Origin of the sequence: Scandinavium sp. (assembly GCF_036271055.1) — a bacterium.
Lineage (GTDB): Bacteria > Pseudomonadota > Gammaproteobacteria > Enterobacterales > Enterobacteriaceae > Scandinavium.
This window is the reverse complement of sequence record NZ_DATBBJ010000078.1, coordinates 1-57,671: the sequence shown is the minus strand read 5'-3', so window position 1 is coordinate 57,671 and position 57,671 is coordinate 1. Positions and strand designations below refer to the sequence as shown.

53 protein-coding genes, 1 tRNA gene and 1 pseudogene (1 of these 55 running past the window's edge) are annotated in these 57,671 nt (G+C 52.2%); 24 read left to right on the top strand and 31 right to left on the bottom strand.

The window, feature by feature from the left end:
* Both VH187_RS16890 and cueR read left to right on the top strand, forming a co-directional pair.
* Positions 1–881, top strand: partial view of a TrkH family potassium uptake protein gene (locus tag VH187_RS16890; RefSeq protein WP_329702619.1) — the 3' portion only. 580 nt of this gene lie to the left of the window's left edge; only the last 881 of its 1,461 coding nucleotides appear in the window; the start codon falls outside the window, past its left edge; its stop codon occupies positions 879–881.
* A 32-nt stretch (positions 882–913) separates the two neighbouring features.
* Positions 914–1,318, top strand: a complete 405-nt coding sequence (gene cueR / locus VH187_RS16885; RefSeq protein WP_329702618.1) for a Cu(I)-responsive transcriptional regulator — start codon at positions 914–916, stop codon at positions 1,316–1,318.
* On the opposite strand, the gene VH187_RS16880 is transcribed toward cueR, so the two are convergent.
* From VH187_RS16880 to tesA, 5 genes are all read right to left on the bottom strand, one after another.
* Positions 1,319–1,771 (bottom strand): NfeD family protein, encoded by a 453-nt coding sequence (locus tag VH187_RS16880; RefSeq protein WP_329702617.1) that lies wholly within the window; start codon positions 1,769–1,771, stop codon positions 1,319–1,321. It lies immediately after the preceding gene.
* On the bottom strand, positions 1,768–2,685 hold the full coding sequence (locus tag VH187_RS16875) for an SPFH domain-containing protein (protein ID WP_329702616.1): 918 nt from the start codon (positions 2,683–2,685) through the stop codon (positions 1,768–1,770). Before VH187_RS16875 ends, VH187_RS16880 begins: the two co-directional genes overlap by 4 nt.
* 293 nt (positions 2,686–2,978) lie before the next feature.
* The gene (locus tag VH187_RS16870) at positions 2,979–3,833 is read right to left on the bottom strand and encodes a co-chaperone YbbN (RefSeq protein ID WP_329702615.1); all 855 of its coding nucleotides are present in this window, start codon (positions 3,831–3,833) and stop codon (positions 2,979–2,981) included.
* Between the two features lie 60 nt (positions 3,834–3,893).
* The gene (locus VH187_RS16865) at positions 3,894–4,664 is read right to left on the bottom strand and encodes an SDR family oxidoreductase (RefSeq protein WP_329702614.1); all 771 of its coding nucleotides are present in this window, start codon (positions 4,662–4,664) and stop codon (positions 3,894–3,896) included.
* Positions 4,665–4,692: 28 nt separating this feature from the next.
* On the bottom strand, positions 4,693–5,319 hold the full coding sequence (gene tesA / locus VH187_RS16860) for a multifunctional acyl-CoA thioesterase I/protease I/lysophospholipase L1 (protein WP_329702613.1): 627 nt from the start codon (positions 5,317–5,319) through the stop codon (positions 4,693–4,695).
* On the opposite strand from tesA, the gene ybbA reads away from it, so the two are divergent.
* The 3 genes from ybbA to VH187_RS16845 all read left to right on the top strand — a co-directional run bounded on the left by ybbA (position 5,287) and on the right by VH187_RS16845 (position 9,723).
* Entirely contained in the window at positions 5,287–5,973 is a 687-nt protein-coding gene (ybbA, locus tag VH187_RS16855) for a putative ABC transporter ATP-binding protein YbbA (protein ID WP_329702612.1), read from the top strand. The two genes, tesA and ybbA, sit on opposite strands and share 33 nt — an antisense overlap.
* A complete protein-coding gene (ybbP, locus tag VH187_RS16850) occupies positions 5,970–8,384 on the top strand; it encodes a putative ABC transporter permease subunit YbbP (RefSeq protein WP_329702611.1) in 2,415 nt (804 codons plus the stop codon). The genes ybbA and ybbP overlap by 4 nt, the downstream gene beginning before the upstream one ends.
* 193 nt (positions 8,385–8,577) lie before the next feature.
* A complete protein-coding gene (locus tag VH187_RS16845) occupies positions 8,578–9,723 on the top strand; it encodes a porin (RefSeq protein ID WP_329702610.1) in 1,146 nt (381 codons plus the stop codon).
* A gap of 46 nt (positions 9,724–9,769) precedes the next feature.
* Here the strand turns inward: VH187_RS16845 and mnmH are convergent, their stop codons facing one another.
* The 3 genes from mnmH to purE form a co-directional block, all read right to left on the bottom strand.
* Positions 9,770–10,840, bottom strand: coding sequence for a tRNA 2-selenouridine(34) synthase MnmH (mnmH, locus tag VH187_RS16840; RefSeq protein ID WP_329702609.1), 1,071 nt, complete (start codon positions 10,838–10,840; stop codon positions 9,770–9,772).
* Between the two features lie 88 nt (positions 10,841–10,928).
* Positions 10,929–11,996 (bottom strand): 5-(carboxyamino)imidazole ribonucleotide synthase, encoded by a 1,068-nt coding sequence (purK, locus tag VH187_RS16835; protein ID WP_329702608.1) that lies wholly within the window; start codon positions 11,994–11,996, stop codon positions 10,929–10,931.
* Positions 11,993–12,502 carry a 5-(carboxyamino)imidazole ribonucleotide mutase gene (gene purE / locus VH187_RS16830; protein WP_329702607.1) on the bottom strand — a complete coding sequence of 170 codons (510 nt, stop codon included), beginning with the start codon at positions 12,500–12,502 and terminating at the stop codon, positions 11,993–11,995. Before purE ends, purK begins: the two co-directional genes overlap by 4 nt.
* 317 nt (positions 12,503–12,819) lie before the next feature.
* Here purE and VH187_RS16825 point away from each other — a divergent pair, with 317 nt between their 5' ends.
* Positions 12,820–13,080: a DUF2534 family protein gene (locus VH187_RS16825; protein ID WP_329702606.1), complete on the top strand. Its 261-nt coding sequence runs from the start codon at positions 12,820–12,822 to the stop codon at positions 13,078–13,080.
* Between the two features lie 10 nt (positions 13,081–13,090).
* Here the strand turns inward: VH187_RS16825 and lpxH are convergent, their stop codons facing one another.
* Positions 13,091–13,813 carry a UDP-2,3-diacylglucosamine diphosphatase gene (gene lpxH / locus VH187_RS16820; protein ID WP_329702605.1) on the bottom strand — a complete coding sequence of 241 codons (723 nt, stop codon included), beginning with the start codon at positions 13,811–13,813 and terminating at the stop codon, positions 13,091–13,093.
* Between the two features lie 3 nt (positions 13,814–13,816).
* On the bottom strand, positions 13,817–14,311 hold the full coding sequence (ppiB, locus tag VH187_RS16815) for a peptidylprolyl isomerase B (RefSeq protein WP_329702604.1): 495 nt from the start codon (positions 14,309–14,311) through the stop codon (positions 13,817–13,819).
* Positions 14,312–14,483: 172 nt separating this feature from the next.
* On the opposite strand from ppiB, the gene cysS reads away from it, so the two are divergent.
* The 3 genes from cysS (at position 14,484) to VH187_RS16800 (ending at position 18,935) form a co-directional block, all read left to right on the top strand.
* Complete coding sequence (gene cysS / locus VH187_RS16810) at positions 14,484–15,869, top strand: cysteine--tRNA ligase (protein WP_329702603.1); 1,386 nt, start codon at positions 14,484–14,486, stop codon at positions 15,867–15,869.
* A gap of 440 nt (positions 15,870–16,309) precedes the next feature.
* Positions 16,310–16,783, top strand: a complete 474-nt coding sequence (locus tag VH187_RS16805) for a hypothetical protein (protein ID WP_329702602.1) — start codon at positions 16,310–16,312, stop codon at positions 16,781–16,783.
* 259 nt (positions 16,784–17,042) lie between these two features.
* Entirely contained in the window at positions 17,043–18,935 is a 1,893-nt protein-coding gene (locus tag VH187_RS16800; RefSeq protein WP_329702601.1) for an FKBP-type peptidyl-prolyl cis-trans isomerase, read from the top strand.
* A gap of 344 nt (positions 18,936–19,279) precedes the next feature.
* Here the strand turns inward: VH187_RS16800 and malI are convergent, their stop codons facing one another.
* From malI to folD, 4 genes are all read right to left on the bottom strand, one after another.
* Entirely contained in the window at positions 19,280–20,296 is a 1,017-nt protein-coding gene (malI, locus tag VH187_RS16795; RefSeq protein ID WP_329702600.1) for a Mal regulon transcriptional regulator MalI, read from the bottom strand.
* A gap of 92 nt (positions 20,297–20,388) precedes the next feature.
* Positions 20,389–21,888 carry a PTS transporter subunit EIIC gene (locus tag VH187_RS16790; RefSeq protein ID WP_329702599.1) on the bottom strand — a complete coding sequence of 500 codons (1,500 nt, stop codon included), beginning with the start codon at positions 21,886–21,888 and terminating at the stop codon, positions 20,389–20,391.
* A gap of 278 nt (positions 21,889–22,166) precedes the next feature.
* Complete coding sequence (gene ybcJ, locus VH187_RS16785; protein WP_329702598.1) at positions 22,167–22,379, bottom strand: ribosome-associated protein YbcJ; 213 nt, start codon at positions 22,377–22,379, stop codon at positions 22,167–22,169.
* 2 nt (positions 22,380–22,381) lie between these two features.
* Complete coding sequence (gene folD, locus VH187_RS16780) at positions 22,382–23,248, bottom strand: bifunctional methylenetetrahydrofolate dehydrogenase/methenyltetrahydrofolate cyclohydrolase FolD (protein WP_329702597.1); 867 nt, start codon at positions 23,246–23,248, stop codon at positions 22,382–22,384.
* Positions 23,249–23,610: 362 nt separating this feature from the next.
* On the opposite strand from folD, the gene fimA reads away from it, so the two are divergent.
* The 6 genes from fimA (at position 23,611) to sfmF (ending at position 29,619) form a co-directional block, all read left to right on the top strand.
* Positions 23,611–24,162 carry a type 1 fimbrial major subunit FimA gene (gene fimA, locus VH187_RS16775; protein ID WP_329702596.1) on the top strand — a complete coding sequence of 184 codons (552 nt, stop codon included), beginning with the start codon at positions 23,611–23,613 and terminating at the stop codon, positions 24,160–24,162.
* Between the two features lie 70 nt (positions 24,163–24,232).
* Positions 24,233–24,778, top strand: coding sequence for a type 1 fimbrial protein subunit FimI (gene fimI / locus VH187_RS16770; protein ID WP_329702595.1), 546 nt, complete (start codon positions 24,233–24,235; stop codon positions 24,776–24,778).
* A gap of 43 nt (positions 24,779–24,821) precedes the next feature.
* A complete protein-coding gene (fimC, locus tag VH187_RS16765; RefSeq protein WP_329702594.1) occupies positions 24,822–25,514 on the top strand; it encodes a type 1 fimbria chaperone FimC in 693 nt (230 codons plus the stop codon).
* A 35-nt stretch (positions 25,515–25,549) separates the two neighbouring features.
* A complete protein-coding gene (locus tag VH187_RS16760) occupies positions 25,550–28,087 on the top strand; it encodes a fimbrial biogenesis usher protein (RefSeq protein ID WP_329702780.1) in 2,538 nt (845 codons plus the stop codon).
* 31 nt (positions 28,088–28,118) lie between these two features.
* Complete coding sequence (gene fimH, locus VH187_RS16755) at positions 28,119–29,084, top strand: type 1 fimbria D-mannose specific adhesin FimH (RefSeq protein ID WP_414713984.1); 966 nt, start codon at positions 28,119–28,121, stop codon at positions 29,082–29,084.
* A 49-nt stretch (positions 29,085–29,133) separates the two neighbouring features.
* Entirely contained in the window at positions 29,134–29,619 is a 486-nt protein-coding gene (gene sfmF / locus VH187_RS16750; RefSeq protein ID WP_414713983.1) for a fimbria assembly protein, read from the top strand.
* Between the two features lie 46 nt (positions 29,620–29,665).
* Here the strand turns inward: sfmF and fimZ are convergent, their stop codons facing one another.
* Positions 29,666–30,298 carry a fimbria biosynthesis transcriptional regulator FimZ gene (fimZ, locus tag VH187_RS16745; protein ID WP_329702592.1) on the bottom strand — a complete coding sequence of 211 codons (633 nt, stop codon included), beginning with the start codon at positions 30,296–30,298 and terminating at the stop codon, positions 29,666–29,668.
* An 899-nt stretch (positions 30,299–31,197) separates the two neighbouring features.
* Positions 31,198–31,872, bottom strand: coding sequence for a hypothetical protein (locus tag VH187_RS16740; RefSeq protein WP_329702591.1), 675 nt, complete (start codon positions 31,870–31,872; stop codon positions 31,198–31,200).
* Positions 31,873–32,279: 407 nt separating this feature from the next.
* Here VH187_RS16740 and VH187_RS16735 point away from each other — a divergent pair.
* Positions 32,280–32,356 (top strand) — tRNA-Arg (locus VH187_RS16735).
* A gap of 15 nt (positions 32,357–32,371) precedes the next feature.
* Here the strand turns inward: VH187_RS16735 and VH187_RS16730 are convergent.
* Together VH187_RS16730 and VH187_RS16725 are read right to left on the bottom strand one after the other, a co-directional pair.
* Positions 32,372–32,734, bottom strand: a pseudogene (locus VH187_RS16730) (tyrosine-type recombinase/integrase); the annotation flags it as partial.
* Complete coding sequence (locus tag VH187_RS16725; RefSeq protein ID WP_329702590.1) at positions 32,694–32,972, bottom strand: hypothetical protein; 279 nt, start codon at positions 32,970–32,972, stop codon at positions 32,694–32,696. The pseudogene VH187_RS16730 and the gene VH187_RS16725, both read right to left, overlap by 41 nt.
* A 175-nt stretch (positions 32,973–33,147) precedes the next feature.
* Between VH187_RS16725 and VH187_RS16720 the strand changes: the two genes are divergently transcribed.
* Genes VH187_RS16720 through VH187_RS16710 form a run of 3 tightly spaced genes read left to right on the top strand, consistent with a single transcriptional unit; the run spans position 33,148 to position 34,531 of the window.
* A complete protein-coding gene (locus tag VH187_RS16720; protein WP_329702589.1) occupies positions 33,148–33,624 on the top strand; it encodes an Hcp family type VI secretion system effector in 477 nt (158 codons plus the stop codon).
* The gene (locus VH187_RS16715) at positions 33,621–34,202 is read left to right on the top strand and encodes a glycoside hydrolase family 19 protein (RefSeq protein ID WP_329702588.1); all 582 of its coding nucleotides are present in this window, start codon (positions 33,621–33,623) and stop codon (positions 34,200–34,202) included. Before VH187_RS16720 ends, VH187_RS16715 begins: the two co-directional genes overlap by 4 nt.
* Positions 34,199–34,531: a hypothetical protein gene (locus VH187_RS16710; protein ID WP_329702587.1), complete on the top strand. Its 333-nt coding sequence runs from the start codon at positions 34,199–34,201 to the stop codon at positions 34,529–34,531. The genes VH187_RS16715 and VH187_RS16710 overlap by 4 nt, the downstream gene beginning before the upstream one ends.
* A 124-nt stretch (positions 34,532–34,655) precedes the next feature.
* Here VH187_RS16710 and VH187_RS16705 read toward each other — a convergent pair whose 3' ends face one another.
* The 8 genes from VH187_RS16705 to VH187_RS16670 form a co-directional block, all read right to left on the bottom strand.
* Positions 34,656–35,726 carry an ABC transporter ATP-binding protein gene (locus VH187_RS16705; RefSeq protein ID WP_329702586.1) on the bottom strand — a complete coding sequence of 357 codons (1,071 nt, stop codon included), beginning with the start codon at positions 35,724–35,726 and terminating at the stop codon, positions 34,656–34,658.
* Positions 35,719–37,488 (bottom strand): ABC transporter permease, encoded by a 1,770-nt coding sequence (locus VH187_RS16700; RefSeq protein ID WP_329702585.1) that lies wholly within the window; start codon positions 37,486–37,488, stop codon positions 35,719–35,721. The genes VH187_RS16705 and VH187_RS16700 overlap by 8 nt, the downstream gene beginning before the upstream one ends.
* A 181-nt stretch (positions 37,489–37,669) precedes the next feature.
* Positions 37,670–38,758, bottom strand: a complete 1,089-nt coding sequence (locus tag VH187_RS16695) for an ABC transporter substrate-binding protein (RefSeq protein ID WP_329702584.1) — start codon at positions 38,756–38,758, stop codon at positions 37,670–37,672.
* 177 nt (positions 38,759–38,935) lie between these two features.
* Positions 38,936–39,637, bottom strand: a complete 702-nt coding sequence (locus VH187_RS16690) for a response regulator (protein ID WP_329702583.1) — start codon at positions 39,635–39,637, stop codon at positions 38,936–38,938.
* Positions 39,630–41,282: a sensor histidine kinase gene (locus tag VH187_RS16685; protein ID WP_329702582.1), complete on the bottom strand. Its 1,653-nt coding sequence runs from the start codon at positions 41,280–41,282 to the stop codon at positions 39,630–39,632. Before VH187_RS16685 ends, VH187_RS16690 begins: the two co-directional genes overlap by 8 nt.
* Positions 41,283–41,447: 165 nt before the next feature.
* Positions 41,448–41,924, bottom strand: a complete 477-nt coding sequence (locus tag VH187_RS16680) for a WbuC family cupin fold metalloprotein (protein ID WP_329702581.1) — start codon at positions 41,922–41,924, stop codon at positions 41,448–41,450.
* Between the two features lie 90 nt (positions 41,925–42,014).
* Positions 42,015–43,517: a GGDEF domain-containing protein gene (locus VH187_RS16675; RefSeq protein ID WP_329702580.1), complete on the bottom strand. Its 1,503-nt coding sequence runs from the start codon at positions 43,515–43,517 to the stop codon at positions 42,015–42,017.
* Positions 43,518–43,702: 185 nt separating this feature from the next.
* Positions 43,703–44,101: a DUF1090 domain-containing protein gene (locus tag VH187_RS16670; protein WP_329702579.1), complete on the bottom strand. Its 399-nt coding sequence runs from the start codon at positions 44,099–44,101 to the stop codon at positions 43,703–43,705.
* A gap of 184 nt (positions 44,102–44,285) precedes the next feature.
* Between VH187_RS16670 and VH187_RS16665 the strand changes: the two genes are divergently transcribed.
* Positions 44,286–45,407, top strand: coding sequence for a ribosomal protein uL16 3-hydroxylase (locus tag VH187_RS16665; RefSeq protein WP_329702578.1), 1,122 nt, complete (start codon positions 44,286–44,288; stop codon positions 45,405–45,407).
* Positions 45,408–45,496: 89 nt separating this feature from the next.
* Here the strand turns inward: VH187_RS16665 and VH187_RS16660 are convergent, their stop codons facing one another.
* Both VH187_RS16660 and VH187_RS16655 read right to left on the bottom strand, forming a co-directional pair.
* Positions 45,497–46,891, bottom strand: a complete 1,395-nt coding sequence (locus VH187_RS16660) for an MFS transporter (protein WP_329702577.1) — start codon at positions 46,889–46,891, stop codon at positions 45,497–45,499.
* A gap of 49 nt (positions 46,892–46,940) precedes the next feature.
* Positions 46,941–48,032, bottom strand: a complete 1,092-nt coding sequence (locus tag VH187_RS16655) for a cellulase family glycosylhydrolase (RefSeq protein WP_329702576.1) — start codon at positions 48,030–48,032, stop codon at positions 46,941–46,943.
* Between the two features lie 199 nt (positions 48,033–48,231).
* On the opposite strand from VH187_RS16655, the gene VH187_RS16650 reads away from it, so the two are divergent.
* The 3 genes from VH187_RS16650 to VH187_RS16640 all read left to right on the top strand — a co-directional run bounded on the left by VH187_RS16650 (position 48,232) and on the right by VH187_RS16640 (position 52,001).
* Positions 48,232–49,245, top strand: a complete 1,014-nt coding sequence (locus tag VH187_RS16650) for a LacI family DNA-binding transcriptional regulator (protein ID WP_329702575.1) — start codon at positions 48,232–48,234, stop codon at positions 49,243–49,245.
* 186 nt (positions 49,246–49,431) lie between these two features.
* Positions 49,432–50,448, top strand: a complete 1,017-nt coding sequence (locus VH187_RS16645) for an HlyD family secretion protein (RefSeq protein WP_329702574.1) — start codon at positions 49,432–49,434, stop codon at positions 50,446–50,448.
* A gap of 11 nt (positions 50,449–50,459) precedes the next feature.
* A complete protein-coding gene (locus VH187_RS16640) occupies positions 50,460–52,001 on the top strand; it encodes a DHA2 family efflux MFS transporter permease subunit (protein WP_329702573.1) in 1,542 nt (513 codons plus the stop codon).
* Positions 52,002–52,047: 46 nt separating this feature from the next.
* Here VH187_RS16640 and VH187_RS16635 read toward each other — a convergent pair whose 3' ends face one another.
* The 3 genes from VH187_RS16635 to VH187_RS16625 form a co-directional block, all read right to left on the bottom strand.
* Positions 52,048–53,016 carry a J domain-containing protein gene (locus tag VH187_RS16635; RefSeq protein WP_329702572.1) on the bottom strand — a complete coding sequence of 323 codons (969 nt, stop codon included), beginning with the start codon at positions 53,014–53,016 and terminating at the stop codon, positions 52,048–52,050.
* A 137-nt stretch (positions 53,017–53,153) separates the two neighbouring features.
* Positions 53,154–55,136: an alkyl/aryl-sulfatase gene (locus tag VH187_RS16630; RefSeq protein WP_329702571.1), complete on the bottom strand. Its 1,983-nt coding sequence runs from the start codon at positions 55,134–55,136 to the stop codon at positions 53,154–53,156.
* 234 nt (positions 55,137–55,370) lie between these two features.
* Positions 55,371–56,318, bottom strand: a complete 948-nt coding sequence (locus VH187_RS16625) for a GGDEF domain-containing protein (protein WP_329702778.1) — start codon at positions 56,316–56,318, stop codon at positions 55,371–55,373.
* A gap of 109 nt (positions 56,319–56,427) precedes the next feature.
* Here VH187_RS16625 and VH187_RS16620 point away from each other — a divergent pair, with 109 nt between their 5' ends.
* A complete protein-coding gene (locus tag VH187_RS16620; RefSeq protein WP_329702570.1) occupies positions 56,428–57,636 on the top strand; it encodes an IS256 family transposase in 1,209 nt (402 codons plus the stop codon).
* The last annotated feature ends 35 nt before the right edge of the window (positions 57,637–57,671 follow it).

The following is a 57,671-nucleotide window of genomic DNA, read 5'->3' as shown; positions in this document are numbered from 1 at the left end:
TGCTGCTTGGGATGACTTGTACGCTGGCGTTTTACCTCGCCGGAATGCCCTTTTTTGATGCGCTGTGTCACGGGCTTTCTACCGTTTCGCTGGGTGGTTTTTCCACGCAAAGCGAGAGTATCGGGTATTACAACAGTTATGTGATTGAGCTGGTGGCGGGGGGCTTTTCCCTGCTGTCGGCGGTCAACTTTACGCTCTATTTTGTGGCACTTTCACGCCGTAGCCTGAAACCGTTTCGTCGTAACAGCGAACTGCGCTTTTTCCTTTGCGTGGTGGCTGTCGTGGTGGCGATCATCACGTTTGAAGTGTGGCGCGCAGGCATGTACGCCTTACCTGCGTCGTTTGTTCATTCGTTCTTCCTCGTCAGCTCAATGATCACCGATAACGGCCTGGCGACAGCCGATTATGCCTCGTGGCCCACGCACGTGGTCGTGCTGCTCTTATCCGCCAGTTTCTTCGGCGGCTGCGTAGGTTCCACTTGTGGCGGCATAAAGGCGCTGCGTTTTTTGATTCTTTTTCGCCAAAGCCGACACGAAGTCCACCAGTTGGCACATCCTCGCGCCATCATGAGCGTGCGTGTTGGTAATACGGTGATTAACGACAGGGTGATGCGTTCCGTCTGGAGCTTCTTCTTCCTGTACATCTTCTCAACCTGCGGTTTTATTTGGGCGCTGAACCTGCTGGGCTATGATTTGCTCACCTCATTTGCCTCCGTCGCGGCTTGTATTAATAATATGGGTTTAGGGTTTGGCGCGACGGCAGCAGGGTTTGGTCCGCTCAACGATGCGGCCAAATATCTGCTTTGTGGGGCTATGCTATTAGGGCGTCTGGAGATTTATCCGGTGCTGATCCTCTTGTCGAGAACATTCTGGCGCAGTTAAGCTATTCCCACAATTGATGAGTGGAGGCGAGTGTGAATATCAGTGACGTGGCGAAAAGAACCGGTTTAACCAGTAAGGCAATTCGTTTCTACGAAGAGAAAGGCCTGGTGACGCCGCCGCTTCGCAGCGATAACGGCTACCGCAGCTACACGCAGAAACATCTCGATGAGTTGACGCTGCTGCGTCAGGCGCGCCAGGTGGGGTTTAATCTGGAAGAGTGCGGCGAGTTGGTCAATCTGTTCAACGATCCGGGCCGTCACAGCGCGGATGTCAAAGCGCGCACCTTACAGAAGGTCGCGGATATCGAAAGACACATTACGGAATTGCAGGGAATGCGTGAGCAACTGCTGACGCTGGCGGAGGCGTGTCCGGGTGATGACAGCGCCGATTGCCCGATTATTGATAATCTCTCCGGCTGCTGTCATCGTAAAATGTAGTTAGTGTGGGCGCACCTTCAGCGTGATCCCTTCTACCGCAACCACCTCCACGCGGCTACCCGCAGGAAGATCGTCATCGGCGGTCACCGGCCAGGAGCTGTCGCCCACTCGCATATGGCCGCGTCCGTTGCTGAGTGCGGTATCCAACGTGAACACTTTCCCGACTAATTGCTGACCACGTTGATTGAGCTGGCTGTCGGCACGTGGCTGCTGGCGAACGCGGTTGGACAACCAGCGCCACCACAGCCAGGCGGCGACGAGTGTCAGCCCGGCAAATATCACGCCTTGCCACTCCCAGCCAAACGGCAACAGCCACACCAGCAAACCGGTGACAATGGCCGCCACGCCGCTCCACAGCAAATAGCCATTACCGCCGAGCATTTCTGCCGCCAGCAGCACGCCGCCGAGGCTTAGCCAGAAAATGTGCGGATGGACGAGGAGGGCGTCAATCATGGTTTGGTCCGCTCGCTGGCGCTGTCTTTCACCAGTTCAGCGATCCCGGCAATGGAGCCCATCAGGCTGCTGGCATCCAGCGGCATCATCACCACTTTGCTGTTGTTCGCGGAACCAATCTGCTGCAGCGCATCGGTATATTTCTGTGCAATAAAGTAATTCACCGCCTGAATATCCCCGGCGGCAATCGCTTCGGACACCATTTGCGTCGCACGGGCTTCCGCTTCGGCAGAACGTTCACGCGCTTCGGCTTGCAGGAACGTGGACTGACGCTCACCTTCCGCTTTCAGGATCTTCGATTGTTTTTCACCTTCGGCTTTCACGATTTGGGCCTGGCGGATCCCTTCGGCTTCCAGAATATAGGCACGCTTAGTACGCTCGGCTTTCATCTGCGCATTCATCGCGTCGATAAGTTCTGCGGGTGGGCGCACATCGCGGATTTCGATACGGGTGATTTTAATGCCCCACGGATTGGTCGCTTCATCGACGATGTGCAACAGGCGAGTGTTGATATTGTCGCGCTGCGAGAGCATTTCATCCAGCTCCATCGAGCCAAGTACGGTACGGATGTTGGTCATCGTCAGGTTGATGATCGCCAGTTCAAGATTGCTAACTTCATACGCCGCTTTCGGCGCATCAATGACCTGAATAAAACAAACGGCATCGATGGAGACGTTGGCGTTATCTTTGGAGATAACTTCCTGAGAAGGGATATCGAGTACCTGCTCCATCATGTTAATTTTGCGGCCAACGCGGTCCATAAACGGCACCACCAGGCTCAGACCCGGTTGCAGGGTGTTGGTGTAACGCCCAAAACGCTCGACTGTCCATTGGTAACCCTGAGGAACGATCTTGACGCCAGCGCCGACAATCACCAGCGCCACGAAGATCAAGACGGGGATAAAAATAAGCATTTAAAACCTCCTGTTTTTGCTAAAGAGCCGACTACCTTCGTCAGCCTGATAACGGAAAGTATAACTTTTTATCCTTCTCAGCGCGAAGGCTGGAGGCAGACTATTAATGTGTAATGAGCATGAAAAAATGGGAAAAAAATGAAGGAATTAATACGAGCCAGTATGCAGGGCTTTAAGCCTGATAAATGAGGATGAAATATGAGGGTGCACAATGAAAAAAGCCGGGTCAATTGACCCGGCTTAGCTTTGTAGCTTTGTAGGCCTGCTAAGCGCAGCGCCAGCGGGCACTGAATTTAGTAAAGCAGAGAGTAAAGCAGGCGACGGTATTTCGATGCCAGCGCATCGCCAGTGCCCAATGCTGCAAGGATTTCCTGCAACATCTTGCGCGCCTGACCGTCTGCCGCGCCTAAATCTTTTCTCAGGTGGCTGAACAGCAGTTCCAGCGCTTCTTCATTGCGCCCAACCTGATGCAGCTGCAACGCCAATTGAGAGGCCAGTGCCGCGTCTTCCGGCTGTTCGGCCACTTGCTGTTGCAGCTGCTGAATTTCAGGCGTGTCAGCGGCCTGTTTCAGCAATTCAATCTGTGCCACCAGCCCCTGATAACGGGTGTCCTGATCCTGCATCGGCACGGTTTTCAGCGTGGCTTCTGCATCTTCTGAACGGTTCAGTGCAATCTGCGTTTCCGCCAGCAGCAGGCCAATCTGGCTGTCCTGATTCGACATCTGCCACGCATCTTTCAGCAACGGCAGCGCGTCGGCATAGTTGCCTTCCTGCATCAACTGCATTGCCTGTTGGGCTTTCAGTTCTTCTTCACGCGGCAGCACTTTGTCGAGCAGCGCGCGGATAGCGTCTTCCGGCTGCGGGCCCTGGAAACCATCTACCGGTTGACCGTTCTGGAACAAATACACCGTTGGAATGGCGCGCAGGCCGAACTGGGAGGCGATAGCCTGCTCGGCGTCGCAGTCGAGTTTTGCCAGGATGAACTGACCGTTGTACTGGTTAGCGAGGCTTTCCAGTACCGGGGTCAATTGTTCGCAATGTTGGCTGCGCGGCGACCAAAAGTAGAACAGCACCGGCAACGTGGCCGACTGTTCCAGCGTTTGATGCAGGTTAGCTTCGTTAATATCAATAATATTCTGTACGGACATGGAGTGGCTCTCTTTTGTCTCTGTTTTCTTTTACATGGGGGCAGAGCCTGTTGCTTCAACTCAACCCTGCAAAATTTTATCCATCATCCGGCCGGGCAACAGGCGCTTAAGCAGCATAACGGCGTGTGTCACCAACGTCACCGGATAGCGCATTTTGGGCTTATCGCTGGTGAAAGCATGGCGCACTTTTGCCACTACCGCCTCTGGCCCGAGGGTAAAACGCGCGGCAATGCCGGGGTTTTCCACCGGTTTATCGCTCTGGGTCTGGTTAACGTTTTCAGTAAAACGGGTGCGGATCGGGCCGGGCTCAATCAGGCTGACTTTAATGCCGCTGTGGCGCAACTCCATCCGCAGCGCGTCGGACCAGGCTTCCAGTGCATATTTGCTGGCGGCATACGCCCCACGGCCCGGCGTGGAAATCAGGCCCATTACTGAAGACGTCATCACAATGCGGCCTTCGCCGTGCGGCTCCATCGCCGGAAGCAGGCGCATCGTGAGCTGGTGTGCGCCAAAGAAATTGGCGGAAAACTGTTGCTCTAATTGTGCGCGGCTTAGGGTATTGAGTGGGCCATACACGCCGTAGCCGGCATTGTTGAAAATGCCGTACAGGCGATTACCGGTTAGAGCGATAATTTCATCGGCGGCGCTGTCCACGCTCTGCGGTGAATCTAAATCGAGCGTAATTCCCGTCAGGCCGATCTCTGCCATGCGGGCCACGTCTTCCGGTTTACGGCAGGCGGCCAGCACGCGAAAGCCCTGACGTTTCAGTTCAAGCGCGCTTTCCAGACCAATTCCGCTGGAACATCCTGTTATTAAGACCGTTTTTTGCATAACTTTACCTGAAGACAACTCCGCCTATTCAGGAGTCGTGTTTAACTAAGGGAGCCAGGCGTGTCGCCATCCAGTCGGCGATAAACGGCTGGGCATCACGATTGGGGTGTATGCCATCGTCCTGCATCCATTGCGGTTTCAGATAGACCTCTTCCATGAAAAACGGCAGCAGAGGAATATCGAACTCTTTGGCAAGCTGCGGATACATCGCGCTAAAGGCTTCATTATACCGACGACCATAGTTTGCGGGCAGACGAATTTGCATCAGCAGCGGTTTGGCGTTAGCCGCTTTGACCTGATCGAGGATCGTGCGCAAGGTTTGCTCAGTTTGCTGCGGCTGAAACCCGCGCAAGCCGTCGTTACCACCGAGTTCGACCAGCACCCAGCGCGGCTGGTGTTGTTTGAGCAGCGCAGGCAGGCGCGCCAGCCCCTGTTGGGAGGTGTCGCCGCTGATACTGGCGTTGACAACCTCGGTCTTTGGCTGCCACTTTTCATTCAGGAGCGCGGGCCACGCGGCGTTCGCCGCCATGCGATACCCGGCGCTCAGACTGTCACCCAGAATTAACAGCGTGTCGGCAAACGCGGCGCGGCAGGTTAACAGCAATAACAACAGGAACGGCAGATGCCAGCGGAAAACATACTTGAAGTTCATCATCTTAAGAAATCCGTCGGTCAGGGGGAGCAAGAGCTTTCCATCCTTACCGGAGTTGAGCTGCTTGTCAAACGGGGGGAGACGCTGGCGCTGATTGGCGAGTCCGGCTCCGGCAAATCGACGCTGCTGGCGATCCTCGCTGGGCTGGATGACGGCAGCAGCGGGGAAGTGAAACTTATCGGTCAACCGTTGCACAAGATGGATGAAGAAGCGCGCGCTGCGTTGCGCGCTCGCCATGTGGGCTTCGTGTTTCAATCTTTCATGCTGATCCCGACGCTCAACGCGCTGGAAAACGTCGAACTTCCGGCGCTGCTGCGCGGTGAAAGCGACAGCCAGGGGCGCAGTCATGCGAAAGCGCTGCTGGAGCAACTCGGGCTTGGCAAGCGCCTGCATCACCTCCCGGCGCAGCTTTCCGGCGGGGAACAGCAGCGGGTTGCGCTGGCTCGTGCGTTTAACGGGCGGCCTGATTTGCTGTTCGCCGATGAACCGACCGGTAATCTTGACCGACAAACGGGGGATCGCATTGCCGATTTGCTGTTTTCTCTGAACCGTGAGCACGGCACCACGCTGGTATTGGTCACGCACGATCCGGAACTGGCGGCGCGCTGCGACCGACGTCTGCGGCTGGTAAATGGTGAACTGCGGGAGGAAGCATGATTGTCCGTTGGTTCTGGCGTGAATGGCGTTCGCCTTCGCTGCTGATTGTCTGGCTGGCGCTGAGCCTGGCGGTGGCCTGCGTGCTGGCGCTTGGCAATATCAGCGACCGCATGGATAAAGGTCTCAGCCAGCAGAGCCGCGAATTTATGGCGGGAGACAGAACGTTGCGTACCGCACGAGCAGTACCTGAAGAATGGCTGAACAAGGCGCGTGAATTGGGGCTGAAAGTGGGTGAACAGATTAACTTCGCCACCATGACTTTTGCCGGGGACACGCCACAGTTGGCGAGCGTTAAAGCGGTGGATGACGTTTATCCGATGTACGGTGAACTGGAAACGGACCCGCCGGGCCTCAAACCGCAGGCGGGTAGCGTGCTGCTTGCCCCTCGGCTGATGGCGCTGCTGAATCTGAAAGTGGGCGACAACATTGACGTGGGCGATGCCACGTTACGCATTGCAGGCACTGTGGTGCAGGAACCTGATTCCGGCTTCAATCCCTTCCAGATGGCTCCGCGCCTGATGATGAACGTGGCGGACGTCGCCAAAACCGGGGCGGTGCAGCCGGGCAGTCGCGTCAGTTGGCGTTATAAGTTTGGTGGTACGTCGCAACAAATTCATGCCTACGAGAAATGGCTGTTGCCGCAGTTAAAACCCGATCAGCGCTGGATTGGTCTTGAACAGGATGAAGGCGCGCTCGGCAAATCACTTGAACGTTCGCAACAGTTCTTACTGCTGTCTGCTTTGCTGACGCTACTGCTGGCGGTGGCTGCCGTCGCAGTGGCGATGGGCCATTATTGCCGCAGCCGTTACGATCTGGTGGCGATCCTGAAAACTCTCGGGGCCGGGCGCGCGCAGTTGCGCAAGCTGATCCTCGGACAGTGGGCGATGCTGTTGCTGTTGTCGTTGATTACCGGTGGGGTGATGGGTCTGCTGTTTGAAAAAATCCTGATGGTGCTGCTCAAACCGGTGCTGCCGGTTGCGCTACCCGCCGCCAGTTTGTGGCCGTGGCTGTGGGCTATCGGCGCAATGGTAGTGATTTCGCTCTTAGTAGGAATGCGTCCGTGGCGCTTGTTGCTGGCAACTCAACCACTGCGGGTGTTACGCCGCGATGCGGTGGCGGACGTCTGGCCGCTGAAATTTTATATCCCGGCGATTACCGTGATTGTCGTTGTCTTGCTGGCGTGGCTGATGGGCGGCTCGATGCTGCTGTGGTCGGTGCTGGCGGGAGCCGTGGTATTGGCGGTGCTGTGCGGGATTGTCGGCTGGCTGCTGCTGAAAGTGCTTAAACGTATCACCCTGAAATCACTGGCGTTGCGTCTGGCGGTGAGTCGTTTGTTGCGCCAGCCATGGTCCACGCTCAGTCAGTTGGCGGCATTTTCACTCTCGTTTATGTTGCTGGCGTTATTGCTGGTACTGCGTGGCGATCTGCTGGATCGCTGGCAACAACAACTGCCGCCAGAAAGCCCGAACTATTTCCTGATCAACATCGCGCCGGAACAGGTCGGGCCGGTGAAAGAGTTCCTTGCCGATCATCAGGTGATCCCGTCGACGTTTTACCCTATCGTCCGTGCGCGACTGACGGAAATTAACGGTCAGAATACCGAAGGCAATAAAGACGAAGCGCTGAACCGCGAGCTAAATTTGACCTGGCAAAATCAGACGCTGGAGCACAATTCAGTGACCGCCGGAAGCTGGCCGCCAAAAGCGGGAGAGGTGTCGATCGAAGAAGGGCTGGCGAAACGGCTAAAGGTTGGCGTCGGCGATAGCGTGACGTTCACGGGGGATACCCAGGCGTTCAGCGCCAAAATCACCAGTTTGCGCAAAGTCGATTGGGAAAGTTTGCGGCCCAACTTCTTCTTCATCTTCCCGAGTGGCGCGCTGGAGGGGCAGCCGCAAAGCTGGCTCACCAGTTTCCGCTGGGATAAGGGAAATGCGCTGCTGACGCAGCTGAACCGGGAGTTTCCGACGGTCAGCCTGCTGGATATCGGCGCGATCCTCAAACAGGTCGGGCAGGTGCTGGAGCAGGTCAGTCGGGCGCTGGAGGTGATGGTGGTGCTGGTTACCGTCTGTGGCGTGCTGCTGCTATTGGCACAGGTGCAGGTCGGCATGCGTCAGCGCCATCAGGAGTTGGTGGTCTGGCGCACGCTGGGGGCCGGAAAATCACTGCTGCGTACCACGCTGTGGGCAGAATTCGCGCTGCTGGGGCTGGTGTCTGGCCTGGTGGCGGCGATAGGCGCAGAGACTGCGCTGGCCGTCTTGCAGACGAAAGTGTTTGATTTCCCGTGGGAGCCAGACTGGCGGCTGTGGGTCACGTTGCCACTCTGCGGCGGTATATTACTTTCGTTATGCGGCGGCTGGTTAGGGCTTCGCCTGTTAAAAGGCAAAGCATTATTCCGCCAATTCAGCGTGTAGTTTATTTCCGTCATTAATTAAAGCCGGCCGACGTGCCGGTTTTTTATTATAAGAGCACGGAAAGATAAGTGACATTGTTTAACCGCACATTTCATTAAAAACGCGACAACACGCCCGGATTAATAAAAGTTAATATCTGTTAAGTAAATGCGCGTTCATTTATTTGTCAGGCAATTTATTACCGGAATATAACATGAAAATAACAAAAAATGCACTGGCGCTGGCCGTCGGTGCCGCAGTGGCAATCAGCTCCATGGCCGCTCAGGCCGAGATAACCTTACTTAAACAAGACCCGCAGGCAGGCGATCCGCTTAGCCGTCTGAACTTTACCGTTGGCGGCAGTATCCGTCCTCAGTTTAATATGATGAGCGGGGATGGGGATAAAGGCTCATATAAGCGTAATGGTTTTGATGGCGGCACGCGTTTTCGTTTCGCAGCCGACTATTATCTGTTCGATGATATTAGCTGGATAAGCTATTACGAACTCGGGGTGAATATTCCGGCACTGTTTGACTGGGATAATCATTATGCCGAAGGGGCCAATAATACCCAGCGCCGTATGCTGTATACCGGGTTGAAAAGTGATACCTGGGGTACGTTGACCTTTGGTCAGCAGAACAGTGTTTATTACGACGTCGTGGGTGCGAAAACCGATATCTGGGATTACGACATGGTGGGTCAGGCGCCGGGTAACGGGATTAATGGCGACTATGACGGTTCTTATCGTTCACGCAAGATGCTGAAATATAAGAAAGCTATGGGGGATGTTGACCTGTATGCTTCTTACCTGTTCAACGATGGTGAATATCTGCCGGGCAATGGCCTGCGTTATAAGCGCAAAGGCGGCGGCTCAATTGGCGCGGATTACCACATCACCGACGATTTAACCTGGGGCACCGCGTGGAACTACACCCGCGCCGAAATGCGTAACCCGGATAACAATGACAGCAAAACCTACGATCAGAATATTTTGGGTACGGCATTGAGCTACACCCCGGACAACTGGACGTTCTCATTCGGTGGCGGCTGGTATCAGAACTTCATGACCACCAAAAAAGTGTCTGTTAACGACTACTTTGCGGGCGATGCGTGGGGGATTGAATACTTTGCGGGCTATAAAATCCCGGTGGGTCAGTATGCGCTCAAATCTGTTCAGCCCTACGTAATGGGTGACCGCATTGAGTACATCAATGGTCGCAATTACCAGCGTATTGATAACGGCGTTGGGGTGAGCTTCCAACTGGATTACGGCTTCCGCGTGGATTACGAACATGTGTTCACATCCAGCACGGACGATCTCGGCGATATGAATCTGGTGCGCCTGCGCTACGATTTCTGATGTGAATCAGTGCGCCCGGCGGTACGGCTCCGCCGGGCAGAAAATCTTAATCCGCAAGCCAGGCAGCCACTTCCTGATAATTCCCGCGAAACACAATTTTGTCGGCTTTTTTGCCAAGCTGATAGCGGTACATCGGATCGTAATATTCAATCAGCAAAGGCTCGAGCCAGCGGAAATGCGGCTCTGTGCTGCCGCTACGTTGCTGCTCTGACAGCGCTTCATCCAGTTTTGCCGACAGTTCAGCGAAGCGCTGTAAACCCAGACGGCGGCGAATCGCAAATAGCCCTTGATGCAGATAATGGCTGAATTCCTGCCAGCCTTCTTCCTCACCAAACGCCTGTAAAAAATCATGATGCATGCGGGTGAAATACTCTTCGCGCAGCCTTTCCAGGCGCGTTGCAAACGGATCTTCCACCACTGCAATCATTGATTGCGCCATCCTGTCGCGCAGGCATTCCGGCAAATGGTTCGCGCCAATCATGTGGCCTTCATCTTCCAGTATCCAGCGTGACGCCTCTTTCTGTAATAACGCAACAGCCAGCGCATTTTCAAAACTCGCCTGAGAAAGTTGTGGCTGGAGCGTGCGTCCAAACGATGATCCGCGATGATGGGCAAGCCCTTCCAGATCGACGCCGGATGTCAGCGCTTGTACCAGCTGTGTTTTGCCGTTGCCGGTGCAGCCGCCGACCAGCACGATAGGACGTTGAACGAGTTCAGACGTGGCGGTGATTGCTGCCTGGCGCAATGATTTGTAGCCGCCGACAATCAGCGGAACATCAACTCCGGCTTCGTGAAGCCACTGCTGTGTGATATGTGAACGCTGGCCGCCCCGCGCGCAGCAAAGATACGCATCGGTGTGAACGCCAATCGCTTCACGCCAGGCATCAGTACGACTCTGACGTTTTTCCCCTGCAACCAGAGCATGTCCGAGTTTCAGCGCCGCATCGGCTCCGTGACGTTTGTAGCAGGTGCCGACCGCCGCACGTTCTTCATCGTCCATTAACGGCAGATTGAGGGCCGCAGGCATTGCCCCTTGCTGGAATTCAACCGGAGCGCGAACGTCAATGATGGGCGTTCCGGCGCGCAGAATGGCGCGGAAATCCGTCCCATTAGTCATGGGGAAATCCTTTTTGAAAAATATGGGGGGATTCTACGCGCGAGAGGGTGGGCCGGGGAAGATGAAGATCATTCTCCGGCCCGAAAGGTTAATTCAGTTTGGATTGCGCCCAGGTAATGCCGCTGGTGTATTCCGGTGGCAATAGGGGAGCGAGGGCTTCAAGCGTGGCGCTCAAACGCCCGGTGTCACTGTCATTGAGATTCAGATGGCCGACTTTGCGGCCTTCGCGGACCTCTTTGTGATACCAGTGCAGATGAACGAGCGGCAGCTTCAGCCAGTCGTAGTTCAGCGCAGTGCCAATCAGATTCACCATCACCGACGGGCTGTTCACCACTGGCGGCGGCAGTGGCAGATGGGTGATAGCGCGCAGGTGCAGCTCAAACTGGCTGATGGAGGCACCGTTTTGCGTCCAGTGTCCGCTGTTATGCACGCGCGGAGCCAGCTCGTTAATCAGCAGCCCTGCAGGCGTAATGAAACATTCCATCGCCATCACGCCGACATAATTTAGCTCGTTCATGATGGCACTCAGCATGCTTTCTGCCTGCGCCTGCTGTTGAGCATTGGCCTGTGGGAAGGCGACGCTCACGCGCAGAATGCCTTCCTGATGCAGGTTGTGGGTCAACGGATAGAAAACGGTTGAACCGTCGTGGGCGCGAGCGCCAACCAGTGACACTTCACCACTGAAATTAATGCCCTGCTCAACGATGCATTCGCCGTAGCAGTCGTCCGGTAATTCATGGGTTTCACCGCTGCGTAAGCGCCACTGTCCGCGACCATCGTAGCCACCCGTACGGCGCTTGACGATCGCCAACTCGCCAAGACGGTCAAACACCCCAGTCCATTCCGCTTTATCCGCCAGCAATTGCCACGGCGCGGTAGCCAGGCCGAGCTTATCGAAGAGCTGTTTTTGCGTCAGGCGGTCGGCGATGATCGGGAACACATCACGGTTTACAAAAGCGGGATGACGCGCCAGTTCACGGGTTAACGCAGTTTCCGGCCAGCGTTCAATTTCTGCGGTGATAACGCTTTGTTGAAACGGAACGGCTTGCGGATCTGCTTCAAGGCCAACCGGCCAGACGTCGATGCCTAAAGGCTCACCGGCCTGACGCAACATGCGACCTAACTGACCATTGCCAAGGACGCAAACCTGCTTCATGCCTCACCCCGCGGGTCCGGATTATCCAGCACTTCGTCGGTTTGAGCTTTACGCCATTCGACCAGGCGCTTATGCAGGTCTGCATCGTGAGTCGCCAAAATTTGTGCAGCAAGCAGTGCCGCATTTGCCGCGCCAGCTTTACCAATCGCCAGAGTTCCCACCGGAATACCGCGTGGCATCTGGACGATAGAGTAGAGGCTGTCCACACCGCTCAGGGCGGCGCTCTGTACAGGAACGCCGAGCACCGGCACCAGCGTTTTCGCGGCAATCATGCCTGGCAGATGTGCTGCACCGCCCGCGCCCGCGATAATCACCTGATAGCCGTTGTCTTCCGCCGTTTCGGCAAAGCTGAACAGTTTGTCCGGCGTGCGGTGAGCAGAAACCACTTCCACATGATGGGGAACGTTCAGGATATCGAGGATTTCGGCGGCAAACTGCATGGTAGCCCAGTCGCTTTTGGACCCCATCACGATGGCGACACGCGCCGGATTGTTGCGGGAAGACATGTGTCTTAAAACTCCTGTGGGTGTGGAACACACTGCTTTGAAGGCCAAAGAGAATAGCATGGAAAAACGGCAAGGAAAACGGTTGCGCGGCAAGCTGGACGGCAATTTTAACGGTTTTTTATCGGATGATGGGTGACGGGTTGAGCGTGTCGACAGACGGTTCGGGTTGGCGAAGTGAAGCCGTGAAGCGTGTAAATCTGCCCCGTTATCGGCAAAATTACGGTAAAGTCACGGCAGAATTCACTTGTTAGACAATACCGACTGCGGCGCCGATGCAGGCGTTTCACCGCAGCACAGCATGACCATGAGGAGAGAGTATGCTGACCATTCTTCGTACCCCGGAGGGGAAAAAGTTTCTGACCGCCGTCGCTATCGTTTTTATCGTCGCGGTATCGGTAGTGACGAAAGTGACATTTCAGGGGGTTGAAGATCAGTACAACCTGCCGATGGAAAGCTGGAGCGTTGGCATGTACTTCATTCAGGGAGCATGGGCCGCTATTTACAGCATCATGTTCACCATCATTGGCTCACTGCCGTTTGGTTTTTATTTCCTCGGACCGAAAGACGATCGCGGTTAACACCGAAAGATCAGAACGGGAAGGGGATAAGTTCGACGCTATCGGTGGTCACTTTGACCATCGATCCTTCGGTGTGCCATGCGCCTAACACCACGCGAAATGCGGGCTTGTCGTTGGCGATAAGCTCGTGAACGGCCGGACGATGGGTATGCCCGTGGATCAGCCACTGAACGTGGTGTTTCTCCATCATGTTGACGACGGCCTGCGGATTCACATCCATGATGTTCATCGACTTATGACTGTTGGCAGATTTACTGCCATCACGCATTTTTGCCGCGACACGACGGCGAACAAACAGGGGCAGGGCGAGGAATAATTTTTGCAGCCACGGTTGATGTACCTTGGCGCGAAATGCCTGGTATCCAGCATCATCTGTGCAAAGCGTGTCGCCGTGCAGGATCAACACCGGGCGACCGTATAACTCAAGGCGTTGCTCTTCCGGCAGCAAAATCATGCCGCTTTCGCGCGCAAAGCGCTTTCCGAGCAGGAAATCGCGGTTACCGTGGATGAAATAACAGGGCACGCCTGAATCAACCAGCGCTTTGATTTCTTTTGCGATTTCACGGTGTAACGGTTCGGGGGCGTCGTCGCCAATCCAGGCTTCAAACAGATCGCCAAGAATATACAACGCATCCGCGTGACGGGCTTCACCGCGCAAAAAATACAGAAAACCGGCGGTGATCGCCGGTTCTTCTGTTTGCAGATGCAAATCTGCAATAAAGAGTGTCGCCACGAATTACTCGCTGACGGTCACGCTTGTCACGAGAACGTCTTCTTTAGGAACGTCCTGGTGCATGCCGCTACGGCCAGTCGCGACAGCTTTGATTTTATCAACTACATCCATGCCTTCAGCCACTTCTGCAAATACGCAGTAGCCCCAACCTTGCAGGTTTTCGCCGGAGAAGTTCAGGAAGTCGTTATCAACAACGTTGATGAAGAACTGCGCAGTCGCTGAGTGTGGCGCCTGGGTACGGGCCATTGCCAGAGTACCGCGGGTGTTTTTCAGGCCGTTGTTGGCTTCGTTCTTAATCTGATCTTTGGTCTCTTTCTGATTCATGCCCGGCTCAAAGCCGCCGCCCTGAATCATAAAGCCATTAATTACACGGTGGAAAATGGTGTTGTCGTAAAAACCTTCGCGGCAATATTCCAGGAAGTTTTTGACTGTTTCAGGCGCTTTATCATCAAAAGTTTTGATAACGATATCGCCGTGATTAGTGTGGAAAGTAACCATTTTTGCATCCTGTTCCGATATTGTGGTGCGGATACCCGCTGACGGGTCACGTATAGGGGGTTGTTATAGCATAACCGCCGGGTTCGATCACCTTGCATTGCGTGCTGCTTCCGGATTGAATTACGGGTAGAATATCCGCTTTAAGATCACACACGTTTACATGGAATCTTCAATGTTAAAAATCTTTAATACACTGACGCGCCAAAAAGAGGAATTCAAACCTATTCATGCCGGACAGGTCGGCATGTACGTGTGTGGTATCACCGTTTACGATCTCTGTCATATTGGCCATGGTCGCACTTTTGTGGCCTTTGACGTGGTTTTTCGTTACCTGCGTTTTCTTGGCTATCAATTGAAGTACGTGCGTAACATCACCGATATCGACGACAAAATCATCAAGCGCGCTAATGAAAATGGCGAGGATTTTGTGGCGTTGGTCGATCGTATGATCGCCGAGATGCATAAAGATTTTGATGCGCTCAATATTTTGCGTCCGGACAACGAGCCGCGCGCGACGCACCACATCCATGAAATTATTGAGATTACCGAGCGTCTGATCGAGCGCGGTCACGCTTACGTGGCGGGTAACGGCGACGTGATGTTCTCCGTGCCAAGCGATCCGAACTACGGTCTGTTGTCGCGTCAGGATTTGGATCAGCTCCAGGCAGGCGCACGCGTCGACGTGGTAGACGTCAAACGTAACCCGATGGACTTCGTGCTGTGGAAAATGTCCAAAGCGGGCGAGCCAAGCTGGCCGTCTCCATGGGGCGAAGGGCGTCCTGGCTGGCATATCGAATGTTCGGCGATGAACTGCAAACAACTCGGCTCCCATTTCGACATTCACGGTGGCGGTTCAGATCTGATGTTCCCGCATCACGAGAATGAGATTGCACAGTCCACCTGTGCGCACGACGGCGAATACGTCAACACCTGGATGCACTCCGGCATGGTGATGGTTGACCGTGAGAAAATGTCCAAATCGCTGGGTAACTTCTTCACCGTGCGCGACGTGCTGAAATATTACGACGCCGAAACCGTGCGCTATTTCCTGATGTCCGGCCATTACCGCAGTCAGTTGAACTACAGCGAAGACAACCTCAAGCAGGCGCGCTCTGCGCTTGAGCGTCTATACACTGCATTGCGTGGCACCGATGCAACCGTTGAAGCGGCGGGCGGCGAAGCCTTTGAAGCGCGTTTCCGTGAAGCGATGGACGACGATTTCAACACTCCGGAAGCCTATTCCGTGCTGTTCGACATGGCGCGCGAAGTGAACCGCCTGAAAGGGGAAGATGTTGGCGCGGCGAACGCGATGGCCTCTCATCTGCGTAAGCTTTCCGGCGTGCTGGGTCTGCTGGCGCAGGATCCTGAAGTCTTCCTGCAAGGTGGCGCACAGGCAGACGACGGCGAAGTCGCGGAAATAGAAGCATTGATCAAACAGCGTCTGGATGCGCGTCAGTCAAAAGACTGGGCAGCAGCCGATGCGGCGCGTGACCGTCTGAATGAGATGGGCATCGTGCTGGAAGATGGCGCACAAGGCACCACCTGGCGTCGCAAGTAAACGCCTTTTGCCCTCTTCGTTCTGGGGAGGGTTTTCCTTATCCTTCAAGATTTGGGTTTTTAATTTATTCCCCCTTTTTATCCGCTCATTACGTCCTTCTTTAACCTGAACTGATCTCAGTTTTGACTCAGAATGGCCTCAGTTGATTCTTGGTCCTCCATCACATCGCACAACAGTATCATTTTTTGTAATTTCTTTCTTATTCATTGATTTTATTGAACTTAAATATAATTGGTGGGATTTATATATTTGCTATAATTATGTTTTACTGTTTGTTATTCATTGGCTTTATTGACGGTCTAAAATTGGACTCTGCTGGGATTTCGTTATTATATTATTCGTGAGATGATGGGTGGATGTGATGTTTCTGAAAAAAATTACCTTTATTTTTATCTGCTGATAATCATGGGTGATCATGATGCCTCGAGGGTTTTATTATTATGTTTTCAACCGACAATTTGAGCGGATGTTTTAAACGAACATCATGTTTATTATTGATGGCTGTAGGAATGATCAGTGGCTGTCAACAAAATGCAAAACCACATTCTCAAATTGAACCGACGATCACTAGTCAGTCAGATTCTCTTAATTCCAGCGCTGTCCCTTCACCCCAGATGGCGGTAGAAGCGCAAGATTCAGGTTCGTCTACTGCTTCCGAAGGTGAAGCCACAACCTGCCAACGACAACTTCTGGCCCTTTCTAAGGTAAATCCGAGCGCTTATGCGCAGAAAAAAGCGGCATTTGATGCATTGCTGAGTAGTGCATCCGTTTACACCGCAGTGCGGGATGACATTGGTTCGCAGACGCGAGGAACAATGGATGCTCTCTATAAATATAAAACTCAAAAGCTTTGCAGCGATATTGAGCAGTCTGTTCGCCAATCTCTGATTAGCCGGGGAGAGAACTTCAAGTGATTAATTTTAGAAAGAACATTTTTTTTTTGCACTTCCCGTCCTGATCAGTGGTGTTGCGGCAAGCAATGTTAGCGCTCGTGATAATCTGGATACTCTTCATTCGTTGGATAGCATTACTTCGCAGTCCAGCGATATTCCTGATTTATTAACAGGGAAAACTATTGACCTTCCGGAACCCGTAACGCAGAAAAGCAGCGTTAAAAAACACACTAAAAAAACCGCGACAACGCATTCTCAAACGAATGTGGAAGGCGCAAATGTGCAAGAGTATGCTGCCTTGCAGAAAGAACTCGCTGAATCACAAAAACAGATCGATAGCTTGCAAGCAAAGTTGCAAAGCACCCAACAGCAGCTTGATGAAAAAAATAAGCAATTGACTACTCTGGGTGCCAAACAAACGGAAGGGCATTCCTCTTCTTCTGCCGAATTGAAGAACCAACTGGCTGATAGTCAGGAACAGCTCACCGCGCTGAAACAGAAAATCACCACCCTCACTGCTGCACAGGTCGCAAGTTCACTCGAACTTGCTTTAGCCAAAACGCGCGACAGTCAGGACGTTATTCAACTGAAGAAACAGCTGGCTAACAGCCAGAATCAGACAACGGCGCTCACTAAGCAGATTGCCAGTCTTAATGCTGCTCAAGAAGCGAATGCCAAAGCGCTGGCCGCTGCGAAAGCGGGCGATTCAGATGTGGTGGCAAAACTCAAACAGTCGTTAAGCCAGAGCCAGACTGAATCCACAACGCTGAAAAAGTCACTGGCAGACAGCCAGGACCAGACAACAGCGCTCACTAAGCAGATTGCCGATCTCAACGCTTCTCAGGAAGCGAATGCCAAAGCGCTGGCCGCTGCGAAAGCAGGCGATTCAGATGCGGTGGCAAAACTCAAACAGTCTTTAAGCCAGAGCCAGACCGAATCCACGACGCTGAAAAAATCCCTGGCAGACAGCCAGAATCAGTCTGCAGTGTTGACCAAACAGGTCGTCGATCTCACCGCCACGCAGGAAGCCAATGCCAAAGCGCTGGCGGTGGAAAAAGCGGGTGACCGCCAGTCGGTTGCCGAGCTCAAGCAAACGTTGACCAAAAGTCAGACTGAATTTGCAGCTCTGCAGAAAACACTGGCCGACACGCAAAATCAGGCCTCTCTGTTGAGTCAACAGGTGACTGTGCTCACCGCCTCGAAAATGACTGACGCCAAATCGCAGGCACAGGCAAAAACGGATACCGATAAAACAATAGCTCAACTTAAAGCATCCCTTGCGGACAGCCAAAACAAGGAGACGGCCTTAAATCAGCAAATTGCCACCCTTACGGCTACCCAGGCGGAAAGTACTAAAGTACTGGTTGATGCTAAAGCGGACGGTAACAAAGCTGTAGCCGATCTGAAACTGGCGTTGGCCGAAAGCCAGAAGCAGCAGGCTGAAACGCTGCAAAAATGGCAGGATGCCAGCACCAAACTGGATGAGCAGAACAAACAAATTACGGTACTGCAAACAGCCAAAAAAACGGCGCCTGCCACAACGAACGCACCTGAGACGAAAGACGAAATACGGGCTTACTCACTGGGTACGCTCTGGGGACAGGAGATTGCCGGGGCCATCGATAAGGTGAAAACCGACGGCATCAAGCTGAATATGCAGCAGGTGACCAGTGGTGTCTCGGACTCGATTAATGGCAGCTTCCGGATCCCGCAGGATAAAATTATCGCTGAGCTGGATGAGCTGAACCAACAGGCTATCGCCCGGACTAAGTCTGCAACGAACTCAGGAAAAGGTAGCGGGAATAAGTATTTAACCGCGTTCAGTAAGAAGGCTGGCGCAAAGCGCGCAGAGATGGGTTATTTCTACATTGTTTCCGCCAAAGGCCAGGGAAAAATCAAAAAATCAGATGTGGTCGCGATTCAGGTCAAAGAGAGCTTGAGCAATGGCACAGTGATTAAAGATATGACCAAAACCGACAAAGTGTTGGCTCTGCCGTTGCAAAACTTCCCTCCGCTGTTCTCCTCGGCAATCGCGATGTTAGGTAATAATGGTAAGCTGACAATGGCTGTGCCGCCGGAGCTGGCCTATGGTGATGAGGGCCGGCCGCCAAAAATTCCACCAGCGTCAACGATGGTGTATGAAATAAGCGTGAAGAACGTGGAAGCGCATTAAATCGATCCGTTTCCCATGAAAAGCCTACCAGAGGCGCCATAAGCGGAGCGGCATGGCGATTCACCGAATAGCAGGCTTGGGCATCTTAACTGCCCCGGCCTTGATGGTCGGAGGCGCTTTGTTATGAATACGCCTCCAGATTACCTCGCAGGTGCTGCAGTCGTTTCCGGATGGTTCCTGTATCGTCGGGCAGGTGGCGACGGGATGGTCACAGAAATTGAGCAACTCATTGAGAAATAGCATAATAAAACGGCTCCCTGTAGTAGAAGTCGTTAGAGTGCCGCAGTTCAGGAACGATTGACCGATCCTGAACTGATCTGCATTGGAGTTTTCCCCCGGCTTTTTTACGCCGATTCCCGCGCGACGAGTTGCCCGGAAAGCGTGATTTTTTGAATTTGCAGTTCGGGTTCTTTCAACTGACGGATAACCAATGTTGCGGCTTGCCTGCCGGTTTCTTCACTGGCGGAGGAGACATAGGTGAACGAAGGGGAAGTGAGATTAACGTGCAGCATATCTTCGAAACCAATCAGCGCCACTTGTTGGGTTAAAAACACGTCTTTGCCAATCGTACGCCCGACCTGATGAATGCCGTTGATGCAGCCAATCATTGCGGCTGGAGAATGACAGAGTAGGGCGGTAATGGTGTTGTTTTTTTCCAGTAGATGGCGCGTGGCGATACTGGCAGCGTGCGTGTCATCGCTGCATGCCGGAGCCGATTCCTCTTTGTAGACCATGCCACTTTGCACCAGCGCGCTGCGAAGCCCCTGCAGTCGTTGCTGGCGAATCAGGCAATCCACCTGCCCGCCGATATAGCCAATGCTGCGATGACCACGTTCAATCAAATAGCGCGTTGCAAGACTTGCCGCCTGACGATTATCGCGCATTACCAGGTTACAGTTCTCTTCCATCAGCGACTGGGAAACGACCACCAGGGGCAAAGGGCACTGACGAATAAGCTCGGGTAAATTGGGGCGTGTTGTGTCTGAGGCGAGATAGATAACGCCTGCGACACCCTGTTGTTTGAATGACAGTAAACAGCGTTCCAGGCTTGCTCCCTCGTCCTGCGGTTGGCCGAGAAACACCATGAAACCCTGTTTCTCCAGTTCCTGAACGACACTTGCCATGACTTTAATGGAAAAACTGTCGCTGAAATCTCGCAGAATAAGGCCAATCAGGTTAGATGTATTGGCGCGAAGGTTGGCGGCGGCGACGTTATGGACGTAGCCGAGCTGAGCAATGGCTGCCTGAACTTTCTCAATGGTGGCGTCGGAAATCTTGCCCTTCTGGCGTAAGACCAGCGAGACGGTGGAGACGGAGACACCCGCCAGTTTCGCCACATCAATAATGCTGACTTTTTTCAAACCTGCTCCCTGAAAAAAACCGCCACAATCAGCCAGATAAACAAACGTCCCCGGCGCATACCGGAGACGTTGGACAGCGTAACATTTTGTACTTATTTGCCAATCATCGTCGACATGGTTTGTGCGATAAATTGTGCTCGGGCGCCAAAAATGACCTGAATACCAGTGTCGCCGACGAACACTACACCGCGAGCGCCGACGGCGTTGAGGCCATCTTTGTCGACGATATCGCTTTTTGCCACTTCCAGTCGCAGGCGAGTGATGCAGGATCCGACGGAGTCGATATTCTGTGCGCCACCGAGCAGGCTGATGATTTCCGTCGCCAGCTCGGTATCGGTCTTGTCGTTCGCATTGGCGGTCACGCTGGTACGACCCGGCGTTTTAACGTCAAAGCGACGGATCACGAAGCGGAAAGTGAAGTAGTAAATCAGCCCCATTGGGATGCCGATAATCACCGCGCTCAGGAAGTTAGTCTGGTAGCCGTTAAATGACGGGAGAATACCGAATGAAAGGTAATCGATAAAACCGGCAGAGAACGATTTGGCGATGTGAGCATGCAGCAGGAACATGGTCATGTATGCCAGACCCGCCATGATGGCGTTGAAGACGTACAGGATCGGCGCCACGAAGATAAAGGTAAATTCAACCGGCTCGGTGATGCCGGTCAGGAAACAGGTCAGCGCCGCAGAGAACAGGATACCCGCCGCGATTTTTTTGTTAGCAGTGTGCGCTTCGTGATACATCGCCAGACACGCCGCAGGCAGTGCAAAGAGCATCAGTGGGAACTCGCCCTGCATGAATTTACCGGCATTCTGATAGCTGTCGCTGCTAAAGGATTTCACGCCTTCTTCCAGCATTTTGAACCAAATAGTCTGGTCGCCATGGATAACCTGACCCGCCTGAGTGGTGTAATCGCCGAACGAGTACCAGAAAGAGGGATACCAGATGTGATGCAGACCAAGCGGAATCAACGCGCGTTCCACCAGGCCAAAGATAAAGGTTGAAGCTGCCTGATTATCACCGTTGACCACAACCGACAGCGCATCAATTCCTGACTGAATGTGCGACCAAATATACGGCAACAACAGGCCCATGATGAACGACAGGAAAGCGGTCGCGATAGCCACAAAGCGCTTGCCGGAGAAGAAGCCGAGGAATTCAGGCAGCTGCATCGAGTGGAAGCGGTTATAACACCAGGCCGCGAGCACGCCGCAAATCAGGCCGCCAAAGACGCCCATCTGCAATGTCGGGATCCCAACGACCATCGCGTATTTCCCGCCCTGCGAGGCCATTTCTGGCGTAATGCTCAGGACAGTACCGATAGTGATGTTGGTAATAAACACCGAAACCGCCGCAGACAGCGCCGCGATGCCAGATTCTGAGGCCAGGCCCACGGCCGAACCGATAGCAAACAGCATTGGGAGGTTGTCGAAAATAACCCCGCCCGCATTCATCATTAACGGTAAATGGAATTTATCACCAAATGCCAGCAGCAAACCGGCTGCAGGCAAAAGTGATATTGGCAGCATCAACGCGCGACCAATCATGGATAGCTTTGACAACGATTTAACAAACCCTGAGAACAGACTCATGCTGCTTTCCCCCGACCTGAGACCCTGAGATGCACTGATTGCGTGCTGTTGTTGTAAGTAGAACGTTTTAGTAGAACGTTCTACTTATCGTCTGGGAATCGATTGAAACGCGCAACTTAAATTTCACATTTGCTCAGAGGAAATGATGATTCTTTGAAGTGGATCGATAATTAGAGGTGATAGTGATGCGGGTAAATCAGAGGGAATAAACCCGACAAACGCAGCGTTGTCGGGTGATACAGGGCCGAAGAGGAAAACTCCGGCCGGGTAGCGTTATCTTAAGCTGTTACGGTAATGCTCTGTCCGGCAAAGGTCACGATCTGACCGGCAACGATTTTGCAGCGTTTACGGGTTTCAATCTCGCCATCAACACGCACCAGACCGTCAGCGATAACGATTTTTGCTTGCGCACCGCTTTCGCTCCAGCCTTCGAGTTTCAGCAGATCGCACAGTTCAACATGCGGATGTTTGCCAAGGGAAAAAGTGGCCATTCTTATACGTCCTCTACATCATGATATTCTTCACACGCCTGCAGCGTGTTCTGGATAAGGGTTGCTACGGTCATCGGGCCTACGCCGCCTGGAACCGGGGTAATATACGACGCGCGCGCAGCGGCATCGTCAAAAATCACATCGCCGACCACTTTCCCGCTTTCGAGACGGTTAATACCGACATCGACCACAATCGCGCCTTCTTTGATCCACTCGCCGGGAATAAAGCCCGGTTTGCCCACGGCAACGACCAGCAGATCGGCATTTTCAACATGCTGACGCAGGTTTTTGGTGAAGCGATGGGTCACGGTGGTGGTGCAGCCCGCCAGTAACAGTTCCATGCTCATTGGACGGCCGACGATATTGGAGGCGCCGATGATCACCGCATTCAGCCCGTAGGTGTCGATATTGTAACGCTCAAGCATCGTCACGATACCGCGCGGCGTACAAGGACGCAGACGCGGTGCGCGCTGGCACAAACGTCCGACGTTATACGGATGAAAGCCATCAACGTCTTTGTCGGGAGCAATGCGCTCAAGCACTTTGACGTTATCAATGCCCGCAGGCAAGGGAAGCTGAACCAGAATACCGTCGATGGTGTCGTCAGCGTTCAGGGTGTCGATAAGTTCCAGCAGCTCGGCTTCAAGCGTGGTTTCCGGCAGATCGTAAGAGCGGGAGATGAAGCCCACTTCTTCGCACGCTTTGCGTTTACTGCCGACATAAATTTGCGACGCAGGATTGCTGCCGACCAGCACGACGGCCAGTCCAGGGGCGCGTTTTCCGGCGACAATACGCGCCTTCACTTTTTCCGCGACCTCAGAGCGTACCTGCTGCGCAATCGTTTTACCGTCAATAATCTTTGCTGCCATCAGAGAGAAGATTCCGTCTGTCGAATTCGAAAAGGGGGATGCGCATATTTTGGCAGAAGCCGGGCGTGATGTCAGTCACCGTTTACGTTTTTCTGCCGCGACTGAGGGCACGGCTGGCAAAAATCCCTCCATAAACTAAGCCTTTTCTATTTAATTGCTCTTTATGGGGTTATTTCCTAATGCTTATTAGGACGAGACTGAACGATATCGCAGCGTTTATACGTATTTTATATCAGGTTAATTGATTAATTTAGCGCTACTGCTGCGGGAGTTAATTCCGTTCAGTGTTGAAGGAACGACGAAACTTATTTTCGGATAGTTTCTTCGCCGTAAATAATAAAATTAATTTTCAAGGAATAATCATGAAAGTGAGTAAAATCGCTGCGTCTCTGGTAGCTACTTTAGGTTTGGTTGTTAGCGCGGCTAATGCCGATACGGTTACTGTTAATGGCGGTAATGTGCATTTTAAAGGGGAACTGGTCAACGCGGCTTGTGCTGTGAGCACGGATTCTTCTAACCAGACAGTTGAACTGGGTCAGTACCGCACGGCATCCTTCGCCAAAACGGGCGATACCTCGGCAAAAATCCCGTTCAACATTGTGCTGAATGATTGCGACCCAACGGTTGCCGCGACCGCTGCTGTGGCCTTTACCGGTCAGGTAGATGCAAAAGACAACACGCTGTTGGCCGTGGTTTCCGGCGATAACGCGGATACCGCAGCCGGTGTCGGTATTGAGATCATGGACAACACTTCCGCCACGCTGTCACCAAACGGAAGCGTCTTCTCTGCCGCGCAAAATCTGGTGGAAGGCACTAACACCCTGCATTTCAGCGCACGTTACAAATCCACCGCAGACACCACTGAACCCGGTCAGGCTAACGCTGACGCCACGTTCGTTATGAAATACGAATAAGCTGCCGCCACGCTCAGGATGAGGATCGCCTCAGGGATGAGGTACATTTTCAGATACCCGGGAACAGATAATGATAAGGAAGTTGTCGCCACTGGCATTGATGGTCATCGCTGTTTTACCCGCCTTCGCCCACACGGTAGTAGTGGATGGTGGACGCGTACAACTGCGCGGCGAACTGGTCAACAGCGCTTGCGTCGTGGCGCCCGAAAGCCAGGATCTGCGAGTGGAAATGGGCCAATACCGCAGCAACACCTTCGGCGATGTGGGGAGCTATTCCACCGTAACCGTCCCGTTTACCCTCCGTCTTGTTGAGTGCCGCCGAGATATCGCAAGTCAGGTGGGGGTCAGCTTTCAGGGTCTGAGCCCGACGGAAGATCCGCAGGTTTTTGTAGCGTCAGCACCTGCCAGCGGTATGCCAGGCGAAAGTGGTTTGGGGCTCGCGTTATTCGATAATCAACAGCAGTTAATAATCCCCAATGCATCACCGAATCGTTATTTACCGATAACCAGCGAAGAAATGACTTTTCATTTTAGTGCCCGTTATCGCGTTATTTCATTGCCACTGGTGCCAGGCAATTTACTCACCGATGTCTGGTTTACCCTCGTTTATCCGTAAATATCAGACGGTTTCAGAAAATAAGAAAACAGGTAAATGAGTTATGACTCACTTCATCAATAAAATAATTTTACTGTCTCTGCTATTTTTCACGGGCGCATTGCCTGCACAGGCGGCGGGCGGTATTGCGCTGGGCGCAACACGTGTGATTTACCCGGCGGATGCCAAACAGACTTCGTTGGCGCTGAGCAATAGTAATAAGCAGGAACGCTATCTGATCAATGCGTGGATAGAAAATACCGCCGGTCAGAAAGAGAAAACCTTCGTCATCACACCCCCGCTGTTTGTCAGCGAGCCCAACAGTGAAAACACTCTGCGTATCATCTACGCCGGGCCCGTGCTGGCGGCCGACAGAGAATCCTTATTCTATCTGAACGTGAAGGCGATCCCGTCGCTTGATAAAAAGAACGGTGACAGCAATAACGTTTTGCAGCTGGCGATACTTTCACGCATCAAGCTGTTTGTGCGGCCTCAACATTTAGAGATGCAGCCCGCGCAGGCACTCGAAAAACTGGCGTTTACGCGTAAGGGCGCGGCAATCAACATCAGTAATCCATCGCCGTATTACGTTACGCTGGTCAATTTAAATTTGGCAGGCAAAAAGCTTGATAACGTCATGATAGCGCCCAAAAGCAGCGCTTCGGTGACGGTATCTTCCGGGGCGCAGGGCGCGTTGAGCTGGCAGAGTGTGAATGACTATGGCGCCATCACTCCGGCTCGCCGTGTGAATTTGTAATGAACGTTCTCAAGCCTCGTCTGCCGCGTCTTAGTATGCTGACACTCGCGTTGTCCGGCGTTTCGCTGGTGTCGGGCGCGCAGGCGGAAAGTTACTTTAATACGTCGTTTTTATCGGATGATGCGGCAAGCGTCGCGGATTTGTCGCGTTTCGAAAAAGGATATCAGCAGCCCGCCGGGGTTTATCGCGTTGATGTCTGGCGTAACGATGAGTTTATCGGCTCACAGGATTTGGCCTTTAAACCTGCAGAAGGCACCCAGCCTGCGGCGGGCGGATTAGCGCCTTGCCTGACGCCTGCGCTGCTCAAACGTCTTGGGGTCAATACGCTGGCGTTTCCCGCGCTCGCGAAAGTGGACAAAGAGACCTGCGTCGAGCTGGAAAAAGCGATTCCCGGATCAGAGATAGCCTTTGATTTTGCTGCGTTGAAGCTGCATATCAGCCTGCCACAGGTGGCGATGTTTAACAGCGCGCGCGGCTATATCCCCCCGGAAGAGTGGGATGAAGGCATTCCGGCGCTGCTTGCCAACTACAGCTTTAGCGGCAATCGCGGCAGCGACGACGACAGCTATTTTTTGAGTCTGACCAGTGGCCTGAACTACGGGCCGTGGAGACTGCGCAACAGCGGCACCTGGAGCTATTCCAACAACAATAACCAAAAAGAAAACACATGGCGCAACGTCGCGACCTGGGCGCAGCGCTCGATTGTGCCGTGGAAAAGCGAACTGGTCCTCGGCGATAACAACACCGGGAGCGATGTGTTCGATAGCGTCGGTTTTCGCGGGGCGCGCTTGTATTCGTCCGACAACATGTACCCTGACAGCCTGCAAGGCTTTGCGCCAACGGTACGCGGCATCGCCCGTACGCCAGCCAAAATTACCATTCGCCAGAATGGCTATGTCGTTTATCAAAGCTACGTGCAGAGCGGGGCGTTTGCGATTAGTGATCTCAACCCGACCTCATCAAGCGGCGACCTCGATGTGACGGTGGACGAAAAAGACGGCAGTCAGCAGCGCTATACCGTGCCTTACTCCTCCGTTCCGTTGTTACAGCGTGAAGGACGCTGGAAGTACGACCTGGTCGCCGGGGATTTCCGTTCAGGTAACGATCAGCAAGACACGCCGTTTTTTGCTCAGGGCACGCTGATCACCGGCCTGAACGGTGGGTATACGATTTACGGTGGCACGCAACTTTCAGAAAATTACACGTCACTGGCTATTGGTCTCGGGAAAAATCTTGGGGATTGGGGCGCGGTATCCGTGGACATCACGCAAGCGCGCAGTCGGCTGGTGGATGACAGCACCCACGAAGGACAATCGCTGCGTTTCCTGTACGCAAAATCGCTCAACACTTTCGGCACCAACTTCCAGTTGCTCGGCTATCGCTATTCGACCAAAGGCTTCTTCACGCTCGACGACACCACGTGGAAGCACATGAGCGGCTATCAGTACAGTGATAAAAATAACGATGGCGGCGTGCCGGACATCATCAGCTACCACAACCTGACACAGAATAAAAAAGGGCGCTTCCAGGTCAATATCTCGCAGTCGCTGGCGGATTACGGCTCGCTGTATCTCTCCGGGAGCGAACAAACGTACTGGGGCTCGGACGACACCAACACCTGGTATCAGGTCGGGTATTCCGGCGGTTGGCGCGGAGTGAGCTACGCGTTGTCGATGTCGTGGAACCGTTCGATTGGCATTCCAGGGACTGACAGGATCGCGTCATTCAACTTGTCAGTGCCGTTCAGCGTGTTTAACAACGGCGCGGAACGCCGAAATTCTGCTTTTGATCGGGCGTATGCCACGGTTTCCGCCAGTCGCAACAGTGATGGTGACGACAGCTGGCAGAGCGGTATCAGCGGGACATTGCTCGACGGCAACAACCTCAGCTACAGCGTAACGCAGGGCAATGCCAGCGGTCGCGGTTATACGGGCAGCGCTAGCGCCAACTGGCAGGCTACTTACGGCACGCTCAGCGGCGCGTACAACTACGACCGCGATCAGCACGCCCTCAACTGGCAGGCATCGGGCGGCATTTTAGCTCACGCCGATGGCATCACGTTCAGCCAACCGTTGGGTGATACCAACGTGTTGATCAAAGCACCGGGCGCGAGCGGAGTCAGCATCGAAAACCAGACCGGAGTGAAAACCGACTGGCGCGGTTATGCGGTGATGCCGTACGCCACGGTATATCGCTATAACCGAATTGCTCTCGACACGAACACCATGAGCAACAGCACTGACGTGGAGAACAACGTCAGCAGTGTGGTGCCGACGGAAGGGGCCGTGGTGCGCGCAGCGTTCGATACTCGCATCGGTGTGCGGGCATTAATTACCGTGCGTCGCGGCACGCAGCCGGTGCCGTTTGGTGCCATCGTTCGCGAAACAGCGAGCGGAGTAACCAGCATGGTCGGCGACGACGGACAAATCTATTTAAGTGGTTTACCGCTCAGCGGTGAGCTGTTGATTCAGTGGGGCGAAGGGCCTGGCGCGCAGTGTCGCGCTCGCTATTCGCTGCCCGAAAAGAGCCTGCAACAGGCGATCACGCTCACGGAGGTTCGCTGTGATCAATAAACGCCTTTCCATTTTACTGCTCGCCTGCGCGATGATATCTACATCGGCCTGGGCCACCGTTTGCCGTAATGAAAATGGTGTGGCCACGGATGTGTATTACGATTTGACCGATACCTTCACCAGCGCCAATAACCAGGTGGGGCAAACGGTGACCCTCAGTCAAAAATCGGGTTGGGTGGGCGTAAATGCTGTTTGCCCAAGCGGCACCACCGGCACGACCACCAAACGCAGTTATGTGACATCTTTCCCGATTACCAGTACCGAAGGGAATTTCAAGTACCTGAAACTCAATGAGTATCTCGATGGCGCGATGCAGATAACCGACAGTTATGCGGGCGACTTCTGGCCGCCAGTCAATTATATACAGATGGGCTCACACCCCAATGTGCCGAAACAAAAAGCGTTTCCGGTGAATGATTCAAAGCTCATTTTCCGCCTGAAAGTCACCCGGCGTTTTATCAATATGGTGGTTATCCCTAAACAGACCATGTTTAACGTTTATGTCACCACAACCAGCGGCGACCCGCTGACCACGCCGGTTTACACCATCAGCTACAGTGGGACGATAAATGTGCCGCAGACCTGTGAAATCAATGCTGGCACCGTCGTGCAGTTTGATTTCGGTGATATCGGCGCATCGCTGTTTAGTCAGGCCGGGGCAGGCAATCGCCCGGCAAGCGTACCGGCGCAGCAGAAAACCATTGCTATCAAATGCACCAACGTGGAGTCACAAGCGTATCTCACCATGCGCGTGGAAGCGGAAAAGACCCAGGGCAACGCGATGGTCTCTGATAATCCCGATCTGGGGTTTATTGTGGCTGACAGCAGTGGCGCACCGCTAACGCCCAATAACATCAACAGCAAAATTCCATTTCGTCTGGATGCCAGTGCTCAGGCGCTGGTGGGGATCCGCGCGTGGCCAGTCAGCATTACCGGCAACAAACCGGCGGAAGGCAAATTTACGGCCCGAGGCTATCTGCGAGTGGATTATGACTAAGAGCGTATTGATGAAATCAGCCCGTCTTTCACTGGCGCTATTTACCGCAATGTGGGGGAGTGGCCCGGCGAATGCCGAAAACGCACTCGGCGAAATCAATATCGAGCTTTTCGGTAACGTGGTGGATTACAGCTGCGTGGTGGAGGCGGGTGACAGTGATAAGTCTGTCGAGCTGGGGCGCTGGGCGACGAAACAACTGCGCAATGCTGGCAGTACAACGTCCGTTATTCCGTTCACACTCAGTCTGACCGGCTGCCCGCCGGGGTCGGCGTCCATCACTTTTGCGGGTAAAGCCGATGACAGTGATCCTTCATTACTTGGCCTGAATGCCGGCAGTCAAGCCAGTCGGGTGGCGGTTGAAATCCGTGATGCTGACCGGAGTCGACTGCCCTTGCAGCAGGCAAGTCGTGAAGTGGCAGTGGATGCATTGGGTAATGCGACGCTTCAGTTTTACGCGAACTATATTGCTACAGCGGATAATCCTCAGCCAGGAAAGGCAGATGCGGATGCCACTTTTACGATTAATTACAATTAAGAGAAAGACATCACTCCGGATATTTTATCGGGAGTGATTAACTCTCTTAAAGCAGTTCGTGAGCTTTGGCGTAGTCGATCAATTCAACAATGGTATGCACGCCAAGTTTAGAGAAAATATTTGATTTGTGCGCGCTGATTGTTTTGTTGCTGAGCAACAGGTGATCGGCGATTTCTTTATTTGTCAGACCATTGACCAGATGGCGCAATACCGTCACCTCACGGTTTGAAAGTGGCATCTCGTTCAATTCCCCACGGCGTGAGGAAGGGTTGCTGAGGAAGTTCAGTGTATCTGATGGGAAAAATGAATAACCGTTTAACAACATTTCCACCGCTTTATAGATGTCATTATGATCTTTTCTTTTGCTGACAAATCCATTCGCACCGGCACGAATAGCTCGCCCGGCATAATAATTTTCAGACTTTGAAGATAAAAATAAAACCTTAGTTTGAGGGTTGATGTCGTTAATCCGCTTAAGAAGTGAAAACCCATCTGTTCCAGGCATTTCAATGTCAACAATGACCAGGTTGACGTTGTTTTTTCGCAAGTAATCAATGACTTCCATTCCGTTTCCTGACTTCATTACGACGCGAATATCGCTGTTCTTTTGCAGCAGAACCTCTATCGACATCCTCACGATAGGTTGCTCATCCATAATAACAACGGAAGCAGGTTTCATTTTCTAGTCCTCAGATTATGTATACAGTTATGCTGAGTTCGGAAAGAACTCCATCACCAGTGCCAGATCTCATCTGCGTTGTTTTGACATGCCCGTAATAACGCCAAATCGTAGCGCTATGGGCAAATTATAAAACACGATCCAGCTATCAATTCGGTCATGCGTAAAAATGATGGAAGGCATCAGGTAAGCCTGATATTTAGTTGTTTTCTATCCTGGAGTGATTAATTTTACCTTTTGGGGATATCCCTAAGGTTGCCTCCGTTAAAATATTATTTGCAGACGATCTGTTTATCCATTTTGTTATTAATCTCAACGCTGTCGATTATACCGTGTAACTTTCCAGGAAAAAGCCTGAGATTATGACAATTGGCTTTACTAATTATTATGTTCTGCATGGGATCAACCAGGAATTTTCTTTCGGGGTGAATTTCTGCGGTTTGCCGGTTTGCTGATGCTAACTCTTTATGTAATAGCAAAAAACGAAATAAGTCACTGCTTGTTGTAGGGTTGTTAAATTTTTTGCACATTATGATGTGAGGGCATAAGAGAAGCTGGCGGGAAAAAATTCAGTCTGAAGAGTAAGTTAACAACAAAACCGCGCCGGTAACGTATTTTGCGGAGCTTTCACTCGTAACTCGTTTGCTGCCCTTGCTTGTTGGTAATGAGAGCAAAACTCTGTCGGTGAGCTCACATTATACTCGAGTATTTCACCTGAATGGACGGAGTAAACTCTTTTGAGTAGCAGTAAATTCCGTCTTTTATAAAGAAATTGGCTATTCATTTTGCGTTGTCGATTTAACTAAGAATAGTTTTAATTGTTTGTTTTTGGTTAAAAATTTACCCTTTCTTAACGCTTTTTTAAGTAATTTCCTAATGAAAGTCAGGGCTTCAACAGGTTATCCCGCATGATGATAGGTATGGATCGCATTGACGCGTTGCAACAGGCGAAGCAGTTGCTGGCGATGGTTTAGTCGAAGAAGGGACAACACGCAACCGACGCGATAGATGACTCTGTGATAGGGCCGTATTTGCAGGCGCGCAATATGGCACAGTGAGTGTCCTTGAGACATGAGCATCAGTACACTCCACTCTTTGGCTTTGAATAATCGCGGGAACGCCGCGCGCGTTTGCCCTTGAAATTGCAATGCATCGCGGGCTTGTAGCAGCGCCAGCCGTTTATCAATAATTCGACAGTGACAGGCGGTCTGTAAAAACTGCAACGAATCGGCATCACTGACGCTCGTCATCAATGCTATGTCCATCGCCGGGTGGCGTTGTTGTAAATTTCGCAATCTGTCCAGAAGTGCCACGATGGGCAGATTCCAGCCCTCAAGATCGACTATCAGGCACATCGGCAGTGTATGGCAAATGGCATTCAACGCCGCATCGATATCCTCATAGATACGGCACAGGCACAGCGGCATAGGGCTGTAGCGAACACCAAAGGCCAGGTAGCGATTGCGAGTCACCAATATACGATAGTCGCAATACCGCACTGTGTGGTTAAGTAATTCACTCCGTTCAACCAGGGCGTTATGCGGCAAAGGCAGCGCGTGGCCCTGAAAATCCATGATATTCCGGCGTCGCCTTTCTCTGCGTAGTATCACGCGCATCGTTTCCCTCCCTGCACGTACGGCAATCGCTTATGGCCTCTCTGTTTGGTATCGGCATAAGCAGAGAAATGTTGCCTGGTTTGTGACGGGCAACGTCTGGTGCGATGGTTTTTCCCCATCGCTGTATGACAGGTTTCATTGTTGGCACAAGGAAAATCTGAAGGTACCAGGCGTTGCTTAAACCGTAGCCGGATTTTTCGTAGAGGAAGGGCAGATGAGAGCGAGTGTTTAAGGTTTAATCAGTTAAGGACGCGGTTTTGGGCGTATCCGTGAAGAAGGAGGCTTTGAGGGCGAAAGCCATTGACTCACCAGCCTTTGACCGTATAATTCCAGGCGTTCCACACCGCGAAGTTCATCTTCTCAGTGCGCCCTTAGCTCAGTTGGATAGAGCAACGGCCTTCTAAGCCGTAGGTCACAGGTTCGAATCCTGTAGGGCGTACCATTATTTATCAATAAGTTACGCCAATTTTAAACCAGTCTGATTTTCCCCTTGTGTCGTATTTGTGTCTTTAAGACCAAAAATCTCGTCAATTTTACGTGCGTGCACGGTCAGATGGTTCGGTGCCAGCTGAGCGTATCGACGAACCATTTCGATGGACTCCCATCCTCCCATTTCCTGTAATACAGAAAGTAGAACTCCTGATTGAATTAACCAGCTCGCCCAGGTATGTGTTAAATCGTGAAACCGAAAGTCTTCTATTCCCGCTTTATTTAAACCAGCCTTCCATGCGTTATTATCGTCGACACGCATTTTCCTTATTGCTGGCGTCAATGATTTATCAGGCCGATGCTTTGCCGTGGTGTGAACAAATAGCCAACGCAACCGAACGCGCTAAACAAGACACGGGGCGTAAGTCTATGGCGGCAGTCGCCACCACGCCCGCACAGAGCGAAATAACCAGCAAACCGCCGAGTTTGTACCTGGTGACGCGCATCAATACCCCGGCAGACTTCCCGGAGGTGGCGCGGTTGTTGCGCTCGCCACGCAAACGGAACTGGAAGCAATGCGCAATCAAATCAAAGATGAAAATATACGCGGAAATTAACGCCGCTGGCATACACTTTAATAATACTTAATCCCCTATTAACTTCTTGTTAATTGTTTGAATTCTTAAATAATTATTTCAAAATAAATATCATGATATAGATCATTAAAATGTTAATTATTTATGTTTGTTCATTCATTATATGATGACAATGTTAATTCAATTAACTGAAATGGAGTTTTAGGAAATGGCAATTCCAGCGTATATGTTCCTTAAAGATGATGGTGGCGCGGATATTAAAGGTTCCGTAGATGTTCAGGGCAGAGACGGAAGTATTGAAATTCATACGTTTGGGCATTCTTTAAGTATTCCTACTGATGATCGTACAGGGAAGTTAACTGGTACGCGTGTTCATGGCGCAATGATGGTAGAGAAGGATTTTGACTCGTCCAGTCCTTATCTTTATAAAGCGGTTGCGACTGGGCGAAAATTAAAATCAGCTGAAATTAAATGGTATAAAATCAACGACGCAGGACAGGAAGTTGAATACTTCAACATGTATTTAGAGGGGGTTACAGTCGTCTCTGTGAATCCATCCATGATTAGGCATGAAAAAATTAACCATGTCGAGCATGTAGCATTACGCTATGAACGTATCACATGGAAATATGTTGATGGTAACGTGCAGTATACTGATTCATGGAACGAGCGGGCGAAAGCATGACAGAAGTAACGGCAGATATATTGTGGAGTGTCGCTAGACACTTCTTACACAAAGAGAGTTTGCTCAACTCTCAGACTCGTAATATGCACGCCATCGCGCCACATCTAAATCATTGGTTTACTGTATATAATATCAATACAGATTTGCGTATTGCTCACTTTTTGGCGCAGGCATGTGTTGAAAGCAACAATTTTGGTCAGATGACAGAAGTTCCCGCGCATGGAGGGGTAGAATATGATGCGGGTACAAGAATCGGTAAAACATTGGGAAATACAGAAAAAGGTGATGGGCCGAAGTTTATCGGTAGGGGACTGTTTGATTTAACGGGGCGTTATAATTATCAACAGTTTAGCGATGCGTTTGATAAAGATTATGTAGAGCACCCGGAAGCAGTTTCAAACAATCCTTACGTCGCTGTAAAAGCTGCATGTTATTTCTGGGATATAAAAAAGCTAAATACTTATGCCGATGATGATGACATAGATAAAATAACTCATGTTATTAATGGTGGGGTTAATGGTTTAGCCGATAGAAAAGCTGCATTAAGGCGGGCCAAACACGCATTGGAGATAAAATGAATAAGAGTATTGTTTGTGCAGTTGTACTCACGCTGTTTAGTTGTGGTGCAAGTGCTAAAATATCGTCTGTACAGTGTAAAGATAAGGCGCTAAAGGAGGCGTCTAAACTTTTAGCATTTTATAGCGAAGGCGATGATAGGGCCACTATTGATGACAAGGTAACTCCATTGGCCCAAATTAAAAACCCGCAAAACAATAAGCAGATTTTTGATGTTCTAGAAATATGGGGTTATATCTTTAAAGGGAAGTATCGAATTCGAATTATTTATGCATCTAACCTTGATTGTGCTTTGATGGGTGAGGAAATTTTAGAATACGCAGATTTATAACCTATGACCTATAAATTAAGCACCTTGAATTATAAGGGTGCTTTTTTTTGCCAGTTTTGGCTATACCCCAACCCAACAGTTTGCGCATTAACAAGGAGCGGCACGACACCACTCCTTCAGAGCATCAGGTCTTAGGGAAAATCCAGACGTGTTTTTCGGGTAACGACAGATGGCAATGCTTCGGATCGAGCACTTCATTACCGTAGGCGCGGATGACAAAATCATCGCCAGAAGTGCGGAACAGATATTCCCAGCGGTCACCCAGATACATGCTGGTCAGCAGCGGCAGTTCAAGCTGATTTTCACCAGGACCCTCAACCAGTGCGACGCGCTCGACACGAATAATTGCCGTGCCTTCATTACCGGGTTGTACGCCTTCCCCGGCGAGCCCCCACAGCGCCCAACCGCTTCCTTCAATCCGCGCTTTGCCGTCGCGCACTTCAGTCACTTTGCCATGCAGGCGGTTATTACTGCCCATAAATTCTGCAGTAAACAGCGTTTTCGGTGAGCCATACATTTCCTGCGGCGTTCCCTGTTGTTCAATTTTTCCGTTGTTGAGCAGCAGAATGCGGTCGGAAATTGCCATTGCTTCATTCTGATCGTGCGTCACCATCAGCGCGGATAAACCGAGTTTGATGATCAGTTCGCGCAGGAAGACGCGCGCTTCTTCACGCAGTTTGGCGTCCAGATTGGAGAGCGGCTCATCAAGCAGGATCACCGGCGGGTTATAAACCAGCGCCCGGCCAATGGCCACGCGCTGCTGTTGCCCACCGGAAAGCTGATGCGGGTGACGTTTGCCCAGATGCCCAAGCCCGAGTTGATCTAACACGGCTTGTACCCGCTGAGTTATCTCTTTCGTCGCCACTTTGCGCAGCTTCAGTGGGTAGGCCACGTTTTCAAACACGGTTTTGTGCGGCCACAGCGCATAAGACTGAAACACCAGCCCGAGGTTACGCTCTTCGGCAGGAACTTCACTGCGCGGCGTGCCGTCGTACACTTTGTTATTACCGAGCGTAATCGAGCCTTGTGTGGGTTTTTCCAGGCCCGCGACGGCGCGCAATAACGTGGTTTTTCCGCTGCCGGATGGTCCAAGTAAGGAGACGACTTCACCGCGTTTCAGATTCATGGCAACGCCTTTCAATACCGGATTGTCGCCATAGGTTAAATGCAGGTTTTCGACCGTTAATTCAATCATGTAATTTAACTCCAAAACGAAGGGCAATCCCCAGGCCAACCACCACCAACAGGATGTTAATAAAGGAGAGCGCTGCCACGATATCAATCGCACCGGCCGCCCACAGGGATACCAGCATTGAGCCAATGGTTTCGGTCCCCGGTGAAAGCAGATACACGCCCGTTGAATATTCGCGTTCAAAAATCAGGAACATCAGCAGCCATGAGCCGATAAGTCCGTAGCGCGACAAAGGTATGGTTACGTGTCGGGTGATTTGCCCCCGCGTTGCCCCTGCGCTGCGCGCTGCTTCTTCCAGTTCTGGCCCCACTTGCAGCAGCGTTGAGGAGATAAGGCGCAGGCCATAGGCCATCCACACCACGGTGTACGCCAGCCAAACGCTGAAAATGGTGCTGCGCAATGAACGTAGCCAAACGATCAGATTATCGCGCAGCCACTGCGACCACGGCATGCCGGACAGCCAGCCAGATTTGAGGGCATTATCCAGCCACATTGGCAGGAACAGGAACACCCAGAGGAAGGCCAGACCCGCGAGCAGGCCAGGCACCGCGCGCGGCACCAATACGCTGTAATCGAGAAAACGGGTGGTGTTATCGGGTTTGCGGTGCATAGCAATGCCTACAAACAGATAACACCCAACCGCCAGCGCGCCGCCGAAAACGCCAATCGCCATCGAGTTGACGATGGCACGCAGCAGGTTAGGCTGCGCCCAGATAGTGCGGAAGGTGTCGAGCGAGAGTTGATCCCAGACCGACACGCCGACGCCCCAATTTGAAATAAAGGCGCGCAGAACCACGCCCATCAGCGGAACGCCAATGGTTACAGTCAGCCAAAAAGCCACCACGGCACCGGCAACCCAGCGCCATTTCCCCAACGGCAGCGCGCGGGCCTGCGAGGCTTTGCCTTTGACGGTCACAAAACGGTTGGCGGTGCGCATCAGACGGCGTTGCAGCATAACCAGCGGGATGGTGATGCAAATGAGCACCACGGCGACGGCGGCCATCAAATGGTACGACGGCGTGCCGAGTTTGTTGGTGAGCTGATAGAGATAGGTCGCCAGCACCATGTTGCCTTCCGGATCGCCCAACACCAGCATCAGGCCGAACACTTCCAGTCCGAGGAAAAACAGCAACACAATGGCGTACAGAATCGACGGCCTGACCATCGGCAAACTGACGGCGGTCATGACCTGTAACGGTGAGGCCCCGGCAATACGCGCGGCTTCTTCCACATCGGAACCGACACTGCGTAGCGCGGAAGAAATATACAAATAAGCGTGCGGCACGTGGGTCAGACCGGCGATCACCACGATGCTCGACATGTCATAAATATTCCACGGGACGAAGCCAATCAGGGATTGCGCCCACAGCGAAAAGAACCCCACCGGACCTGCGGCGACCACATAACCAAACCCCAACACCATCGGCGAAACAAAAATAGGCACGAGGATCAGCGGTTCAATCAGCCGTCTGCCGGGCAAATCGGTGCGCACCATCAGAAACGCAAGAATACCGCCGAGCGGAATAGCGATAGCCACCAGGCCGAAGGCGAGAATAAACCCGCTTTTAAGCGCTTTATAGAAATCAGGATCGGTAAAAATGAACCCAAAGGATTCAAGACTCCACTCTTTTGATGGGGAAAAGAAGGGAGCGGAAAGGAAACTCTGTATCACGATGAATGACAGCGGGGTGTAAATAACCAGCGCGGTTATGAGCACGACGATGCCACGTGGCAGGCTTTGCCACTTTCTTTGTAATGTACGCATGTGACTTCCCGTCAGTCAGGGAGCATGAAAGCTGAATCAGTTAAAAGAAGGCTATTTACCCAAAATCATTCAAGTTGCAGGCAGGCGGCAAAGGACCGAGTCCCGATGAGCTTACTTAAGTAAGCTCATCGGGCGAGGGAGCGCAGCCAACGCACCTGCAGCTTGAAGGATGAAGGGTAAATTATTTAGCCGCGGCTTCGCGCCATTGCTTGATGTAATCCAGGCGTTTTTTCGGCTGTAAATATTCCAGCAAAGTTTCGTCCACCGGGATCGGCTTCAGCGCCTTGCCTAACATTTTGGTCATGCCGTCGATATCATTTTTGCCTTCGATATCGTTACGAATGGACGGGATATCCGCCTGATTAGCGAGAATGCTTTGCCCTTTCTCAGACAACACGTAATCCAGCCACAGTTTCGCGGCGTTGCTGTTTTGCGCCTGTTGGCTGATGAAGGAAACGCGCGACAGCACCAGGGTGTAGTCCTTCGGATAGGAAATGCCTAACGACGGATCGGTTTTCGCGCGCGCTTCCGCATAAGAGCCAAGGATGTTGAAGCCGATAAGGTTTTCGCCTGAGGAAACTCGCTCCATCATGGTTCCAGTGGAGGACTGCACGGCTAAACCGCCTTTGGCAACGTCTGCCAGCGTTTTAAAGTAGTTAGGGTCGGCTTTGAAATCCTGAACGGACAGCATGAAGCCCAGACCGGATTTTTCGATGTCGTAGGTGGTGACTTTGCTCTTAAATTTGTCGCTCTGACCGGCAATCAATTTTGCCAGCGCCGCATGAGAATCAGGAACTTCACCAGCCGGGATCAGGCGTTTGTTGTAGATAAACACCACTGGCTCGTATGTCGTGCCGTAGGCTTTGCTCTGCCAAATCGCCCATTTCGGCAGTTGGCCCTGCTCAGGGGATTTATACTCCTGAGCGTAATCGGTGGCGAGTTTCAGCGCGGTGTCCATTGAAGAACTCCAGACCACATCACCGCTGCCGCCGCCGGCAGCTTGTTCGCTGATATATCGGTTGTACAGTTCGGTACTGTTCATGTCGTTGTATTCGACTTTAATGCCCGGATAGGTTGCTTCAAAACCTTTTATCAACGGCCCGGCGGCTTTGGTGTCCGTCGTGGAGTACACCACCACCTTGCCTTCTTTGGTCGCGGCATCGACGATTTTTTGATAGTCCGCCGGATAACCCTGCGGCAGGGCAGAGATGGCCGAGGACGACATGAGAACAGCAGCAGAAATCAGAGAGATGCGGAATGTGTTCGACATAATAATTAACCTTTTAGTTACACTTGAGGAACTAAAAGTCAACATAGCCTATGGGGTTTGGCAGGCAATAGGGGGACGACAGCGCTGTGCATGAAGTGTGATTGTTGGCGTTATTTATGCAATTAACACCATAGAATCCGCGAAAAGTGTGCGAACCGCGGAATCGTTTTCAGCGGATTATTCCGTATCAGTCCGTTTTCGGTAAAGTCGTCTTGGATGCCCAATATTGCCATACTGGATCTCAATCCCGATAAACCCGATCTCCACGCAATATTCGAGATAGCGACGGCACGTTGTTTTGCTGATGCCCACGTCTTCAACCACCTGTTCCACTGACCAGAAGTTGTCCGGGTGATCAATAAACACCTGCTTAACGCGTTCAAGCGTTGAGGGTTCAATGCCCTTCGATGACGGCGCGGATATGGCCTCACCAGCGGGTAAGTTAAACAGTTTATCCAGCGCATGTTGATCCACCACTTTGACCTGCCGCAGCGTGTGAACCAGCAACATAAAGCGCTCCAGCGACGCACGCAGACGCTGGAAGAAGACGGGTTTAATCAGGTAGTCAAACGCGCCGCTGCGCATGGCGTGGCTACAGGTTTGCATGTCACTGGCGGCGGTGATGAAAATAACGGAACACTCAAAACTTTTGAGCAACGGGCTGTCGATTAATTCCACGCCTTGACCGTCTGGCAAATAGTTATCGAGCAACACCAAACGTGGCTGGTGCTGGCTCAACAGGGTTCGGGCTTGTTCCAGTGTGGCGGCGATCCCGACCACACGCAGATGAAAATTCTGCTCGATAAACTCGCGGTGCAATTCAGCCAGATGTGGCTCGTCCTCAACAATAACAACTTTAAGCGCGCCGGTATCAGTCATGGGCGTGTCCTGTTAGCGGAGTTTTCTGGAACGGGATGAACACCGTAAAAAGCGCGCCCTGCGGCGTATTGTCAGTGATTTCAATGCTGCCACCGGCCTGATGAATATAACTGGCGACCAGATATAAACCGATGCCGTGATCCGGTTTTTCCCACGCGTCCGGATCAGTCGGTTTGGTGGTCACTCCCTGTTCGAAGATCTGCTGTTTCATCGCGTCGTCCACGCCGCAACCTCTGTCGGCCACTTCGATCACCAGCTCCTGATTTCGGTCTGAAATGTAGATCTCAACGGGCGACGAACGTTCTGGCGTGTTCAGCGTGGCATCGACAGCATTGTCCACTAAGTTACCGATGACGGACATCAGTTCGGTTTCGCTGAGCCCAGCAGGAATACGGGTGAGCTGGCAGGCCGGGTCGAAAATAAGCTCAATACCTTTTTCGCGTGCGCTGACATATTTTCCCAGCAGCAATCCGCACAGCGCGGGTGAAGCGAACTGTGCGGAGACAAAATCCAGCACCTTTTGCGCCCCTTCGGATTGCGCGTGAATATAACGCATCGCGTCGTCATAGCGTTGCATTTGCAACAACCCTACCAGTGTCGCAGTCCAGTTCAGTTGTTCATGACGCATAATGCGCAGATTATCGGCGTAGTGCGTCACCTGGCTTAACTGGCTGCTAAGGGTGTTTATGTCGTTTTTATCGCGGAAGCTGAACACCCAGCCGTTGTCTGCGCCAGGTTCAACTTTGATCGCCACGCGGTTGACGATCACCTGCCGTTGATTCAACACGGTGATCCAGTCGTGATGACGACTGTTTTCGTTGTGCGCATCGTGACTAAAAAAAGTGGGCGGGATTTGCATGACGTCTTCCAGCGGCTTGCCGAGTAACGCTTTTTCGCTTTGATGTATATCCAGTATTTCTCTTGCTGCACGGTTAATTAAAATCAGCTGCTTTTGTGCGTTCACCGCGAATACGCCTTCGTACATTGCTTCCAGCAGGGCTTTTTGTTGCAGCACCAGTTGGGCGATATCTTTGGGTTCAAGCCAGAACATCTGCTTTTTGAGCGCTCGGGTAAATATCCACGAAAAAGCAAACAGCATCAGTAATAAAGCCAGACCGTATAAACCGGACTGCCAAAGCAAACGGGCATTCACATTGGCGATATAAGAGGTGAGATAACCGACGGAGACAATGCCGATCACGTTGCGGTTGGCGTCGAAAATGGGTGCTTTGCTGCGCAACGAAACGCCTATCCCGCCTTTGCGCATCGAAATAATGGTTTTGCCTTTCAGCACCTCAGCGTTATCGCCGCCGATCATCGGTAAATTCAGGCGCTCCGGGGATTCGGAATGGAAGAGATGCTTTTCTTGCGTATCACCGATCACGATATAACTCGCGTCACTTTGCGCGCGCAGCGGCTGAATTAATGCCGCAATACCCGCAATATCTCGCTGCTCCACTTTTTCCGCAAGGCCCGGCATCAACGCTATTTCGCTCGCCTGCACGCGGGCGCGTTGACCCAGATCGTGATGAAGCTGGCGGTCGATAAAATGGAACAACAATGCGCCCAGCAACAATAGAAGCAGGCAGGAAAAGACCACCAGAGACAGAAATAGCTTCACCTGAAAAGGCAATCGGGGCTTCATACGACCTGTGATGAAAGGGCCAGATATAAACGTTTGAAGAGACTAGCACGTGAAAATCAGGGCTTAAATTGGGGCAATGCAGAGTTGTGAACTGGCTACATTCTCTGTTTATTCATGGAGAGAAAAGATGCGCAAAGCGGGGGCACTTCGCGCATTGCTGCTGACTTAAAGGGCAAACGGACCGTCGCCGACCTGAGCCTGCGCGTACCATTGCATCAATTCAGCGGTGCCAGGCTGGCTTTCAGCGGGAGCCCACGGCGCAGAGTCTTGCTCCGCTACGGGCTGATAAGCGCCGTGTTTCACTTCGAAAATCACACCGCCGTTATCTAATGACAATACCGCGTGCCATGTACCGGCATCCATCTCCAGCACCTTACACTCCTCGCCGAGTACGACACGGCGTATCACAGTGCCGTTATCATCGAAATTCAGCACCACAAAACGACCGCTTAGCGGGAACAGCAGTTCAAACGTGTGCGGGTGACGATGAGGGCGCACATAGGTGCCGGGTTCCATCGCAATGGCCAAACGCTGCACGGGATCGCTCAATTCGGGATGAAAATTTCGGTGGGCGCGTAAACGGGGAGAATGGGCCGCCGTTTCGCTCTGTTGCTGCATGTCGTTCAGGGTGATTGTTTTCATTTCAGTCGCCTGGCGTGATTTTGGGCACACATAATGGTTTTGTGTCTACCAGATTATCAGTCATCGCGCTGTCTAAGAAGCGCGGTATGTTTAACGATCATGCCCTGTAGCATTTCTTCTTTTGTAGCGGTACATGCGTTTATCTGCTTCGGCAATCGCGGCGATTAACGGTGTGTCATTGCTCAGGGGCGCGAAACCATAGCTCACCGAAAGCGAAATACCGTGACCAAACTGTTGCAGTTGTTCGTTGATACGTACCATCGCTTCGTAAGCCCCCGCGACATTTCGAGTGCGAAACAGAATCACAAATTCATCTCCGCCCATTCGAACCGCGTAGTCATAGCCGGTGCGAATATTCTGCTGAATACTTTTGGCGATAAACCTCAGTGCGTCATCTCCCATCGCATGACCATACCGATCGTTTATAGGCTTAAAACGATTACAGTCGATGAGTGCGACGATGTAGCTGACGTGTTTTCCTCGATTTTTTTCCCATGCCAGCAACCATTTTCGGTTGTAAAGCGAGGTGAGGGAATCGGTGTGTGAGGCTTGTTTATGCTTGATCATGGAACGACTCAGCAGCCCGACTACCGTAACCAGCAACAGAAATATAAGGATATCGGGATAGCCATCCGCTGAAAGGTAGAATGCCCATGGGTTGACGGAAACATTGAAAACAAAGCGCTTGTTGATCTCAAATGATGCTCTGCCAAAGACATATCCATTATGGAGAATGCTGATATGGCTGTGTTTAAGCTTATCCTCAATGTCAATATTCAGATATCGCTCACCTGAGGTGTAACCCATTCGGTCTATCAACTGAATAAACGTGTTTAATTCGTAATCGAGGCACGCCACGCCGAGGACGGAATTTCCGCTGGAATCGCCAATATCATAAACAAAATGTTCAATAGAGAGCGTTGGGCGCCTGGTCAGGACGTCCTGATAAATCTCACTGAATTTTCCCGCAGAGGTCTCCACGGAATTATTCAGTTTTTGCGTAAAGTAATTCCGGGTTTTCCCTTCACCTTTCAGCATAAACCCTTTGCCGCCGTAGCTGGCAAAAACGTAATTACGCGTCGGCATTTTGGTATAAAGATAGATATAGTCATTATCGACGGGAAGGAAATAGCGCCGCACAACCAGATGGTGATGAGGCACCCGGTCTTCACGCTCGAGCGACAAATCTATGCTGCGGGCAATCAGCACCGCCTGTCGGGGTAATTCGCGACGAGACTGGAGTGTGCCCCGAAGGTCGGGTGAAGGGTTGTCAGCAAACAGGTTTGCGCCATAAATCTGATGCTGCGGGTCGTATTCCATCGCAGGCGTCGAAAGGGACGGTAGGGCATGATTCTGGCGGAAGTAGAAGAGTGAGATAACGTCGGCGAGATCTTCGTTATGCAGCATATCGTCGGCAAGAATATTGCCAAGCCCGGCAGACACTTTTTCAGAGACAGTCACCAGACGAAACAAAACGGTGTAAGCAAACACTATCGCGACCAGAGCCAGCCCAGTGAGGACCAGGATCTGTATCAGGCGGCTTTCAGCTTTTCGGGCAACACGGCTTAACACATCTTTTACCATCGACGTCATCTCCGGACTGCCTGACCGTCATAGTGCTCAGTGTAGTCATGCAAAGGGAGGGGCGGTAATTAAATGGGAACATTCATACAGAATACCTGTTTACGCTGTAATGAAGCCTAAACGGATCAGGCTTCTGCAGTAGAAGAAAGGGCGTGGGGGAAGGGGCGGTTGAGAGCCGCCCGTAAACGATTTGGCTATTTATTCAGCTCGGCTTTTGCGTCGGCCAGTTCTTCTTTGGCGTCATCCAGTTTTTCTTGCTTCTTCTGGATTTTGTCTGAGCGTCCTGTTGCTTTTGCTTCCGTCAGCTCCTGCTCGCGCTCCGTCACTTTTTGCTCTTTTTCACGCACATCAGCTTCGCGTTCAGCACGCAACGACGCATCGGTGCAGTTAGCGTTCACTTCTTTCAGCGCCTTCTCCAGTCCTGCGATTTGACCGCTGTTGTTATACTTTTTGGCATAATCGAGTTGCTGCTGGATTTCGTCTTTTTTAGCCGCACACCCGGTTAACGTGGATTGTGCAAAAACAGAGGCGGTGGGCAGGGCCATCAGCGCTAAGGCCATGGCGGTATTTTTTGTCAGAGTAGTGAAAGTCATGGATTCTCTCCGTGTCCATTAAAGTAAGGATCATCCTACTCCCCAGATCTTAATAATTTCTTAAATCATCCGTATAAAGCACAAGGATGATTCATTTTTTCGCCAACCCTTGACCCTTAACAAAGTCGAAAGAGGGCATCTCTCGCATAATCACGCTCGTTTATCCTCTTACTGGTGTGATTGTATGGTTAACCAACTGAACATTAACTGGCCCGAGTTTTTAGAGAAATACTGGCAAAAACAACCCGTTGTGTTGAAAAATGCCTTCCCAAATTTCGTTGATCCGATCACGCCAGATGAACTGGCGGGGCTGGCGATGGAGCCGGAAGTAGACAGTCGCCTGGTCAGCCAGACTGACGGTAAATGGTCTGCAAGCCACGGTCCATTCGAACATTTTGATGATCTCGGCGAAACCGGCTGGTCACTGCTGGCGCAGGCGGTGAACCACTGGCATATGCCTTCCGCAGAACTGGTGCGCCCGTTCCGCGTCCTGCCGGAATGGCGTCTTGATGATCTGATGATCTCCTACTCCGTGCCGGGCGGTGGTGTTGGTCCGCATATCGACAACTACGATGTGTTCATTATTCAGGGGATGGGCCGCCGTCGCTGGCGCGTGGGGGATGCGATCCCAATGCGTCAATTCTGCCCGCACCCAGCGCTGCTGCACGTCGACCCGTTTGAGCCGATTATTGATGTTGAGATGTCGCCAGGCGACATCCTGTACATTCCACCTGGATTCCCGCACGACGGCTTCACTTATGAAGACACGCTGAACTATTCAGTGGGCTTCCGTGGGCCAAACGGACGCGACCTGATCAGCAGCTTTGCGGATTATGCGCTGGAAAACGATCTCGGCGGCGCGCATTACAGCGACCCGGATCTGACCGTGCGTGAACACGCGGGCCGTGTGGAAGCGCATGAGCTTGAGCGTCTGCGTTCGATGATGGTTGAAATAGTAAGCCAGCCGGAAGATTTCAAACAGTGGTTTGGCCGCTTTGCCTCTACGCCACGTCACGAGCTGGACATTGCCCCGGCAGAGCCACCGTATTCCGAAGAGGAAGTCCAGGACGCGCTGATGGGCGGCGAAATGCTGACTCGCCTGAGTGGTCTGCGTGTGCTCAACATCGACGGCAACTTCTTTATCAACAGCGAAAGCTGGAAAACCGCTGATGCGAAAGCGGCTGATGCGCTGTGCCGCTTTACGGAACTCGGTCAGTCAGAACTCGGCGATGCGCTGCAAAACCCGGCGTTTATTGCCGAGCTTACAGCGTTGATGAATCAGGGTTATTGGTTCTTCGAAGAGTAATTCCGGTGCCGGGTGGCGCTACGCTTACCCGGCCTACTGAACCCTGTATGCCCGTGCAAACGCAGTGCCGCCGGGCGTTTCGCAATGGATCAACTCGCCGATACCGGACGCCCGTCCGGCTGTTCATTCACTTCATCCTCAACCGCTGCATGACGACGTTGTGCCAGCAGACGACAAATCTCGGCGTGCTTCTCTTCGGTAAAGGTATAGCGCGACATAAAGCCCAGCCGAATCAGCGAGCCGATGGCGGGCAGCAAACAGATGCCAAAGAACAACCCATTTAGCACAGCATCGCTCTGACTCTGCGCCTGAGGCACGTAGCCAATCATCGTCAGAAACACTCCAATCAGCCCCCCGCCGAACGCAACTGACATCTTGCCGGTAAAGGTTTGCCCAGAAAACGTGATGGCCGCGCAGCGTTTATGGGTGTGGTATTCGGCATATTCGATGGTGTCGGCAATCATCGAGGAAGTTAGCAGGTTACTCATGGTCACGAAAATGGTGCTCAGGCCCAGCAACAGGAACAAGATGGCGGTGTGTTGATAGCCTGCAAACCACATCACCACGCGCACGGTAATATCCAGCCCGCAGAGGATCATAAACAGTTTTCGCTTTTGCAGTTTGCGGGTCAGCATTGGGGCGACCAGACACACGACAGAGGCGACGATCCCCATCAGCCCAATCATCATTTGCAGGCTGCCATCGCCCATATTGTAAATAAAGAAGTAGATATAAATGCCGTTGGCAACGTTATGGAATACGCAAAAGAAGAACGACAGCAAAATAATAAACAGTGGCTTGTTCTGTTTTAAATTGCGGAACGTATCGCGAATGGTGACGTTTTCCGGGCTCGGCGGCACGCGTTCTTTAATTTGTGCGAAGCCGTTGAGCATCAGCGGCAGGCCAACCAGCATCATCACCAGCGCCGCCATAAAATAGCCTTTGTCGTTGCTGTAGTGAGAGAAAAAAGCCGCCAGTTTGGGGAAGAAAATATTGGCGCAGGCAATCCCCGCATTCACGCCCAGCGTGGCTGCCGTGACCGCGCGGGTGCGTTGACCGGAATCGTTGGTCATTACCGATGAAATCGACCAGAACGGAATATCGGAAATCGCATACAGCGTGCCCCACAGAATATAGGTCACACCCGCATAAAGAATTTTGGTGGTGGTGTCGGCTTCTATTTTATAGAACGACAACAGCGTCACGCCGGTAATGAGCAATGGCGCAATCAGCATAAAATGACGGAATTTGCCAAAACGGCTGCTGAGCGTGTCCATGAAACTGGCGAACAGCGGATCGTGGATGGCATCCCAAGCGCGAGCCACCAGGAAAATGGTACTGGCGGCGAGGGCGGAAATGCCCAGCACGTCGGTATAAAAATAGTTAATAAACGAACCCACTAAACCAAAGCTAAAACACTGACCTAAACCATAGCCAAAATAAGACCACAACTCGCGAGACGGTATTTTCATTGTATTTGCCATAGTGCGTACCTTTCCCCCGGAAATTTATTTCCGGAGGATATTGTTATTTTTATGAATGGGTTGGGTGCAAGCCGATGCGACTCAGTTTGCGCACCAGGCTGATTTCCGCTTGCGAGAACGGAATGCCGTTTTCTTCAAACACATCGTGGAACCAAAGGCGGCAATAATCAGTGGTACTGGTCATCACCACCGGCCAGGGCAGAAACGTTTGGGTTTTGCCACGCACCAGCCCCCATTGATACGGCGCAACGTTAGCGGCATGCATCAGCGGCAATTGTTCTTCAATGGTGCTGCCGACGTGGCGGGCCAGCCATTCGGTGCAGAACATCGGGCGGTTGAGTTGTTGCAGGTGGTGGATAACGGCAACCATCCGCGCGGTGTTGGTGTATGCGTGGAAGCTGACCACGTCCGACAGTTCCAGCGCGGTTTTATCCAACGGATGCGTGTAGTGATGAATGCCGGTTTCTTCAGGCTGCAAGCGCCACGCGCAGACGGTTAACGGTTGTTGCGGGTCTTCTTCTCGCGCCCATTCAAAGGCCTTGCGCATCAATTCATGGGCGTAATCTTCAAGTTTTGCGTCATAGAACACTTCAACGGTGCCGGTCGAGAAAATCCCACGGTTACCCGGTTCGTTGTAGAGATCCCACAGCAATACACGCTTATCGCTGCGGAATTCACGCACGATGTCGCGCACGTAGCGCTCGATATGCGGCCAGTCGTCGTAGTTGCACACTTTCGCACGGCCCGGACTCGCCGCCGCCTGACTGTTGTGCACGCCCGGAACCGGGGCTTTTTGCGGGCCGAGATAGGGTTCATCGCCGGAAAAGCCGCAGTCGTCCATCAGTGTCAACATGGTGCGGAAACCGTGCGTGTCAGCGATCTGCAAGAACTGGTTGATGCGGGCGATGAATCCGTCGCGATCGTGTTCCCAGACGATAAACGGCAGGTTGATGCGCAAACTGTTGTAGCCCGCTTCTGCCGCCCAGCCCAGTTCTCGCTCGATCGTTGGCGCATCGAAGGTCTCTTTCTGCCAAATATCGGTCCAGTTCACTGCCGTCGACGGCAAATAGTTAAAACCGCACAGCCAGCCCTGCTGCTGATACCACGCCTGCGCCTGTGCCTGACTCCATTGTTGTTTCATGCTCACCTCATAACTGATAATGTTTAGCTAATAAATATTAGCTGGCGGGTAAATGAGCAAAGGCCGCTGTGCGAAAAAGCGATAACCGTCACAAAGTTGAGCTATCCAGCCGAGAGAAACGTGACCGATGACGCACAGCGCTGCCGAAATGCGGAGCGGGCAGGTATGATGTTGATTCTTGAGACCGTGGGGCAGGGACATGAAGCGGAAAAATAAGGTCACGATGAACGACATCGCGCGCGCTGCCGGGGTTTCCCAGGCGACGGTGTCGCTGGTGCTCAATCAGTCACGCAATATCAAACTCAGCGAAGAAACCCGGCAAAAAGTGATCGCGGTGGCGGGCGAGTTGGGCTATGACCGTCTGCCTGCGATCCATTCGCCGCGCAATCAGGAAGAAATCGCACTGCTGATAAGCTCCCTGCAAAGTTACGATCCGTTCGTTGATGCGATAAGCCAGGCGCGGGAAGCCGCGTGGCGCAATGAAGTGTTGCTCACGGTGTACGATTACGGTGACGACAATGAGCTGGCGCTGAACATCATTCGCCAGCTCGAAAAACGGAATTGTGTGGGCATCATTCTGGCCTCGCCGGTGACGACGATAGTCGACATGACCGCTTTCCAGGACTGCACCGATTTGCCGCTGGTGCTGCTCAATCAGCGTGACCCTGATTCTCCGCTGCTGCCATCGTTCGTGCCGGATGACTACGCCAACGCCTTTCAACTGACGCGCCACCTGATCGGCCAAGGCGCGAAGCGCATTGCGCATATCGCGGGCGAAAGCTGGATGGAGGCGACCCGTCAGCGTTTGGCGGGTTATCACGCTGCGCTAACCCAAGCGGGGATCGCGCCACAGCCAGAGTGGGTGCAACAAACCAACTGGCAGTTTAATGAATCCTATCAGGCCACCGTTGCGCTGCTGGCGCTGGATGTACGCCCCGATGCGATTTTCTGCGCCAGCGACTGGCTGGCCGTTGGCTGCTATCAGGCGTTGTCGGCAAACGGCGTGCGGGTGCCGGACGATATTCTGGTCGCCGGTTATGACGATCAAAAAATATCGGAACAAATGACGCCGCCGTTGACAAGTATTCAGTTGCCTTATGGTGAACTGGGTAGACTGGCGGTGGAATATCTCTGTCATGCAGAAGATACCGCTACGCATTTAACCCTTGCGGGACGTCTGAAAATAAGACGTTCCAGCCTCGCAAATTTATAAATAAACCCCGAATAGCACAGCCTGCTTAGTTTATCATAAGCAGGCTAAGTATATTTGTCGTATCAATAATTCCGGTGATACCTGAACACTTCACTTTGACGAAGCCCGTCTGTCGCGCGGGTCGTCTGCACTTCCCTTTGCTCCTTTTTCGACGTGTCTATCGCCAATAAATAAAGAGACCTGCACATGAATATTAAAAAGCTGCGTTTTGTCTTATTGCTCGTGGTTCCGACTCTGGGTGTCGCTGCGGGTGGCTGGTTATATATGACCAGTGGCCGATATGTAGAAACAGATAATGCTTACGTTAAAGCGGATAAAACCGCTATTAGCGCGGAAGTGCCTGGGCGTGTATTACAGGTGGCGGTAAAAGAAAATCAGCACGTGAATAAAGGCGACCTGTTATTTAGCGTCGATCCCAAACCCTATGAATTAGCGGTAGCGCAGGCCAAGTCTGAATTAAATAATACGGTTATCGATCTAAACACCATTAAATCGCAATATAAAAGCAAGCTGGCGAATATCGCGGTGTCAAAAAGTCAGTATGCCTATGCGCAGCGTGAAGAAGGGCGTTTGCATCGTCTGAGCGGCCCGGGCTACGTGTCGGCGTCCGATCTTGACGGTGCACACCAGAAAAGCCTGTTAATGGCGTTGGAAGTGAATATGTTGCAAACGCAATTGCAGGAAGTGGCTGATAGCTTCGGCGGCGATATTGCGTTGCCGGTTGAGAAACATCCGCGTTATAAAAAAGCGCTGGCTGAATTGAATACCGCGAAAAACAATCTCTCGCACGTTAACGAATATGCGCCGTCTTCCGGCCATATCACCAAAGTTTTGCAAACCGGGGAATATTTGCAGAACGGGACAACTGCGATGCTGCTGGTGTCTGACAGCAATTTGTATGTTGAAGCCAACTTTACCGAAAAAGATCTGACCCACATCCGTGATAATGAAAGCGCTGAAATCACCGTCGATTATGCGCCGGGCGTGGTGTGGCACGGCAAAGTGAGCAGTATCAGTCCAGCAACGGGGGCTGAGTATTCGGTTATTCCGGCAGAAAATGCCACCGGCAACTGGGTGAAAGTGACACAGCGTGTGCCAGTTCGCATTCGTCTGCAAACCGATGCCAACCAGCCGCAATTGCGTGCGGGGTTAAGCGCCAACATCAAAATTGATACCCAGGTCAGCAACAACAACGAATCCTGAGGAGGCAGAATATGTCTGATGTGATAGCAGCTCCGCTGCCACAAAAGCGTCCTGCCGACAGACGGTTACTGATCACCTTTTCGGTGATGCTGGCGACCATCATGCAGGCGCTGGATACCACCATCGCCAACGTGGCACTGCCGCATATGCAGGGCGCGATGGGTGCAACGCAGGACCAGACGTCCTGGGTTCTGACTTCTTATATCGTCGCCGCCGCGATAGCGATGCCGCTGACCGGTTTTGTGGCGGCGCGTATCGGGCGTAAGCGTCTGTTTACGTGGTCTGTTATCGGTTTCACCGTCGCTTCCATGCTATGCGGGGCCGCACAGTCTCTCGATCAAATTGTGATTTTCCGTCTGTTGCAGGGGATTTTTGGCGCAAGCCTGGTGCCGCTGTCACAATCGGTGATGCTGGATGCCTGGCCGAAAGAGAAGCACGGCTCAGCGATGGCGATGTGGGGAATGGGCGTGATGGTGGGGCCAATCCTTGGCCCGGCGCTTGGCGGCTGGCTCACTGAATTTTACAGCTGGCGCTGGGTGTTCTATATCAACATTCCGTTTGGCGCGCTGGCGTGGCTCGGTATCAGCGCCTTCGTCAGTGAAACGGCGCTGGATGCAAAACGCAAATTCGACTTGCTCGGCTTCTTCTTACTGAGCGTGACTATCGGCAGCCTGCAACTGTTTCTCGACCGTGGTCAGTCGAAAGAGTGGTTTTCCAGTGGGGAAATCATCATCGAAGCGGTACTGGCGGGTGTGGCGTTTTATCTGTTTATTGCCCACATTTTTACCATCAAAAAACCGTTTATCGAGCCGGGTATTTTCCGCGATAAGAACTTTGTCGTCGGGCTGTTGTTCAGCTTTATGATGGGGATCATTCTGCTGGCGACCATGGCGCTGATGCCGCCGCTGTTGCAGAACTTTATGAATTATCCGGTTATCGATGTCGGTCTACTGATGACGCCGCGCGGGTTCGGCACCATGTTCAGCATGATGATTGTCGGACGGATCGCCGGGAAAGTGGATTTGCGCTATGTGATTGCGCTCGGCGTGGTGGTGATGGCGATTTCACTGTGGCAGATGACCCAGTTCAGCATGTGGATGAGCCAGTGGGAAATTATCAGCTCAGGCGTGGTGCAGGGCATCGGTATTGGGCTGACCTTTGTGCCGCTTTCAACACTGACCTTCTCAACGCTGGCTCCGGCTTATCGCACAGAAGGCACGTCGCTATACTCGCTGATCCGTAACATCGGCAGCAGTATCGGTATTTCGATGGTGACGACCTATCTGGCGCAACAAAGTCAGCGCAATCATAGTGTGTTTGCCGGGTTCATCAACCCGTTCAACAAAGCGTTACAGCATGATATGCAGCAGGGCGCGTATAACCTGCATCAGGTGTCGGGGCTGATGGCTATCAACGGTGAAGTGACCCGTCAGGCCACGGTATTAGCCTATTACCAGGATTTCCGTCTGATGATGTTCCTGTGCTTTATTCTGCTGCCGCTGGTATTGCTGTTCTCGAAGCCTGAGAAAGTGGGCGAAACGATTCTGGAGTAGTTTACGTTGCCCGGCGGCGCTGCGCTTGCGCGGGCAGTGGTTGATATCAGTAGGTATACGCCGCCGGGCAAGCCTCACTAAATGGCAAACTCACTGTTATCGTCCGATCGCGGTACTGGTAGCGATAAGCAAAGTGGAAATCAGCAGGCACGCCGGGTTGGCTATTGCCCATCTCGCAGACTTTTTTCAGATTGCCGTGATCAAACGCATCGAGCAGATTTTGCCTCAGTTTGGCTTCTGAAAAGCCTTTGCTGAACGCGGTGTTGACGCTAAAAACGTAGGTCAGGGTGCTGGCCTGTACTTCTAAGCTTTCTAAGGTCACGCCTTTTGAGGCAGGCTTGGGCAACGTTTGGTTGACCTGGGTGATGTTCTTGTTCACGTCCTGATAAAATTCCGCCGCTTGTGCTTCGCGAGTTGGCGCACTGTTGCTCGCCGCATACACCTGGCTTTGCGAAATCCCCTTGGTGGCTTCGTGGATCATCGCAATAACAATGGCTGCGATGACGAACGCCCCTGCGACCAGCGCCAGTTTAAACAGACGGCGCAGCGCGGATTTGCTTTTATCGACAATCTGGCTTTCATGAATAAACGATTTTACTGCCGCAGACTTCTCCGCCATGTCTTGCTTAAAGTCTTCACGCCGACGTTCGCGAAAATACGCCTCTTTGCGTTTTTGCAGCTGATACTCGTCTTCCCACATCGTTTCAACATGACGCCAGAAATCGGCATACTCCTGCTCGGTACGCTTCTCCTGTTCCTGCCTGTTCTGGCGAGTGCTCTGCGTATCGGCTGCCTGCTGTTCATTAAGCCACTGGTCATAACGCAGACGCGATTCGGCATCACTCAAAACACGCCATGCTTCATTGATCGCTTTGATAATGTCGGTTTGTTTCTGACGCTCGGCTTCGGGAAAACGGTCCGGATGATGCAGAAAAGACATGCGCTTCCATGCACGCTTAATTTCTTCAGTTGTCGCCTGACGAGCGACCTTCAACGTATCGTAATGGCTGTGCATGTGACCAGGAGAACAGAAAATAAAGGGGAGTGTGCATTGTAAAGAAATGGCAGAAAATCACGAGCCACCAAAATGAGTGGGGAAGAGGATGTTGAGTGAAATTCCCCCGCGGCGATCGCCGCAGGGGAGAGCAGACATTACGGCGTAACGATGTTGAACCAGAACTCAAATTTGTCCATTGAGTTCAGCAGCAGATCGAGTTTGCCAGCGTCGCCAGTGATTTTAACGTCACCTTTGTCTTTGGCTTCCTGCAACGATTCCTCTTTCAGCACGATTTTGTCGAGCGTCGCACGGGAAAGGTTGATCGTGGCATCCGCGTTGCTCGCTTGTGCGTCGGCGGTGTGGTTCAACACCCCGTTTTCCAGCTCAAGTTTGTACTTGTCGCCGGTATCGGTGAAGTTGAAATTCAGCACCGCTTTTGCATCCGCCGCTTTCTGACCATTCACATGCACCGCCAGATAATCGAAGAACATTTCTGGGGTCATTGCACGCACGGTATCTGGGCTGGCGGTGTTCGGTGTCGGACCTTTCACCACGCCATTACGCAATTCCTGCGCGCCGGTCAGGTAGAAGTTACGCCATGGGCCAGATTCGGCCTGATAGCCCAACTGTTCCAGCGCATCCGCTTCCAGATTTTTGGCGGCCTGGTTGCTCGGATCAGCGAAGACGATTTTGCTGACCACCTGAGCGACCCAGCGGTAGTTACCCTGGTCGTAATCGGTTTTCGCTTTTTGCAGGATGGCATCTGCGCCGCCCATGTACTCAACGAATTTCTTCGCCGCTTCTTCCGGTGGCAGTTCATCCAGGGTTGCCGGGTTGCCATCGAACCAGCCGAGATACAGCACGTAGGTGGCTTTGACGTCATGGCTGACGGAGCCGTAGTAACCGCGGTTCGCCCAAGTATTGGCGAGATTTGGCGGCAGTTTGAAATCTGCGGCGATTTCGTCGCGGGTCAGACCTTCGTTAGCCATACGCAATGTCTGGTCGTTAATATAACGGTACAGATCGCGCTGCGATTTCAACAACGTATTAATGTTGTCGTTGCCCCACGTTGGCCAGTGGTGCTGTGCCATCAGGACTTCAGCTTTATCGCCCCAACGTACAATGGCTTCGTTGATGTATTTCGACCATGGCAGCGGTTCACGGATTTTCGCGCCGCGCAGGGAATAGGTGTTGTGCAGGGTGTGAGTCACGTCTTCTGCGGTTTCGATGAGTTTTTTCTCTTCGATGTACCACAGCATTTCAGACGGAGCTTCTGAACCTGGCGCCAGCATGAAGTCATAGGTCAGACCGTCAATGACTTCTTTTTGACCGTCTTTCTCGATGATATTAGTCGGTGCGATAAGCGTTACCGTACCGGCAGAGGTCGTCGTTCCCAGACCTGCGCCAACCTGGCCTTTGGTGTCTGGTTTTAGCAGGTTGCCGTACATGTAGCTGGCGCGGCGGCTCATGACGTTACCAGCCATGATGTTTTCAGCCACGGCGGCTTCCATAAATCCAGCTGGCGCGTAAATCTTCACTTTGCCGGATTTCACGTCAGCTTCGTCAACCACACCGCGCACGCCGCCGTAGTGGTCAACGTGGCTGTGGGTGTAGATGACCGCCACAACCGGTTTTTTACCGCGGTTTTTGAAATACAGATCCATGCCCACTTTCGCGGTTTCGGCTGAGACCAGTGGGTCAACCACGGTCACGCCTTCTTTACCTTCGATAATGGTCATGTTGGACAAATCGAGGTTACGAATCTGGTACACGCCGTCGGTGACTTCAAACAGGCCGCTGATGTTGATCAGCTGCGATTGACGCCACAGGCTTGGGTTGACGCTATCCGGCGCTTTTTCACCTTCTTTAATGAAGGAATATTGTTGCGGGTTCCAGATGACGTTGCCTTGTTCGCCTTTGATAACGTCCTGTGGAAGCGCGGCGACAAAGCCTTTATGAGCGTTGGTAAAATCGGTGTTATCGGAGAAAGGCAGTTGTTGTAAAAGGGCATCATTCGCCTGTTTGGTGGCGGCTGTTGCGTCTTTCTGGGCTTGAGCTTCCTCTGCGAAGGAAGGGAGTGCTACGGTAGTCAGTATCCCTGCAAGCGCCAGGCTTGTGACGATGGCATTGAGTCTCATTTATTGACCTCATGAGATGTGCAAAAGTGGAGTCCGTGTTTGTAAGCGTACTGTTAGGAAATGCTTCTTTTTATAACCGCATGTTTACATTGGGCAAGTGTAGACGAGATTTAACAAAGTGCCTTATAAAACAGAGAGGAAAACGCGATTATTTTTAACAGCAAGTCTTATTGCTCGGCATGAGCGTACATAGACCTATGAAAGTAAGGTATAACCGAAAAGTTTAGGGTGGGATTATTTCGGGCTGTGTTTATCCCAACAGATTCGGTTTCGCCCTTGGCGCTTCGCCAGATAAAGCTGTTTGTCGGCAAATTCGACCAGTGCTTCCAGCGTCATCTCTGGGTGCCACTGTGCAATGCCCTGACTCAGAGTAACTCGCGCGCTAATCGTTGATCCTTTGTGCGGAATGCGGGCATTCGCCAGCGCATGTTGGATGCGTTTACCGATATCCACTGCGTTATGGATGTTGTCGCATACCGCCAAAACGACAAACTCTTCCCCCCCGAAACGAAACGCCGCATCGCTGGCTTTACGCAGGGATTGCTCGATACAGCGTGACACGCGAATCAGACATTTATCCCCCTCGATATGACCGTACATATCGTTGTATTGCTTGAAAAAATCAATATCCAGCACAATCAGGAACATCGACTTGCTGTTTTGTTCAAGTTGACGCACGTTGCGTGCAAAAGCTTCCGTCAGGCTGTGGCGATTAAATAACCCGGTCAGCGTGTCGTAGTTGGCAAGCCGGACCAGCTTTTTAATCAGCACATTTTTTTCGTATTCGCTGCGTTGTGTACGTTGATAGGACTCCAGCAGGATGTAGCGCGCCGACAGCACCACGATCAGAATAATGGCCGTGCCGAGACCTTGCAGTAGCGTGAATTTTAATGGAGTCAGGATTTCGCCGTACACCATCGCAACGACAATCGGGATGCAGAACAGTGTCAATAAGAGTCGCGAGATATAAAACGTAATGGTTGCGGGAAGCAGAATGATCACCAGGATCACCATCGTTACCGTGGGTTGGTAAAAATCATTCAGCATATTAAAGAAAATAATTGCCCATAAAACACCAAATATCAGTGCGATAAGCGGTAGGCACTTTTGATAAAGCCCTTCATTGATGCGGTCGCGTAACGTAAAAGCGGCGTACATATTGATCAACGAAAAAGCGATGATGCTGTAGAGCGTGAGCGTGTAATTTTCGGTATGGAAAGGAGACTGTAATTAAAATTGTGTAATTGCCTGTTTTTGATATGTTCACTCCACTCACGGAGACAGGCAAATTATGGACGAAAAGAAACTTAAAGCTCTTGCGGCTGAACTGGCTAAAGGCATTAAAACCGAAGCCGATCTCAATGCATTTTCCCGCATGCTGACGAAGCTTACCGTCGAAACAGCGCTCAATGCAGAGCTGACTGAACACCTCGGGCATGAAAAAAATGCCCCAAAGTCAGGGTCGAATACCCGTAATGGCTACTCGTCCAAAACATTGCTGTGCGACGATGGCGAGATCGAACTTATTACGCCACGCGACCGCGAAAATACCTTTGAACCGCAGCTAATCAAGAAAAATCAGACACGTATCACGCAGATGGACAGCCAGATTTTGTCCCTGTACGCCAAAGGCATGACGACCCGCGAAATCGTTGCCACCTTCAAAGAAATGTACGATGCAGATGTGTCTCCGACGCTGATATCTAAAGTCACCGATACGGTCAAAGAGCAGGTAACGGAGTGGCAAAACCGGTCCCTGGATGCGCTGTATCCCATTGTTTATCTTGACTGTATCGTGGTGAAAGTTCGTCAAAGCGGTAACGTGATAAACAAAGCGGTGTTCCTCGCTCTTGGCATTAATACTGAAGGCCAGAAAGAACTTCTGGGCATGTGGCTGGCTGAAAACGAAGGTGCGAAGTTCTGGCTCAGTGTGCTGACAGAGCTAAAAAACCGGGGACTTCAGGATATCCTGATTGCCTGCGTGGACGGTCTGAAAGGCTTCCCGGATGCGATAAACAGCGTGTATCCGCAGACGCACATCCAGCTTTGCATCATTCACATGGTGCGCAACAGCCTGAAATACGTGTCGTGGAAGGACTACAAAACGGTCACCAGTGGGCTGAAAACGGTGTATCAGGCGCCGACAGAAGAGGCGGCGCTGATGGCGCTGGATAACTTCGCGGCAGCCTGGGACGATAAATACCCGCAAATCAGCAAAAGCTGGCGTGCCCACTGGGAAAATCTCAATACGTTCTTCGGTTATCCGCCCGATATCCGCAAAGCTATCTACACCACGAATGCCATCGAGTCGCTGAACAGCGTGATCCGTGCGGCTATCAAAAAGCGCAAAGTGTTCCCGACAGACGACTCGGTGCGAAAAGTTATTTATCTGGCGATCAGGGATGCTTCAAAAAAATGGAGTATGCCGATCCAGAACTGGCGGCTGGCGATGAGCCGTTTTATTATCGAGTTCGGTGACCGCCTGAGCGATCACCTTTAATACGGTGGCAGTTACACAGAATTATTTACAGGGTC

Bases quoted from the DNA above. Each gene is read 5' to 3' on its own strand.
- VH187_RS16685 (WP_329702582.1), bottom strand. From the start codon at position 41,282: ATGAAGCCCCGATTGCCTTTTCAGGTGAAGCTATTTCTGTCTCTGGTG.
- purK (WP_329702608.1), bottom strand. From the start codon at position 11,996: ATGAAGCAGGTTTGCGTCCTTGGCAATGGTCAGTTAGGTCGCATGTTG.
- ybbA (WP_329702612.1), top strand. From the start codon at position 5,287: ATGCCAGCGGAAAACATACTTGAAGTTCATCATCTTAAGAAATCCGTC.
- fimH (WP_414713984.1), top strand. From the start codon at position 28,119: ATGATATCTACATCGGCCTGGGCCACCGTTTGCCGTAATGAAAATGGT.
- VH187_RS16875 (WP_329702616.1), bottom strand. From the start codon at position 2,685: ATGCTTATTTTTATCCCCGTCTTGATCTTCGTGGCGCTGGTGATTGTC.
- VH187_RS16740 (WP_329702591.1), bottom strand. From the start codon at position 31,872: ATGGATTTTCAGGGCCACGCGCTGCCTTTGCCGCATAACGCCCTGGTT.
- ybbP (WP_329702611.1), top strand. From the start codon at position 5,970: ATGATTGTCCGTTGGTTCTGGCGTGAATGGCGTTCGCCTTCGCTGCTG.
- VH187_RS16865 (WP_329702614.1), bottom strand. From the start codon at position 4,664: ATGCAAAAAACGGTCTTAATAACAGGATGTTCCAGCGGAATTGGTCTG.
- VH187_RS16650 (WP_329702575.1), top strand. From the start codon at position 48,232: ATGAAGCGGAAAAATAAGGTCACGATGAACGACATCGCGCGCGCTGCC.
- VH187_RS16700 (WP_329702585.1), bottom strand. From the start codon at position 37,488: ATGCGTACATTACAAAGAAAGTGGCAAAGCCTGCCACGTGGCATCGTC.
- sfmF (WP_414713983.1), top strand. From the start codon at position 29,134: ATGTGGGGGAGTGGCCCGGCGAATGCCGAAAACGCACTCGGCGAAATC.
- VH187_RS16805 (WP_329702602.1), top strand. From the start codon at position 16,310: ATGTTTTCAACCGACAATTTGAGCGGATGTTTTAAACGAACATCATGT.
- VH187_RS16640 (WP_329702573.1), top strand. From the start codon at position 50,460: ATGTCTGATGTGATAGCAGCTCCGCTGCCACAAAAGCGTCCTGCCGAC.
- VH187_RS16870 (WP_329702615.1), bottom strand. From the start codon at position 3,833: ATGTCCGTACAGAATATTATTGATATTAACGAAGCTAACCTGCATCAA.
- VH187_RS16790 (WP_329702599.1), bottom strand. From the start codon at position 21,888: ATGAGTCTGTTCTCAGGGTTTGTTAAATCGTTGTCAAAGCTATCCATG.
- VH187_RS16620 (WP_329702570.1), top strand. From the start codon at position 56,428: ATGGACGAAAAGAAACTTAAAGCTCTTGCGGCTGAACTGGCTAAAGGC.
- VH187_RS16675 (WP_329702580.1), bottom strand. From the start codon at position 43,517: ATGACGTCGATGGTAAAAGATGTGTTAAGCCGTGTTGCCCGAAAAGCT.
- ppiB (WP_329702604.1), bottom strand. From the start codon at position 14,311: ATGGTTACTTTCCACACTAATCACGGCGATATCGTTATCAAAACTTTT.
- fimZ (WP_329702592.1), bottom strand. From the start codon at position 30,298: ATGAAACCTGCTTCCGTTGTTATTATGGATGAGCAACCTATCGTGAGG.
- VH187_RS16725 (WP_329702590.1), bottom strand. From the start codon at position 32,972: ATGCCAGCGGCGTTAATTTCCGCGTATATTTTCATCTTTGATTTGATT.
- VH187_RS16690 (WP_329702583.1), bottom strand. From the start codon at position 39,637: ATGACTGATACCGGCGCGCTTAAAGTTGTTATTGTTGAGGACGAGCCA.
- VH187_RS16710 (WP_329702587.1), top strand. From the start codon at position 34,199: ATGAATAAGAGTATTGTTTGTGCAGTTGTACTCACGCTGTTTAGTTGT.
- VH187_RS16760 (WP_329702780.1), top strand. From the start codon at position 25,550: ATGCTGACACTCGCGTTGTCCGGCGTTTCGCTGGTGTCGGGCGCGCAG.
- VH187_RS16720 (WP_329702589.1), top strand. From the start codon at position 33,148: ATGGCAATTCCAGCGTATATGTTCCTTAAAGATGATGGTGGCGCGGAT.
- VH187_RS16695 (WP_329702584.1), bottom strand. From the start codon at position 38,758: ATGTCGAACACATTCCGCATCTCTCTGATTTCTGCTGCTGTTCTCATG.
- VH187_RS16655 (WP_329702576.1), bottom strand. From the start codon at position 48,032: ATGAAACAACAATGGAGTCAGGCACAGGCGCAGGCGTGGTATCAGCAG.
- VH187_RS16645 (WP_329702574.1), top strand. From the start codon at position 49,432: ATGAATATTAAAAAGCTGCGTTTTGTCTTATTGCTCGTGGTTCCGACT.
- fimI (WP_329702595.1), top strand. From the start codon at position 24,233: ATGATAAGGAAGTTGTCGCCACTGGCATTGATGGTCATCGCTGTTTTA.
- VH187_RS16635 (WP_329702572.1), bottom strand. From the start codon at position 53,016: ATGCACAGCCATTACGATACGTTGAAGGTCGCTCGTCAGGCGACAACT.
- VH187_RS16880 (WP_329702617.1), bottom strand. From the start codon at position 1,771: ATGATTGACGCCCTCCTCGTCCATCCGCACATTTTCTGGCTAAGCCTC.
- VH187_RS16680 (WP_329702581.1), bottom strand. From the start codon at position 41,924: ATGAAAACAATCACCCTGAACGACATGCAGCAACAGAGCGAAACGGCG.
- mnmH (WP_329702609.1), bottom strand. From the start codon at position 10,840: ATGACTAATGGGACGGATTTCCGCGCCATTCTGCGCGCCGGAACGCCC.
- fimC (WP_329702594.1), top strand. From the start codon at position 24,822: ATGACTCACTTCATCAATAAAATAATTTTACTGTCTCTGCTATTTTTC.
- folD (WP_329702597.1), bottom strand. From the start codon at position 23,248: ATGGCAGCAAAGATTATTGACGGTAAAACGATTGCGCAGCAGGTACGC.
- ybcJ (WP_329702598.1), bottom strand. From the start codon at position 22,379: ATGGCCACTTTTTCCCTTGGCAAACATCCGCATGTTGAACTGTGCGAT.
- purE (WP_329702607.1), bottom strand. From the start codon at position 12,502: ATGTCTTCCCGCAACAATCCGGCGCGTGTCGCCATCGTGATGGGGTCC.
- VH187_RS16630 (WP_329702571.1), bottom strand. From the start codon at position 55,136: ATGAGACTCAATGCCATCGTCACAAGCCTGGCGCTTGCAGGGATACTG.
- cysS (WP_329702603.1), top strand. From the start codon at position 14,484: ATGTTAAAAATCTTTAATACACTGACGCGCCAAAAAGAGGAATTCAAA.
- VH187_RS16825 (WP_329702606.1), top strand. From the start codon at position 12,820: ATGCTGACCATTCTTCGTACCCCGGAGGGGAAAAAGTTTCTGACCGCC.
- tesA (WP_329702613.1), bottom strand. From the start codon at position 5,319: ATGATGAACTTCAAGTATGTTTTCCGCTGGCATCTGCCGTTCCTGTTG.
- VH187_RS16845 (WP_329702610.1), top strand. From the start codon at position 8,578: ATGAAAATAACAAAAAATGCACTGGCGCTGGCCGTCGGTGCCGCAGTG.
- VH187_RS16670 (WP_329702579.1), bottom strand. From the start codon at position 44,101: ATGACTTTCACTACTCTGACAAAAAATACCGCCATGGCCTTAGCGCTG.
- VH187_RS16705 (WP_329702586.1), bottom strand. From the start codon at position 35,726: ATGATTGAATTAACGGTCGAAAACCTGCATTTAACCTATGGCGACAAT.
- fimA (WP_329702596.1), top strand. From the start codon at position 23,611: ATGAAAGTGAGTAAAATCGCTGCGTCTCTGGTAGCTACTTTAGGTTTG.
- VH187_RS16715 (WP_329702588.1), top strand. From the start codon at position 33,621: ATGACAGAAGTAACGGCAGATATATTGTGGAGTGTCGCTAGACACTTC.
- VH187_RS16660 (WP_329702577.1), bottom strand. From the start codon at position 46,891: ATGGCAAATACAATGAAAATACCGTCTCGCGAGTTGTGGTCTTATTTT.
- VH187_RS16665 (WP_329702578.1), top strand. From the start codon at position 44,286: ATGGTTAACCAACTGAACATTAACTGGCCCGAGTTTTTAGAGAAATAC.